Annotated in this window: 53 protein-coding genes (2 of these 53 only partly in view); 23 read left to right on the top strand and 30 right to left on the bottom strand. The window is 74.4% G+C overall.

The features are described 5' to 3' along the window. From TPA0908_RS05615 to TPA0908_RS05600, 4 genes are all read right to left on the bottom strand, one after another. On the bottom strand, positions 1-670 hold the 5' portion of the coding sequence (locus TPA0908_RS05615) for a hypothetical protein (RefSeq protein ID WP_281935295.1). Its footprint begins 101 nt before the window's first position; 670 of the gene's 771 nt are visible here — the first part of the coding sequence; the start codon lies at positions 668-670; the stop codon falls past the left edge of the window. A 184-nt stretch (positions 671-854) separates the two neighbouring features. Further along, positions 855-2,954 (bottom strand): 3-hydroxyacyl-CoA dehydrogenase NAD-binding domain-containing protein, encoded by a 2,100-nt coding sequence (locus tag TPA0908_RS05610; protein WP_281935293.1) that lies wholly within the window; start codon positions 2,952-2,954, stop codon positions 855-857. After that, positions 2,951-4,147: a thiolase family protein gene (locus TPA0908_RS05605; protein WP_281935291.1), complete on the bottom strand. Its 1,197-nt coding sequence runs from the start codon at positions 4,145-4,147 to the stop codon at positions 2,951-2,953. Before TPA0908_RS05605 ends, TPA0908_RS05610 begins: the two co-directional genes overlap by 4 nt. A gap of 106 nt (positions 4,148-4,253) precedes the next feature. Beyond that, complete coding sequence (locus tag TPA0908_RS05600) at positions 4,254-5,576, bottom strand: ribonuclease D (RefSeq protein ID WP_281935289.1); 1,323 nt, start codon at positions 5,574-5,576, stop codon at positions 4,254-4,256. A gap of 662 nt (positions 5,577-6,238) precedes the next feature. On the opposite strand from TPA0908_RS05600, the gene TPA0908_RS31850 reads away from it, so the two are divergent. Further along, positions 6,239-7,468 carry a S1C family serine protease gene (locus tag TPA0908_RS31850; RefSeq protein WP_281936258.1) on the top strand — a complete coding sequence of 410 codons (1,230 nt, stop codon included), beginning with the start codon at positions 6,239-6,241 and terminating at the stop codon, positions 7,466-7,468. Positions 7,469-7,574: 106 nt separating this feature from the next. Further along, positions 7,575-8,450, top strand: coding sequence for a hypothetical protein (locus TPA0908_RS05590; protein WP_281935287.1), 876 nt, complete (start codon positions 7,575-7,577; stop codon positions 8,448-8,450). A gap of 97 nt (positions 8,451-8,547) precedes the next feature. Here the strand turns inward: TPA0908_RS05590 and TPA0908_RS05585 are convergent, their stop codons facing one another. After that, on the bottom strand, positions 8,548-9,120 hold the full coding sequence (locus tag TPA0908_RS05585) for a DUF3000 domain-containing protein (protein ID WP_281935285.1): 573 nt from the start codon (positions 9,118-9,120) through the stop codon (positions 8,548-8,550). A gap of 183 nt (positions 9,121-9,303) precedes the next feature. Between TPA0908_RS05585 and hemE the strand changes: the two genes are divergently transcribed. The 3 genes from hemE to hemQ are packed head-to-tail and all read left to right on the top strand — an operon-like array spanning position 9,304 to position 12,511. Continuing rightward, complete coding sequence (gene hemE, locus TPA0908_RS05580; protein ID WP_281935283.1) at positions 9,304-10,395, top strand: uroporphyrinogen decarboxylase; 1,092 nt, start codon at positions 9,304-9,306, stop codon at positions 10,393-10,395. A gap of 8 nt (positions 10,396-10,403) precedes the next feature. Further along, positions 10,404-11,813: a protoporphyrinogen oxidase gene (gene hemG, locus TPA0908_RS05575; RefSeq protein WP_281935282.1), complete on the top strand. Its 1,410-nt coding sequence runs from the start codon at positions 10,404-10,406 to the stop codon at positions 11,811-11,813. Beyond that, positions 11,810-12,511: a hydrogen peroxide-dependent heme synthase gene (gene hemQ / locus TPA0908_RS05570; protein ID WP_281935281.1), complete on the top strand. Its 702-nt coding sequence runs from the start codon at positions 11,810-11,812 to the stop codon at positions 12,509-12,511. Before hemG ends, hemQ begins: the two co-directional genes overlap by 4 nt. A gap of 96 nt (positions 12,512-12,607) precedes the next feature. On the opposite strand, the gene TPA0908_RS05565 is transcribed toward hemQ, so the two are convergent. The 4 genes from TPA0908_RS05565 to TPA0908_RS05550 form a co-directional block, all read right to left on the bottom strand. Further along, a complete protein-coding gene (locus TPA0908_RS05565; RefSeq protein ID WP_281935279.1) occupies positions 12,608-13,723 on the bottom strand; it encodes a lytic polysaccharide monooxygenase auxiliary activity family 9 protein in 1,116 nt (371 codons plus the stop codon). A gap of 111 nt (positions 13,724-13,834) precedes the next feature. Then, the gene (locus tag TPA0908_RS05560) at positions 13,835-14,275 is read right to left on the bottom strand and encodes a GNAT family N-acetyltransferase (RefSeq protein ID WP_281935277.1); all 441 of its coding nucleotides are present in this window, start codon (positions 14,273-14,275) and stop codon (positions 13,835-13,837) included. Between the two features lie 62 nt (positions 14,276-14,337). Next, positions 14,338-15,015, bottom strand: a complete 678-nt coding sequence (locus TPA0908_RS05555; protein ID WP_281935275.1) for a hypothetical protein — start codon at positions 15,013-15,015, stop codon at positions 14,338-14,340. 70 nt (positions 15,016-15,085) lie between these two features. Continuing rightward, positions 15,086-15,346: a Prokaryotic metallothionein gene (locus TPA0908_RS05550; RefSeq protein ID WP_107159255.1), complete on the bottom strand. Its 261-nt coding sequence runs from the start codon at positions 15,344-15,346 to the stop codon at positions 15,086-15,088. Between the two features lie 152 nt (positions 15,347-15,498). Here TPA0908_RS05550 and TPA0908_RS05545 point away from each other — a divergent pair, with 152 nt between their 5' ends. Beyond that, positions 15,499-15,774 (top strand): isoamylase early set domain-containing protein, encoded by a 276-nt coding sequence (locus tag TPA0908_RS05545; protein ID WP_281935274.1) that lies wholly within the window; start codon positions 15,499-15,501, stop codon positions 15,772-15,774. Between the two features lie 10 nt (positions 15,775-15,784). Here TPA0908_RS05545 and msrB read toward each other — a convergent pair whose 3' ends face one another. After that, entirely contained in the window at positions 15,785-16,195 is a 411-nt protein-coding gene (msrB, locus tag TPA0908_RS05540) for a peptide-methionine (R)-S-oxide reductase MsrB (protein ID WP_107159259.1), read from the bottom strand. A 47-nt stretch (positions 16,196-16,242) separates the two neighbouring features. Between msrB and ligD the strand changes: the two genes are divergently transcribed. Further along, positions 16,243-17,274 (top strand): non-homologous end-joining DNA ligase, encoded by a 1,032-nt coding sequence (gene ligD / locus TPA0908_RS05535; RefSeq protein ID WP_281935272.1) that lies wholly within the window; start codon positions 16,243-16,245, stop codon positions 17,272-17,274. A gap of 22 nt (positions 17,275-17,296) precedes the next feature. Here the strand turns inward: ligD and TPA0908_RS05530 are convergent, their stop codons facing one another. Next, positions 17,297-18,130 carry a hypothetical protein gene (locus tag TPA0908_RS05530; RefSeq protein ID WP_281935271.1) on the bottom strand — a complete coding sequence of 278 codons (834 nt, stop codon included), beginning with the start codon at positions 18,128-18,130 and terminating at the stop codon, positions 17,297-17,299. Positions 18,131-18,414: 284 nt separating this feature from the next. Between TPA0908_RS05530 and TPA0908_RS05525 the strand changes: the two genes are divergently transcribed. The 6 genes from TPA0908_RS05525 (at position 18,415) to TPA0908_RS05500 (ending at position 27,218) form a co-directional block, all read left to right on the top strand. Next, positions 18,415-21,600, top strand: coding sequence for an ABC transporter permease (locus TPA0908_RS05525; RefSeq protein ID WP_281935269.1), 3,186 nt, complete (start codon positions 18,415-18,417; stop codon positions 21,598-21,600). 291 nt (positions 21,601-21,891) lie between these two features. Then, positions 21,892-24,603, top strand: coding sequence for an FtsX-like permease family protein (locus TPA0908_RS05520; protein ID WP_281935267.1), 2,712 nt, complete (start codon positions 21,892-21,894; stop codon positions 24,601-24,603). Between the two features lies 1 nt (position 24,604). Further along, positions 24,605-25,639, top strand: a complete 1,035-nt coding sequence (locus tag TPA0908_RS05515; RefSeq protein WP_281935265.1) for an ABC transporter ATP-binding protein — start codon at positions 24,605-24,607, stop codon at positions 25,637-25,639. Beyond that, a complete protein-coding gene (locus tag TPA0908_RS05510) occupies positions 25,636-26,349 on the top strand; it encodes an ABC transporter ATP-binding protein (RefSeq protein WP_281935263.1) in 714 nt (237 codons plus the stop codon). The genes TPA0908_RS05515 and TPA0908_RS05510 overlap by 4 nt, the downstream gene beginning before the upstream one ends. Positions 26,350-26,400: 51 nt before the next feature. Continuing rightward, entirely contained in the window at positions 26,401-26,868 is a 468-nt protein-coding gene (locus TPA0908_RS05505; RefSeq protein ID WP_281935261.1) for a hypothetical protein, read from the top strand. Then, positions 26,865-27,218, top strand: coding sequence for a type II toxin-antitoxin system RelE family toxin (locus tag TPA0908_RS05500; protein WP_281935259.1), 354 nt, complete (start codon positions 26,865-26,867; stop codon positions 27,216-27,218). Before TPA0908_RS05505 ends, TPA0908_RS05500 begins: the two co-directional genes overlap by 4 nt. A 23-nt stretch (positions 27,219-27,241) precedes the next feature. On the opposite strand, the gene TPA0908_RS05495 is transcribed toward TPA0908_RS05500, so the two are convergent. The 3 genes from TPA0908_RS05495 to TPA0908_RS05485 form a co-directional block, all read right to left on the bottom strand. Next, complete coding sequence (locus TPA0908_RS05495; RefSeq protein ID WP_281935257.1) at positions 27,242-27,502, bottom strand: hypothetical protein; 261 nt, start codon at positions 27,500-27,502, stop codon at positions 27,242-27,244. A gap of 6 nt (positions 27,503-27,508) precedes the next feature. Then, a complete protein-coding gene (locus TPA0908_RS05490) occupies positions 27,509-27,778 on the bottom strand; it encodes a hypothetical protein (RefSeq protein WP_281935255.1) in 270 nt (89 codons plus the stop codon). An 81-nt stretch (positions 27,779-27,859) separates the two neighbouring features. Next, positions 27,860-28,312: a GNAT family N-acetyltransferase gene (locus TPA0908_RS05485; RefSeq protein WP_281935253.1), complete on the bottom strand. Its 453-nt coding sequence runs from the start codon at positions 28,310-28,312 to the stop codon at positions 27,860-27,862. A gap of 51 nt (positions 28,313-28,363) precedes the next feature. Here TPA0908_RS05485 and TPA0908_RS05480 point away from each other — a divergent pair, with 51 nt between their 5' ends. Continuing rightward, positions 28,364-28,846 (top strand): potassium channel family protein, encoded by a 483-nt coding sequence (locus TPA0908_RS05480; RefSeq protein ID WP_281935250.1) that lies wholly within the window; start codon positions 28,364-28,366, stop codon positions 28,844-28,846. Between the two features lie 10 nt (positions 28,847-28,856). Here the strand turns inward: TPA0908_RS05480 and TPA0908_RS05475 are convergent, their stop codons facing one another. Beyond that, positions 28,857-30,005, bottom strand: a complete 1,149-nt coding sequence (locus tag TPA0908_RS05475) for a helix-turn-helix domain-containing protein (RefSeq protein WP_281935249.1) — start codon at positions 30,003-30,005, stop codon at positions 28,857-28,859. A 168-nt stretch (positions 30,006-30,173) separates the two neighbouring features. On the opposite strand from TPA0908_RS05475, the gene TPA0908_RS05470 reads away from it, so the two are divergent. Continuing rightward, positions 30,174-31,445 (top strand): YncE family protein, encoded by a 1,272-nt coding sequence (locus TPA0908_RS05470; protein ID WP_281935247.1) that lies wholly within the window; start codon positions 30,174-30,176, stop codon positions 31,443-31,445. 15 nt (positions 31,446-31,460) lie between these two features. On the opposite strand, the gene TPA0908_RS05465 is transcribed toward TPA0908_RS05470, so the two are convergent. Beyond that, the gene (locus TPA0908_RS05465) at positions 31,461-33,071 is read right to left on the bottom strand and encodes an alpha/beta hydrolase (protein ID WP_281935245.1); all 1,611 of its coding nucleotides are present in this window, start codon (positions 33,069-33,071) and stop codon (positions 31,461-31,463) included. Between the two features lie 19 nt (positions 33,072-33,090). After that, positions 33,091-34,203 (bottom strand): ATP-dependent DNA ligase, encoded by a 1,113-nt coding sequence (locus TPA0908_RS05460; RefSeq protein WP_281935243.1) that lies wholly within the window; start codon positions 34,201-34,203, stop codon positions 33,091-33,093. A 135-nt stretch (positions 34,204-34,338) separates the two neighbouring features. On the opposite strand from TPA0908_RS05460, the gene TPA0908_RS05455 reads away from it, so the two are divergent. Then, on the top strand, positions 34,339-34,551 hold the full coding sequence (locus tag TPA0908_RS05455; RefSeq protein ID WP_281935240.1) for a hypothetical protein: 213 nt from the start codon (positions 34,339-34,341) through the stop codon (positions 34,549-34,551). 109 nt (positions 34,552-34,660) lie between these two features. Further along, entirely contained in the window at positions 34,661-35,083 is a 423-nt protein-coding gene (locus TPA0908_RS05450) for an SRPBCC family protein (protein WP_281935238.1), read from the top strand. Here TPA0908_RS05450 and TPA0908_RS05445 read toward each other — a convergent pair. Beyond that, positions 35,058-35,546: a GNAT family N-acetyltransferase gene (locus TPA0908_RS05445; protein WP_281935236.1), complete on the bottom strand. Its 489-nt coding sequence runs from the start codon at positions 35,544-35,546 to the stop codon at positions 35,058-35,060. The two genes, TPA0908_RS05450 and TPA0908_RS05445, sit on opposite strands and share 26 nt — an antisense overlap. Before the next feature lie 45 nt (positions 35,547-35,591). On the opposite strand from TPA0908_RS05445, the gene TPA0908_RS05440 reads away from it, so the two are divergent. Then, a complete protein-coding gene (locus tag TPA0908_RS05440) occupies positions 35,592-36,119 on the top strand; it encodes a DUF1990 family protein (RefSeq protein WP_281935234.1) in 528 nt (175 codons plus the stop codon). Positions 36,120-36,123: 4 nt separating this feature from the next. Here TPA0908_RS05440 and TPA0908_RS05435 read toward each other — a convergent pair whose 3' ends face one another. The 10 genes from TPA0908_RS05435 to TPA0908_RS05390 form a co-directional block, all read right to left on the bottom strand. Continuing rightward, positions 36,124-37,038, bottom strand: coding sequence for a DNA-3-methyladenine glycosylase family protein (locus TPA0908_RS05435; protein WP_281935231.1), 915 nt, complete (start codon positions 37,036-37,038; stop codon positions 36,124-36,126). Positions 37,039-37,216: 178 nt separating this feature from the next. Continuing rightward, positions 37,217-37,873 carry a COG4315 family predicted lipoprotein gene (locus tag TPA0908_RS05430; RefSeq protein WP_281935229.1) on the bottom strand — a complete coding sequence of 219 codons (657 nt, stop codon included), beginning with the start codon at positions 37,871-37,873 and terminating at the stop codon, positions 37,217-37,219. A 208-nt stretch (positions 37,874-38,081) separates the two neighbouring features. Next, entirely contained in the window at positions 38,082-38,864 is a 783-nt protein-coding gene (locus tag TPA0908_RS05425) for an anti-sigma factor family protein (protein ID WP_281935227.1), read from the bottom strand. Next, positions 38,861-39,562 carry a sigma-70 family RNA polymerase sigma factor gene (locus TPA0908_RS05420; protein WP_107162224.1) on the bottom strand — a complete coding sequence of 234 codons (702 nt, stop codon included), beginning with the start codon at positions 39,560-39,562 and terminating at the stop codon, positions 38,861-38,863. The genes TPA0908_RS05425 and TPA0908_RS05420 overlap by 4 nt, the downstream gene beginning before the upstream one ends. 82 nt (positions 39,563-39,644) lie before the next feature. After that, entirely contained in the window at positions 39,645-40,502 is an 858-nt protein-coding gene (locus tag TPA0908_RS05415; protein WP_281935224.1) for a spermidine synthase, read from the bottom strand. Then, entirely contained in the window at positions 40,502-41,482 is a 981-nt protein-coding gene (locus TPA0908_RS05410; protein WP_281935222.1) for a hypothetical protein, read from the bottom strand. Before TPA0908_RS05410 ends, TPA0908_RS05415 begins: the two co-directional genes overlap by 1 nt. 31 nt (positions 41,483-41,513) lie before the next feature. Continuing rightward, positions 41,514-43,967 (bottom strand): AAA family ATPase, encoded by a 2,454-nt coding sequence (locus TPA0908_RS05405; protein ID WP_374709184.1) that lies wholly within the window; start codon positions 43,965-43,967, stop codon positions 41,514-41,516. Positions 43,968-43,987: 20 nt separating this feature from the next. Then, a complete protein-coding gene (locus TPA0908_RS05400; protein WP_281935218.1) occupies positions 43,988-45,136 on the bottom strand; it encodes an exonuclease SbcCD subunit D in 1,149 nt (382 codons plus the stop codon). Positions 45,137-45,149: 13 nt separating this feature from the next. Continuing rightward, positions 45,150-46,898 (bottom strand): ATP-binding protein, encoded by a 1,749-nt coding sequence (locus tag TPA0908_RS05395; RefSeq protein ID WP_281935217.1) that lies wholly within the window; start codon positions 46,896-46,898, stop codon positions 45,150-45,152. 203 nt (positions 46,899-47,101) lie between these two features. Beyond that, positions 47,102-47,872 carry a pyrimidine reductase family protein gene (locus TPA0908_RS05390; protein ID WP_281936256.1) on the bottom strand — a complete coding sequence of 257 codons (771 nt, stop codon included), beginning with the start codon at positions 47,870-47,872 and terminating at the stop codon, positions 47,102-47,104. Between the two features lie 334 nt (positions 47,873-48,206). On the opposite strand from TPA0908_RS05390, the gene TPA0908_RS05385 reads away from it, so the two are divergent. From TPA0908_RS05385 to TPA0908_RS05365, 5 genes are all read left to right on the top strand, one after another. Beyond that, entirely contained in the window at positions 48,207-49,526 is a 1,320-nt protein-coding gene (locus TPA0908_RS05385; RefSeq protein WP_281935215.1) for an ABC transporter substrate-binding protein, read from the top strand. A 121-nt stretch (positions 49,527-49,647) separates the two neighbouring features. Next, complete coding sequence (locus tag TPA0908_RS05380; protein ID WP_281935213.1) at positions 49,648-50,625, top strand: carbohydrate ABC transporter permease; 978 nt, start codon at positions 49,648-49,650, stop codon at positions 50,623-50,625. Between the two features lie 10 nt (positions 50,626-50,635). Next, positions 50,636-51,532: a carbohydrate ABC transporter permease gene (locus TPA0908_RS05375; protein ID WP_281935211.1), complete on the top strand. Its 897-nt coding sequence runs from the start codon at positions 50,636-50,638 to the stop codon at positions 51,530-51,532. After that, a complete protein-coding gene (locus tag TPA0908_RS05370) occupies positions 51,529-52,962 on the top strand; it encodes a GH1 family beta-glucosidase (protein ID WP_281935209.1) in 1,434 nt (477 codons plus the stop codon). The genes TPA0908_RS05375 and TPA0908_RS05370 overlap by 4 nt, the downstream gene beginning before the upstream one ends. 85 nt (positions 52,963-53,047) lie before the next feature. Beyond that, a complete protein-coding gene (locus TPA0908_RS05365; protein WP_107162237.1) occupies positions 53,048-54,094 on the top strand; it encodes a LacI family DNA-binding transcriptional regulator in 1,047 nt (348 codons plus the stop codon). Positions 54,095-54,161: 67 nt separating this feature from the next. Here TPA0908_RS05365 and TPA0908_RS05360 read toward each other — a convergent pair whose 3' ends face one another. Next, positions 54,162-55,373 carry an acyl-CoA dehydrogenase family protein gene (locus tag TPA0908_RS05360; RefSeq protein ID WP_281935207.1) on the bottom strand — a complete coding sequence of 404 codons (1,212 nt, stop codon included), beginning with the start codon at positions 55,371-55,373 and terminating at the stop codon, positions 54,162-54,164. Next, positions 55,373-55,777 carry the end of a phosphotransferase family protein gene (locus TPA0908_RS05355; RefSeq protein ID WP_281935205.1) on the bottom strand. Its footprint extends 669 nt past the window's final position, so only the last 405 of its 1,074 coding nucleotides appear in the window; the start codon falls outside the window, past its right edge; the stop codon is at positions 55,373-55,375. Before TPA0908_RS05355 ends, TPA0908_RS05360 begins: the two co-directional genes overlap by 1 nt.

Below are 55,777 nucleotides of genomic sequence, written 5' to 3'. Positions count from 1 at the left end.
CGGACCAGATGCAGACACCGACCGGGATGTCCTGGGCCTTGCCGTCGCCGCACTTGGCGTCGCCGCCGAGCGGGCCGGCGTCGACCGTCTTGAACTCCTTGGTGCCCAGGTCCGGGGTGACCGCGGCGATGGCGTCCGCCATCTCCTTCTTCGGGTCGGCGATGACGCCGGAGACGGCGACGATCATGACCAGGTCCTTCTTGGCCGGGTCGCCGTAGAACGCGCCCGCCGTGCTGGTCGCGTTGGGCACGTCCTTGCCGAGCTCGGACTTCATCTGAAGAGCGGTCGACTGGAGCTGCGGCTCGGTCGCCTTCGGCCGGCCGCCCAGCGTCGTCGGCTCGACGACCCGGGTCTTGGTGGCGGTGACGACGTCCTTGACGTCGTCACCGGCGGCGAGCCAGAAGGCGACGCCACCGCCGACGCAGAGCACCAGCACCACGGCCAGGACGATCAGCAGGATCTTGCCGACCCCGAACTTCTTCTTCGGCGGGACCGGGGCGCCGAACTGGTCGCCGCCGTACTGCGGCTGCTGCGGGTAGTCACCGCCGTACTGCTGCTGCGGCGCCGGCGGGTGCTCACCGCCGTACTGCTGCGGCGGCTGGTAGCCACCCGGCTGTGCGGAGGGCGAGGGGTTGTGGCCGGGGTAGGGATTGGACGGCGGCTGGGACATGAAGGCAGCTCCTGTGAAGATTCTGGACGCGTGATGGTAGCCAGAGCCGCCGACACCCCGCCGTCCGGTCAGGGGCGGTGTGATCAAACCGGAACCGTCCCGTGACCGGCCCCGGAACGCCGATCGCGGTGCCCGTACCGTCCGGAACGGACGGCGCGAGCACCGCGATCGATGCGTGGACCGGTCAGCGCAGGCTGGCCACACCGCGCGGCAGGAACCGTCGGCCGGTCACCCGCTCGGAGGTGCCGGTCCGGTCCAGGTACGGCGTGACGCCGCCCAGGTGGAACGGCCAGCCGGCGCCGAGGATCATGCACAGGTCGATGTCCTGCGCCTCGGCGACGACACCCTCGTCGAGCATCAGCCCGATCTCCTGCGCCAGCGCGTCGAGCGCGTTCTGCCGCACCTGCTCGGCGGTGAGCGGCTGGTCGCCGACCACGAGCAGCTTGGCGACCTCCTCGTTGACCTGGTCGTCGACCACGATCGGCCGGCCGGAGTCGGCGATCCGCTTGAGGTTCTCGCTGACCGTGAACCGTTCCGGGAACGCCTCGTGCAGGGTGCCGCCCACGTGGTACGCCACCGCCGGCCCGACGAGCTGGAGCAGCGCGAGCGGGCGCATCGGCAGGCCCAGCGGGTCCAGCGCGCTGTCCGCGACGTCCAGCGGGGTGCCGGCGTCGACGGCGGCGAAGACGGTGCCGAGGAAGCGGGTCAGCAGCCGGTTCACCACGAACGCCGGGGCGTCCTTGACCAGCACCGACGACTTCTTGAGCTGCTTGCCGACCGCGAACGCGGTGGCCAGCGTGGCGTCGTCGGTGCGCTCGCCGCGGACGATCTCCAGCAGCGGCAGCACCGCCACCGGGTTGAAGAAGTGGAAGCCGACGACCCGCTCCGGGTGCTCCAGGTCGGCCGCCATCTCGGTGATCGACAGAGAGCTGGTGTTGGTGGCGAGCACCGCCTCCGGCGCGACGATCTTCTCCAGCTCGGCCCAGACCTGCTTCTTGACGCCCAGGTCCTCGAACACGGCCTCGATGACGAAGTCACAGTCGGCAAACGAAGTGCGCTGACCCTGTGCCGAGGCGGCGAACGCGTCGGCCTTTGCCGAGCCGGACACCAGGCCGTACAGCTTGGCGGCGGTGCCCTTGTCCATCCGGCCCTTGCTCACGGCCTTCTCGATCTGGGTGTGCACGTAGGCGACGCCCTGGTCCACCCGGGACTGATCAAGGTCGGTCAGCACCACCGGCACCTGGAGCCGGCGGGCGAACAGCAGCGCGAGCTGGCTGGCCATCAGGCCGGCGCCGACGATGCCGACCTTGGTCACCGGCCGGGCCAGGCCCTTGTCCGGCGCGCCGGCCGGGCGCTTGGCCCGCCGCTGCACCAGGTCGAACGCGTACAGGCCGCTGCGCAGCTCCTCGGAGAAGACCAGGTCGGCGAGCGCCTCGTCCTCCGCCGCGGTGCCGGCCGCGAAGTCCGCGTCCTTCGCGGTCTCCAGCAGGTCCAACGCCTTGTACGCGGCCGGGACCGCGCCGTGCAGCCGCTGGTCGAGGGTCTGCCGGGCGAAGTAGAGCACGCCCGCCCACATGTCCTTGTCGACCTCGGGGCGGGTGACGGTGACCTCGCCCCGGACCACGCCGGCGGCCCATTCGAGGGACCGCTCCAGGAAGTCGGCGGGCTCCAGCAGCACGTCCGCGATGCCCATCTCGGCCGCCTGCTTCGGCTTGAGCATCCGGTTCTGCATCAGCGGGTTCTGCAGGATCACCTGGGTGGCGGCCGGGATGCCGATCAGGTTCGGCAGCAGCTGGGTGCCGCCCCAGCCGGGTACCAGGCCGAGCGAGACCTCGGGCAGCGCCAGCGCCGCCGCGCCGGCCGACAGCGTCCGGTAGTGGCAGTGCAGCGCCAGCTCCAGGCCGCCGCCCATGGCCGCGCCGTTGACGAACGCGAACGTCGGGACGTCGCTGTCCTTGAGCCGGGCGAAGACCCGGTGGCCGAGCCGGCCGACCTCCAGCGCCTGCTCGCGGTTCTCCAGCTGGGGCAGGCTGGTGATGTCCGCGCCCACGCAGAAGATGTACGGCTTGCCGGTGACCGCGACGAACGCCGGGTTCGCCGCCAGGGCGGCGGTGATCGCCTCGTCCAGGCTGGTCAGGCCGCCCGGACCGAAGCTGTTCGGCTTGGTGTGGTCGAAGCCGTTGTCGAGGGTGATCAGGGCGGCCGGGCGGTCCAGCCCCGGTACGGCCACCTGACGCAGCAGCGCCCTGGTGACGACCTCGTTCGGTGCCGCGAGCGCGCTCACTTGTCCTCACCCTTCCAGTTCGGGTTCTCCCAGATGACCGTGCCGCCCATGCCGATGCCGATGCACATGGCGGTGAGGCCGTAGCGGACCTCGGGGTGCTCGGCGAACTGCCGGGCGAGCTGGGTCATCAGCCGCACGCCGGAGGACGCGAGCGGGTGCCCGATGGCGATCGCGCCGCCCCAGGCGTTGACCCGGGGGTCGTCGTCGGCGATGCCGAAGTGGTCGAGGAACGCGAGCACCTGCACCGCGAACGCCTCGTTCAGCTCGAACAGGCCGATGTCGTCGATGCTCAGGCCGGCGATGCGCAGCGCCTTCTCGGTGGAGGGGATCGGGCCGACGCCCATCACCTCGGGCTCGACGCCCACGAAGCCGTAAGACACCAGCCGCATGCCGACCGGCAGGCCCAGCTCGCGGGCGGTCTCCTCGGCGACCAGCAGCGCGGCGGTGGCGCCGTCGTTCAGGCCGGCCGCGTTGCCCGCGGTGACCTTGCCGTGCGGGCGGAACGGGGTCTTCAGGCCGGCCAGCTTCTCCAGGGAGGTGTCCCGCGGCGCCTCGTCCACGGTCGCCAGGCCCCAGCCGCCGTCGGCGTCGCGGATGGCCACCGGCACCAGGTCGCCCTGGAGCTTGCCGTTGGCGTACGCCTTGGCGGTCTTCTGCTGCGAGGCGAGCGCGAACGCGTCGGTGCGCTCCTTGGTGATGTGCGGGACCCGGTCGTGGAGGTTCTCCGCGGTGGCGCCCATCACCAGGGCGGACGGGTCGACCAGCTTCTCCGCGACGATCCGCGGGTTGGGGTCGACGCCCTCGCCCATCGGGTGGCGGCCCATGTGCTCCACGCCGCCGGCGATGGCCACGTCGTACGCGCCCATGGCGATGCCGCCGGCCACCGTGGTGACGGCGGTCATCGCGCCCGCGCACATCCGGTCGATGGCGAAGCCGGGCACGGTCTTGGGCAGGCCGGACAGCAGGGCGGCGGTGCGGCCGATGGTCAGGCCCTGGTCGCCGATCTGGGTGGTGGCGGCGATCGCCACCTCCTCCACCTTCTCCGGCGGCAGCTGCGGGTTGCGGCGCATCAGCTCGCGGATGCAGCGGATCACCAGGTCGTCGGCGCGGGTGTTGGCGTACATCCCACCCGCCTTGCCGAACGGCGTTCGGACGCCGTCGACGAAGACGACATCTCGGACTTCACGGGGCACTTGGAGCCTCCCTCGGCACTGGCCATTTCTCCGGATGCTACTCGCCAGTAACCAGCGGCGTCACCACCCCCCGTGTGGCCCACCTCACAACCCGCGTCGGGCCGGCTCAGGACGCCGGGATGCGCAACGCCTCGGTGAGCGCCGGCAGGAGCAGGCCGAGCTGCCACTCGCGGGCACCCAGTGTGCGTAGGGTCTCCGCCACCGTGTCGTCGGTGACCTCCTCCGGCGGCTGCCAGGCCAACCGGCGGATCGAGTCCGGCGCGATCAGGTTCTCCGCCGGCAGCCGGTGCGCCGACGCGGTGCCGACCACCACCTCCCGGCAGCGGGCCAGCCGGCCCGCCGCGACCGGGTCCCGCTCCGCCCACCGGTGCGGCGGCGGCGGGCCCTCCACCGTCGGACTCACCGGCAACGCGTCGTCCGGCAGTTGGCGTGCGTCGTCCAACGCCGCCAACCAGGTACGCGCCAGCCGGCGCACCGAGCGACCACCGAACCCGGGCAGGGTCAGCAGCGTCTTCTCGTCCTTCGGGTCCAGCTCGGCCGCCGCCACGATGGCCGAGTCGGGCAGCACCCGCCCCGGCGCGGCGTCCCGACGGGCGGCGATCTGGTCCCGCGCGTACCAGAGGGAACGCACCCGGGCCTGGGCGCGGGCGCCGCGGACCCGGTGGATGCCGGACGTGCGTCGCCACGGCTCGGCGCGGACCCGGGGCGGGCGGGCGCCGTTGCGCACCAGCGCGGCGAACTCCTCCGCCGCCCAGCCGGACTTGCCCTGCCTGTCGAGTTCGGCGTCGAGCGCGTCGCGCAGGTCGACGAGCAGCTCCACGTCCAGGGCCGCGTACGTCAGCCAGGACTCCGGCAGCGGCCGGCTGGACCAGTCGGCGGCGGAGTGGTGCTTCTCCAGGCTGAAGCCGAGCAGCTGTTCGGTCAGCGCGGCCAGGCCGACCCGCTCGAAACCAGCCAGCCGGGCGGCCAGTTCGGTGTCGAACAGTCGGCGCGGGCGCAGCCCCAACTCGGCCAGGCAGGCGAGATCCTGGCTGGCGGCGTGCAGCACCCACTCCGCCTCGGCGATCGCCGCGTCGAGCGCGGACAGGTCGGGCAGCGGCAGCGGGTCGATCAACGTGGTGCCGGCGCCGGCCCGGCGCAGCTGCACCAGGTAGGCGCGCTGGCTGTAGCGGTAGCCGGAGGCGCGTTCGGCGTCCAGGGCCACCGGGCCGGTGCCGGCCGCGAAGCGGGCCACGACCGCGTCCAGCTCACTGGGGGTGGCCACCGGCGCGGGGGTGCCGTCGCGCGGTGCGGTCAGCGGGACGGCTGCGCTCGCGTCGGTCTCGGTCCCCGCGCCCGCCGGCTCCGGCACGGCCGTCGACGGATGCGGAGACACCTCTCCCGTACGGCTTTCGGCGGCCCGACGGCGCAGGGGTGGTTCGTCGGTCACCTGACAACCCTAGTAGGCCGGACGATCCGGTGCGCGCAGCCGGTCCGTTGCGTGTCGACGAGATGTCCGCCAGGTGTCCGGAACGCGCCGGGTTGCGCGGGGGTGAGAGGGTCGGACATCGGGGAAGACAAACCCCGTTCCCGCCGGTACGGTCCATCGAGCCGTGGGCGGCGCGGGGGCGGCCGGGTAACGGTCGGCGCGCCGGCGGAGCCGGCGGGGGAGGACAGGCGATCATGTCAGGCGGGTACGAGACCGGCGACGGCGTGCCGGGGCAGGGCGGCGACGGAACGGCCGGCCGACCGGGGCCACTGCCGCCACGCATCGCTCCGCCCGGCCGGGCGGCCCCGTTCCCCGGTGCGCCCACCGGCCCAGACTTCTCCCGGGGCGTCGCGGCACCGGAACCGGCCCGGGGCACTGCCGCGCCCGGAGCGGCTCGGGGCGCCGCCACGTCCGGTCCGACCTGGGGCACTGCGGTCGCGCCTGGAGCATCCCGGGGCGCCGCCGCGCCCGGCCCGGCCTGGGACGCCGCCGCGTCCGGCTCGGCCTGGGACGCCGCCGCGCCCGACCCGGGTCGGGGCGTTGCCACGCCGGATTCGGCCTGGGGCGGCGGGGCGGGCCACGCCGGTCACCCGCCGTTCGGCGGGGCACCCGCGGCATCGCCCGTGCCGACCCAGCCGAATGCCGGTTCGGCCTGGTCGGGCCAGCCGGCGGCGGGGCCGGCCCACCCGTTCCGACCGGCCCCGGCCGCGCCGTCGACCGGTCAGTCGCCGTCCGGTCCGGCGTATCCGGGCCAGCCGGTCTCCGGTCCGGCGTATCCGGGTCAGCCGGTGTCGAGCCCGGGTCAGTCGCCGTCCGGTCCGGGGTATCCGGGTCAGCCGACGTCGAGCCCGGCGTTCCCGGGTCAGTCGCCGTCTGGTCCGGCGTCTCCCGGTCAGTCGCCGTCCGGTCCGGCGTTCCCCGGTCAGCAGACGTCCGGGCCGGCCTGGCCGGGTCAGTCGGGCTCCGGGTCGGCCTGGCCGGGTCAGCCCACACCGGGGTCGGCGTATCCGGCCGGCGTATCCGGCCAGACCGGATTCGGCGGCTCGCCGCTCGCCGGTGGCCCCGACCCGTCCCGCCGCCGGGGCCGGCTGCCGGTGGTGGCGCTCGTGCTGGCCGGTGTGCTGGCCGTGGTCACCGGCGTGCAGGCGTACCAGATCCACCGGCTCGACGACCGACTCGCCGCCGCCGACCGACGGACGGCCGAGGCCCAGGGCGCGGACGCCCGCCGGCTCGACGGGCTGGAGCAGCGCGCCGGAAGCCTGGAGAAGCAGGCCGGCGCCGCGTTCAATCCCGAAGCGGTGGCGAGCGCGGTGCTGCCCAGCGTGTTCCGGGTCCGGGCCGGCCAGTTCACCGGCACGGCGTTCGCGGTCGGCAAGGCGCCGGCCGGCGGTGGCACCACGCTGCTCACCAACTTCCACGTGGTGGAGTCGGTCTTCGCCGCCGGCGAGCGCAAGGTGTTCCTGGAGCGCACCGACCAGCGGTTCGAGGCGACGATCATCGACACCGACAAGGAAAAGGACCTGGCGCAGTTGCGCACCACCGCGACGTTCGGCGGCCTGATCGCGGCCCGGACGCCGGTGAAGTCCGGCCAGCAGATCGTGGTGGTCGGTGCCCCGCTCGGCCTGCAGGACAGCGTCACCACCGGGGTGGTGAGCGCGTTCCGCAAGGACGAGGGAGGCTCCGGCCCGGTGATCCAGTTCGACGCGCCGATCAATCCCGGCAACTCCGGCGGCCCGGTGATCAACGGCTCGAAGGAGGTCGTCGGCATCGCCACGGCCAAGGCCCGTGACGCCGAGGGCATCGGGCTGGCGGTGCCGATCAAGACCGCCTGCGACCGCTTCAGACTCTGCTGAGTCGCGGCTCAGCGCGGCGCGCCGTGCGGGTGTGGCCCCGACCACGCCCCCTCGACCCCGGCCCACCGGGCCACCCCGCGGGGACCAGCACAACTGGAGGAACGACATGTCCCAGCCACCCACCGGAGCGGAGGGCCACCCGCCCCAGCCGCCGGGCGGCACGGTCTACGGCAACCCGTACGGGAGCCAGCCCTCGCCCCCGCCGTACGGCCCGGCGCACCCCGACCCCACCCGGCCCCAGCCGCCCGTGTCCGGCCCCGGCGACCACGGTTCCGGCCCGGGCGCGTACGGTTCCGGCGCGTACGGCGCGGGTGGTCCCGCCCCAGGTGCCTACGCGCCCGGCGCCGCCTCCGTCCCGGCGCAGCCGATGTCCGCGCCGCCGGTCTCCGGCGCCGGCTACCCCCCGCAGCCGATGTCGGCGCCGCCCGTCTCCGGGCCCGGCTTCGGCCCGCAGCCGATGTCCGGGCCGCCGGTCGCCGGGCCCGGGTTCGGCCCCCAGCCGATGTCCGGTCCGCCCGGCGCCGCGCCCCCGTACGGCCCGGCCGGTTACGGCACGCCGACGGGTACGCCGGCCGGCGGTGGCCGGGGCCGGACCACGCTGGTCCTCGCCCTCGTCGCCGGGCTGCTCCTCGTCCTCGGCGGCGTGATGACCGGTCTCTACGTCACCACCAACGGCAAGCTGACCAGCGCCGAGCGGCAGGTCAGTCAGCGTGACGGCACCATCTCGGCGAACCAGCGGGAGATCGAGAAGCTCAAGGGTGAGGTCAAGGCGGTTCAGGAGCGGCTGGCCGACACCGAGCAGGACCTGACCGGCACCAAGAACGACCGGGACGAGCAGGCCCGGCAGAAGAAGGTCATCGCGAACTGCCTGAACAAGCTGACCACCGCCATCACCGCGGCGTCTCGTGGCGACAAGGCGGGCTTCGAGGCGGCCAACAAGGGGCTCGACAAGATCTGCGACGAGGCCGAGAACTACCTCTGAGCCCCACCCACCTGATCGATCATGAAGTTGGCGGCCGGCTGGATCTCCACAGCGGCCGCCAACTTCATGGTCGACAGGGCTGGCCGAAGGGCCCGGGTCAGGCGGCGCCGGCGGAGCGGCGGGTGGGCAGCGCGGTTACCCCGGGTGGGGGCAGACCGGCCGTCGAGGCCAGCAACGTGCACCAGCCGAGCAGGTGCGGCCCCAGGTCGGCGCGGAGCGGCGTCCAGGAGGCGCGGATCTCGATGTCGCCGGCGGCGGGCGGCCCGGCCAGCTCCCCGAACCGGGTGGAGAGCGTCTGGGTGACCGTGCCGCCGATCGCCCGGTGCCCGGCGCCCTGCGCGTCCAGCGCGTCGGTCAGCCAGGCCCAGCCCACCCCGGGCAGCAGCGGGTCGCTGGCCAGGTCGACCTCCAGCTCGGCGGTGACGTACGTGACCAGGCGCAGCGTGCCCTGCCAGGCCTCGTGCCCGGCCGGGTCGTGCAGCAGGATCAGCCGGCCACTGGCGATCTCGTCGTCGTCGCGCATGACCGCCGCGGAGAGGGCGAACGCGTACGGGGCCAGCCGCTGCGGAGCGCCGACCTCCTCCAGCAGGATCTCCGGCCGGGGTGTGGCCGACCGCAGTCCCGCGACCGCGCGGGCGAACGTTTCCGGGAGCGCGATCGGGGGGGCCATGCCGGCAGCCTATGCCGCCTCCGCCGCGCGGTGGGTGACGCCGCGCCGGGCGCGTCGCGGGCGCCTCGGTGTTGAGCGGGGCGCCCGCCTCTACCGGAGGCGTTAACAGGGGGCCCCTCCTTTCACGTCACATGTGGGGGCGGGGGCGTGAGGGTGGGCGGGGGGCGTGGCACGATTGCGGCGATGACCACCGACACCACGGGCACTGCCGCCCGAGACGGAGAACCCCGCCGCGGCGGGCCGGCCGACTCGCCGTTCGTGCGCGCCTGCCGGCGCGAGCCGGTCCCGCACACCCCGGTCTGGTTCATGCGCCAGGCCGGCCGGTCCCTGCCGGAGTACCGCGAGATCCGGGCCAGCGTGCCGATGCTGGAGTCGTGCCGCCGCCCCGAGCTGGTCACCGAGATCACCCTCCAGCCGGTCCGCCGGCACGGGGTGGACGCGGCGATCCTGTTCAGCGACATCGTGGTGCCGGTGGCGGCGGCCGGGATCGACCTGGACATCGTGCCCGGAACCGGGCCGGTGGTGGCCGAACCGGTGCGCACCGCCGCCGACGTGGAGCGGATCACCCCGATCGGCCGCGACGAGGTGTCCTACGTGGACGAGGCGGTCCGGCTGCTCGTCGCCGAGCTGGGCGACACCCCGCTGATCGGCTTCGCCGGCGCGCCGTTCACGCTGGCCAGCTACCTGGTCGAGGGCGGCCCGTCGCGGACCCACGCGAAGACCAAGGCGCTGATGTACGGCGACCCCGACCTGTGGCACACGCTCTGCGCCCGGCTGGCCGACGTGACGCTGTCGTTCCTGCGGGTGCAGATCGAGGCGGGCGTCTCCGCGGTGCAGCTCTTCGACTCGTGGGCCGGCGCGCTCTCCGAGGCCGACTACCGCCGCTTCGTGCTGCCCCACTCGGCGTACGTGCTGGGCGGTCTGGAAAGCGCCGGCGTGCCGCGCATCCACTTCGGGGTGGGCACCGGCGAGCTGCTCGCCGCGATGGGCGAGGCCGGCGCCGACGTGGTCGGCGTCGACTGGCGTACGCCGCTGGACGTCGCCACCGGCCGGATCGGGCCGGACAAGGCGGTGCAGGGCAACCTCGACCCGACCGTGCTGCTCGCACCCTGGCCGGTGGTCGAGGCCGAGGTGCGGCGCATCGTCGAGCAGGGCCGCGCCGCGCCCGGCCACGTGTTCAACCTCGGCCACGGTGTCCTGCCGGAGACCGACCCCGACGTGCTGACCCGGGTGGTCGCGCTGGTGCACGAGCTGTCCGCGCGACCGGCCCGCTAGGGGGAGCCGTGGCGCGGCCGTGGCGGGTGGCGATCGTCGGTGGCGGGATCACCGGGCTGGCCGCCGCCGTCCGGTTGCGCGACCGCGCCCCCGCCGGCACCGAGATCACCGTGTACGAGCAGTCCGGCCGGCTCGGCGGCAAACTGCGTACCGGTGAGCTGGCCGGCGGGCCGGTCGAGTTCGGGGCCGAGTCGTTCCTGATGCGCGACCCGGCCGGCGGGGAGTCGGCAGCGGTGGCCCTCGCGCGTCGCCTCGACCTGGCCGCGCAGCTCGTGCACCCGACCGTCGGGCAGGCCGCCCTGCTTGTCGACGGCGGGCTGCGCCCGGTGCCGGGCGGCACGCTCGTCGGCGTACCCGGGGATCTGGCGAAGGTGGCGGCGGTGGCCCGGCCGGCGGCGGACGCCGACCGGGACGCGGGCCGCCCGCTGCTGGCCCCCGGCGAGGACCTCGCGGTCGGTCGGCTGGTCCGGGAGCGGCTCGGCGACGCCGTGGTGGACCGGCTGGTCGACCCGATGCTCGGCGGCGTGTACGCCGGCCGCGCCGACGACCTCTCCCTGGTCACCACGATGCCGGCGCTGGCCCGCGCGGCCCGTCGGGAGCACACGCTGGTCGGTGCGGTACGCGCCGCGCAGGCCGCCGCGCCGCGCGCGCCCGGCGCCCCGGTCTTCGGCACCCTGGCCGGCGGGCTGAGCACGCTGGTCGAGGCGGCGGCGCGGGCCAGCGGGGCGACGATCCGCCGGGACGCGGCGGTGCGGGAGCTGCGGCGCACCCCGGACGGCTGGCGACTCACCGTCGGCCCGACCCGCGAAGCCGAACATGTCGAGGTCGACGCGGTGCTGCTGGCGGTGCCGGCCCGGCCGGCGGCCCGGCTGCTGGCCGGCGAGGCGCCCGGGGTGGCGGCGACCGTCGGCGCGCTCGACTACGCCAGCGTCGCGCTGGTCACGCTCGCGCTGCCCGCGCCGGAGCTGCCGGAGCTGTCCGGGTTCCTGGTGCCGGCCGGCGAGGGCCTGCTGATCAAGGCGGCCACGTTCTTCACCACCAAGTGGGGGCACCTGCGCCGGCCCGACGGGTTGGCGCTGGTGCGCGCCTCGGTCGGCCGCTACGGCGACGAGACCTCGCTCCAGCTCACCGACGACGACCTGGCCGCCACCGTACGCCGGGAGCTGTCGGCGGCGCTGGGCACGACGCTGCCCGACCCGGTGGCCCGGCACGTGCAGCGGTGGGGCGGCGCGCTGCCGCAGTACCCGCCCGGGCACACCGGCCGGGTGGCCGGGGCACGGACGGCGTTGCGCGCCGCGCACCCGACGCTGACGCTGGCCGGGGCCGGCTACGACGGGGTCGGCATTCCGGTCTGCGTCCGCTCCGGCGAGACGGCGGCCGAAGAGATCATCACAGCACTGGGAGGATCGGCGACATGACCGAGCAGACCAACGCGGCCCGGCTGCGGGAGCTGAACGAGACCATCCGCTACACCATGTGGTCGGTGTACCGGGCGTCGAGTCCGCTGCCGTCGCTGCGGGAGAACGTCGTCGACGAGGTCGAGTCGCTCTTCACGGAGCTGGCCGGCAAGGACGTCACGGTCCGGGGCACGTACGACGTGGCCGGGCTGCGCGCCGACGCCGACCTGATGATCTGGTGGCACTCGTCGTCGAGCGACGCGCTCCAGGACGCGTACCTGCGGTTCCGCCGTACCACGCTGGGTCGGGCGCTCACCCCGGTCTGGTCGCAGATGGCGCTGCACCGGCCGGCGGAGTTCAACCGCAGCCACATCCCGGCGTTCCTGGCCGACGAGCAGCCGCGCGCCTACCTCTGCGTCTACCCGTTCGTCCGCTCGTACGAGTGGTACCTGCTGCCCGAGGGGGAGCGGCGGGAGCTGCTGGCCGAGCACGGGAAGATGGCCCGCGGCTACCCGGACGTGCGGGCCAACACGGTCGCCTCGTTCGCGCTCGGCGACTACGAGTGGATGCTGGCGTTCGAGGCCGACGAGCTGCACCGCATCGTCGACCTGATGCGCGACCTGCGGGCGTCCCGGGCCCGGCGGCACGTCCGCGAGGAGATCCCGTTCTACACCGGCCGCCGCCGCCCCGTCGCCGACATCGTCACCTGCCTGGTGTGAAAGGAGGGGCCCCCTTTCAACGCCTGCGGTAGAGAAGGGGCCCCCTCTCACACCGGAGTGTCAAAAGGGGGCCCCTCCTTGCCTACCGGCTGGCGGTCAGGCGGTCGTCGTGCAGGAGAGGATGCCGGGCACCGGGTTGGTCCCGCTCGACGAGCCGGTGAAGCCGAACGAGGTGCTGGCCCCCGGGGCGAGCGCGCCGTTGTAGGCCACGTTGCGTGCGGTGACAAGCGTTCCGCTCGTGGTGACCGTGGCGTTCCACGCCGAGGTGACCTGCTGGCCGTTCTGGTAGTTCCAGCTCACCGACCAGCCGCGGATCGCACCGCCACCGTTGGTGACCTTCACCTCGGCCTGGAAGCCGCCGCCCCACTGACCGGTGATCTGGTAGGTCGCGGTGCAGCCCCCGGCCGGGTTCGGCGTCGTCGGTCCACCGGTGGGGGTGGCGGTCGGCGACGTGGTCGGGCTGGTCGTCGGCGACGCGGTCGGCGAGGTGGTGGGGGACGCGGTCGGCGACGGGCCGCTGCCGCCGAAGTCGACGTCGCTGCACAGGTAGTAGGACTGGTCCAGGTGGCTGGCCTGCCAGATCGTGTAGACGATGTGCCGGCCGGTCCGGCCCGGCGCGTTCGCCGGCACCTGGATCGACACGCCCGACGTCTCGGGCGTCCACTGGCTGGCCGGCGTGTTGCCGATCTGGCCGACCTGCTCCAGGTCGCTCCAGCGCAGCGGCGAGTTCAGCGCGTTGAAGCCCTGCTTGGTCACGTACACCCGGATGTAGTCGGCGCCGTGGCTGGCCTGGTCGTACAGCTTGATCCGGAAGTTGTTGGAGATCGGCGTGGTCTTCCAGGCGCCGACCGTGTCGAGCGAGTTGTAGCGGCCGTTGGAGGTGCGCCCGCCGCTGCACAGCTGGCCGTCCGGGATCGCGCCCTGGTGGTTGCCGGCGACGCCCTCGCGGAACAGGCCGTTCCAGTTCCACATGGCGGCCGGGTCGGACTGCCAGGCCTGCCAGCACATCGGGTCCTGGGTGGCCATCGCCGGGTTCTGGAAGTCGCTGCCCCAGCGCTGCCAGCAGCCGTAGTTCCGCGAGGCCGGGTCGACCACCGACCCGTGCGCCGAGGCCGGGCCGGAGAACGCGGTGGTGAGCAGCGCCGCGACGACCGCGCAGACGCCGAGGATCGCCGCGCCGAGCGGTATGCGGCGACGGTACGGAGTGGACATGGGAAGCCTCCGGGGTGGGTGTCGGTGCACGACGCCCGGACTGTCGGGGAGTTGCCCTCTCCCGCGTGGCGGCTCGACCCGCACGCTGCCACAGAAAACGACAGGCGTCAATTAGTTGGGATTCCGACGCATCGGGGTGTGCGGGATGCCGTCCTCGACGTAGCCGGGCCCGCTCACCGTGAAGCCGTGGCCGGCGTAGAGACCCACCAGGTGCGTCTGTGCCTCCAGCACGCACGGCCGGTCACCCACCACGGCCAGCGCCTCGGTCAGCAGCGCGCCGGCCAGGCCCGCGCCCCGGGCCGTCGGCGCCACCACCACCCGGCCGATCCGTGCCACGCCGTCGGGGTCGGCCAGGATCCGCAGGTACGCCACGACGACGCCGTCGCGGGCCAGCCAGAGATGGCGTGTGCCGGGCTCGACGTCCCGACCGTCCAGTTCCGGGTACGCGCAGGACTGCTCCACCACGAACACGTCGATGCGCAGCCGGAGCAGGTCGTGGAACGTGCGGGTGTCCAGCTCGGCGAAGCCGGCCTGGTGGAGCTCGACGGACATGCCGCCAGGTTAGGCCGCGGTCCGCGGGTGATCCACGCCGGTCCGACCCGCCGGGCGGACGGTCAGCGCGCCGCCGCCCGCAGGCCGGCGCCGGTGGCGACGGCGGCCCGGTCGAACCACGTCGCGGTGGCGGCGGCCGAGCGGGTCCACACCCCCACGCACTGGGTCACCCGCCCCCGGTGCAGACAGCCGTAGCGGTGCGGGAAACGGGTGCCGTCGGGCAGCGTCATGGTGGCGGCGACCGCGCGGCCCGACACGCCCACCCCGGCGGGCAGGTCGACGGCGGAGTGCCCGGCGGTCACCTGCCCGGCCTCCTCGTCGCGGTCGCACGCCGCCAGCACCTCGAAGATCCGGCGTACGGCGTCGGCGGCCACCGTCGCGTCCGGGTAGACCACGGTCTCCTGGGCCAGCTCGACGAACTCCTCCGGCGGAGCGCCCTTCGGTGTGCCGAAGACCCGGGTGGAGGCCACCAACCTCCGGTCGAGCAGCGGCAGCGGCCGGCCGCAGGCGATCCCGTCCGAGTCGAGCCGCTCGCTGGCGTGGTCGGGCTTCTCGGCCAGGCCGGCGAGGCTGCCGGTGGCGGCATGCCGGTCCCGCAGTGCGAGGGCGATGCCGCCGTCGGTGGGCGCCGGTGCGGCGAGAGCCGGTGCGGCGCCGGTCGGCCCGCTCGGAGCGGGGGTCGGGGCGCAGCCGGCCAGCGTCACGAGGATCGCCGTCGCGGCGATCATCCGTCGGTTCACCGGAGGATGCTAGCGGTCGATCGACACGGGGCGGCGTGGCGGACGCCCGGCTCCCGGATCGGCCGTCCGGTCAGGCGGGGCGGGCGCCGACCGCGTCGCGGATCTCGGCGCCCTGGTCGCCCTCGACCGCGCGGGCGCAGTGGGCGCAGCAGAAGAAGCGGCCGGAGACCTCGACGCCGTGTCCGACGATCTTGATCTGACAGTGTTCGCAGATCGGTGCCATCTTGTGCACCGCGCACTCGAAGCAGTCGAACGTGTGTCGGGCCCCGTCCACCGTGCGCACCTCGAACGCCATCCAGTAGTCGTTGCCGCAGACCTCGCAGGCAGCCATATGAAACCCCCCGAAAACGGACTTGTGCTCCCAGGGTCGGGCAACGGACGCGCCGGAGCGACCGGAACGGCGAACCCGGGGCGGCCCCGACGGCGTGTCGCAGCCGGCGTGTCGCGCGTTGACCGGGTGGACGGCGAGAATCAGGAGGAACCGTGATCAAACGCAACAAGCTCTTCGGCAACCAGACCCGGGTGACGTTCTCCCTGCCCCGCGACGCGCCGGCCGGCACGGTGAGCGTGGTCGGCTGCTTCAACGGCTGGGAGCCCGGCCGGCACGAGCTGGTGCCGCGCCGGGACGGCACCCGGACCGTGACCGTACGGCTCGGCCCGGGTGAGTACCGCTTCCGCTACCTCGCCACCGGCGGCGTGTGGCTGGACGACGACAGCGCCGACCGGGTCGACGAGGCCGGCAGCCTGCTGCGCCTGTAGGGCCGCGCGGTCAGCCGCCGCTCGGCTCCAGCCGTACCGAGATCGAGTTGACGCAGTGCCGGGTGTCCTTCGGGGTGAAGCCCTCGCCCTCGAAGACGTGCCCCAGGTGGCTGTCGCAGCGCGCGCAGCGGATCTCCACCCGCCGCATGCCGAGCGTGTTGTCCGGGATCTCCTTGACCGCGCCGGGAATGGCGTCGTCGAAGCTGGGCCAGCCGCAGTGCGAATCGAACTTGTCGTCGCTGCGGAACAACTCGGCCCCGCAGGCCCGGCAGTGGTAGACGCCGGGGGTCTTGGTGTCGACGTACTCACCGGTCCAGGGCGCCTCGGTGCCGGCCTCGCGGAGCACCCGGAACTCCGCCGGGCTCAACCGGACCCGCCACTCGTCCTCGGTGCGGGGCAGTTCATTGTCGGAAAGACTCACCGCTCCACGGTACGTCGACTGTCGGTGGCATCGCATATGGTCGCCTGATGGCGGGCAGCAGAAGCGCGGTCGAGGAGATCGAGGTCGCCGGCCGGGCCGTGCGGCTGAGCAGCCCGGATCGGGTGATCTTCCCGCAGCGCGGCTTCACCAAGGCGGACGTCTTCCACTACTACCTGGCGGTGGGCGAGGGCATCACCCGGGCCCTGCGGGACCGGCCCACCACCCTGCAACGCTTCCCCGAGGGCATCGAGGGGGAGATGTTCTTCCAGAAGCGGGTGCCCGCGCGCGGCGTACCCCCGTGGATCCGCACCGCGGAGATCAGCTTCCCCAGCGGCCGGACGGCCCAGGAGCTGTGCCCGGCCGACCTGGCCCACGTGGCCTGGGCGGCGCAGATGGGCACCGTGGTCTTCCATCCCTGGCCGGTGCGCGCCGCCGACACCGACCGTCCCGACGAGCTGCGCATCGACCTCGACCCGCAGCCCGGCACCGACTTCGCCGACGCGGCGACCGCCGCCGGTGAGCTGCGCGGGCTGCTGGACGAGCTGGGCGTGCCGGGCTGGCCGAAGACCTCCGGCGGTCGGGGCGTGCACGTCTACCTGCGCATCCAGCCACGCTGGACGTTCGTCGAGGTGCGCCGGGCCACCATCGCGCTGGCCCGGGAGCTGGAACGGCGTCGGCCCGAGTTGGTCACCACCGCCTGGTGGAAGGAGGAGCGGGGCCGCCGGGTCTTCGTCGACTTCAACCAGATGGCGCGGGACCGCACCATCGCGTGCGCGTACTCACTGCGGGCCAACGGGCGGGCCACCGTCTCCACCCCGGTCGACTGGGACGAGCTGCCCGGGGTCGACCCGGACGACTTCCACCTGGGCACGGTGCCGGCGCGGTTCGCCGAGCGGGGTGACCCGCACGCCGGCATCGACGACGCCCCGTGGGACATCACGCCGCTGCTGGAGTGGGCCGAGCGGGACGCCGCCGACGGTCTCGGTGACCTGCCGTACCCGCCGGAATACCCGAAGATGCCCGGCGAGCCGAAGCGGGTCCAGCCCTCCAAGGACCGCGACCGCCCGAAACCGTCCTGACCACCCCGTCCCCGCCCAGCATTCAGAGGAGCGCCCGGACGGACCTCCGGATGTGGTTCGGGCGGCGGTAGAGATCGGCGGCGGTGTAGATCCGGATACGCCAGCCGTGCTCGGCCAGCCAGTTCAGCCGGGAGCGGTCGTGGTGCAGGCGGTCGGGGTCGAGGTGGGAGCGGCCGTCGTACTCCACGCCGACGCGCTGCCGGCGGTAACCCAGGTCGAGCCGGTACACCGGCACGCCCTCCTCGTCCGGCACCCAGAGCTGCGGCTCCGGCGCGGGTAACCCGGCGTCGATCAGCAGCAGGCGTAGCTGGCTCTCCTGCCGGCACTCCGCACGCGGGTCGGCCAGCTCGGCCAGCCGGCCGGCCTGGCGTACCCCGCGCAGCCCGGCGTGCCGGGTCACCTCCGCCAAGAGGTCCGCCCGGCGGCACGCGCCCACCCGTAGGCACAGGTCCAGCACCGGAAGCGCGTCCGGCCGACGGAGCACCCGGGCCAGGTCGACGGCGCAGCGGGCGGCCGGCGCGCACGGCACCCCGGCGACCTCCACCACGTCCCTGACCGGCAGAACGGTCTGATGAACGGCCACGCCCCGGATGCTCGGCACCGGGCCACCGGCCGGAACGACCACGTGCACCTTGTCGCCGGACACGGCACCGAAGCGGTGCAGCCGGGCACCGGTGTGAAACCCCGCCACGGCGTCGGGCGGCAACCGGCGGAAGAGCGCCCGCAGCCGGCCCGTCTCGTCGTCCGCACGTCCGTAGACACCCCTCGACAGCCGGCCCAGACGCCCCGACTCCACGCGGTGCCGCACCGCCCCGCGGCTCACCCCGCCGGCCCGCAACTCCTCGTACCGCCACACCCCGCCACCCTCCCGCGCCTCCCGTCTCCCCGTCCGCCCCTGTGGACAACCCCGCCCCCGCCTCGTCGATCTAGGAGTTGTGGCACCTCGCAAAAGCCGCATGAAACGCATTCCATGGCACCACAACTCCAAGATCGACGAGGCGGAGGCGGGCGGGCGGGGCGGGCGGGGCGGGCGGGGCGGGGTGGGGTTGGGGTAACGATCATGTAACGGGCGCGAACCTTTTCGTGGGGGTGGCGGGTCTTCCTGGTCATCGGCTCACCCGGGCCAGGGAAGGACGTCGGATGAAGCTGGTGTGGAGGCGGGCGGTCGAGGCCCGCGGGCTGCTGCTCGCCGCCGCGGTCGCGGCGCTCGTCGCGGTCGGGCTGGTCACCGGGCTCTCCGACTACAACCGGCGGGCGGTCGAGGCGGGCGCTCGGGCGGTGCTCGACGCCGCCCCGCCCGAGGAGCGCAGCCTGCTGGTCAGCGGCTCCGGCGGCGCCGACGCGGCGGCGTTCGCGGGGCGGGACCGCGCGGTCCGGGCGCAGTTCGCCGGCCGGTTGGGCGGGGTGCCGGTCACCGTGGCCGCCGCCCGTTACGGCACCGGGCGGGAGTTGACCGGTGACGTGGGCGCCGCCCGCACCGACGACGACCCGATGTTCGCCAACCTCGCCACCCTTGACGGCCTGCCGGCGCGCGCCGAGCTGACCGCCGGGACGTGGCCCACGCCTGGCGCCGATCCGTTGCAGGTGACCGTGCCGGAGAAGGTGGCCGCGCGGCTCGGCCTGGTGGTCGGGGAGCGGGTGCCGCTGTTCGACCGGGCGGCGGAACGGCCCGGCGCGGTGACCGTCGTCGGCACGTGGCGGCCCCGCGACGCGGCCGACGCGTACTGGCGGCTCGCCCCGGGTGTCGGCGACAGTCAGGGCGACGCGGCGAGCACCTCGTACGGGCCGTTCGCGCTGGATCCGGCGGACTTCGCGCGTACCTTCCCGGGCTCGGTCTCGGCGGCCTGGCTGGCCGTCCCGGACCTGACCGGCGTCGAGCCGGGCCGGCTGCCAGCCGTCACCGCCGCGCTGGCCGACGTCACCGAGCGGCTGCCCACGGCCACCGGCCTGGGTTCCTCCGCGCAGCAGGTCAGCCACCTGGACCGGCTGGTGGACCGGCTCGGCCGGGCCGACCTGGTGGGCCGGTCCGCCCTGCTCACCCCGCTGCTGCTGATCGTGGTGCTCGGCGGGTACGCGCTGGTGCTGGTCGCCGCGCTGCTCAACGAGGACCGGCGGGCCCAGACCGCGCTGCTGCGGGCCCGGGGCGCCGCGCGTGGCCAGCTCGCCGGGCTCGCCGTACGCGAGGCGACGCTCGTGGTGGCGCCGGCCGTGCTGCTGGCCCCGGTGCTGACCGGGCAGGCGGTCCGGCACCTCGGCGCGGACCTGGGGCTGGCCGACGGCGGGGCCGCCCGGGTCTGGCTGGTGGCGCTCGCCGCCGCGGTCGGTTGCCTGCTCGCCATGGTGGTGCCGGCCCTGCGCCGGGCCGGCACCTACGTCGCCGACATGGCCGCCCGCTCCCGGCCGAGTCGGGGTGCGGCCGTGCAACGCGCCAGCGTCGACCTGGCCCTGGTGGCGCTGGCCGTGCTCGCCTGGACCCAGCTGCGGCAGTATTCGTCGCCGCTGGCCGGCGCGAACGGCAGCCTCGGCATCGACCCGCTGCTCGCCGCCGCGCCCACCATCGGTGTGCTGGCCGGCGCCGTGATCGCGCTGCGGCTGCTGCCGCCGGCCACCCGGCTCGCCGAACGGCTCGTCGACCGGCGACCGTGGAACGCGACCATGTTCGGCATGTGGCAGGCGGGCCGCCGCCCGCACGCCGGGCCGGTGCTGCTGCTCGCGCTCGCCGTCGGCGGCAGCACGCTGGCCTGGTCGCTGGTGGCCTCCTGGGAGCGGTCGCAGCGGGACCAGGCCTGGCACACGGTCGGCACCGACCTGCGGTTGACCGAACGCGACGGCACCGCCCCCGACGGCCGGGCCGCCGCGCTGGCCGCCGCCCCCGGGCTGGACCGGGTGCTGCCGGCCTGGCGCGACGACATCCGGGTCGGTCGGGAGGCCCGCCCGGCCACCGCGGTCGCGTTGGACGCCGCCGCCGCGCGCGGGATGCTCCGGCTCGACGACGCCGACGGCGGGGCGTCCACCGCCGCGCTGCTGGACCGGCTGGCGGGCGGCCGGGGCACGCCCGCCGGGACCCTCCTGCCGGCGGCGGCGCGCACGCTGTCCGGGACCGTCCGCACCCCGGTCGACACCAGGTACACGCCACCCACGGTGGCCGTGACGGCGCTGTTCACCACCGACGCCGGTGCCGCCTGGCGACTGCGGCTGGCCGAGGCCGACGGCGACGGCCGGCCGGTGCGCTTCTCCGTCGCGTTGCCCGACACCGGTGGCGTGCCGCTGCGGCTGGTCGGCTTCGAAGCCGACGGCGGCGACGTGGTCGGCCGCTCCTACCGGCTGCTGGTGGCGGGGCTGCGGCTCACCGACGCCGGGGGCGTCGCGCTGCCGCTGCCCCTCACCGGCGCCTGGCGGGTGGTCGATCCGGCGGCCGGGCCGCAGGGCGGCGCGCAGGCCACCCCGACCAGCGTGGACGCCACCCGGAGCTTCCGGGTGCCCGACGGGCTCCTCCAGTACGCGGGCACGCCGCCGTCCCGTTTCGCGGTGGTGCCCGGGTCCGACGCCCCGCCGGTGCCGGTGCTGATCACCCCGGGCGTGGCGGCGGCGCTGAGCGTCCGCACCGGTGACTCGCTCAAACTGTCGCTGGCCGAGGTGACGCTTGACGTCACAGTGGTCGGTCAGGTCGCCGCGGTCCCCGGCACCGAGGGCGACGGGGTGCTCCTCGACCTGCCCGCCGCCGCCGGCCAGATGCTCCAGCAGCGCGGCGGCGTACGGTCGGTGGCCGAGTGGTGGCTGCGGACCGGGCCGGGCGGGCACACCGCCGCCGCGCGGGCGCTCACCGGGGCCGACGGCGCCGTCCTGCACGACCGGCGACAGGTGGCCGAGGAGGCCGCCCGGGACCCGTACTGGCGGGGGGCCCGCACCGGGCTGCTCGCCGCCGCGCTCGGGTCGGTGCTGCTGGCCCTGGTCGGCCTGGCCGTGGACGGGTGGGCCACCACCCGACGCCGGCTCACCGAGTTCGCCGTGTTCACCACGCTCGGCGCGACCAGCCGGTTGCTGGCCCGCGCGTACCTGGCCGAGCAGACGTTCCTGGCCGCGATCGGGGTCGGCGTCGGGCTGCTGGTCGGAGCCGTGGTGGCGGCGACCATGGTGCCGCTGGTGATCCTCACCCCGGCGGCCGGCCGGCCGGTGCCCGAGGCGGTCTTCACGGTGCCCTGGCCGCCGGTCGGGCTGACCGCCGCCGGTCTGCTGCTCGCCGCGCTCGCGTTCGCCGCCGTCGTCACCACCGGCATCCGCCAGCGGATCGCCGCCGTGCAGCTCCGGATCGGGGGGGAGCAATGAGCGCGAGGAACGCAGCGCAGCGGAGTCCCGCAGTCGCGAATGAAGGTGAGCACCGATGAGCGCGAGGAACGCAGCGCAGCGGAGTCCCGCAGTCGCGAATGAAGGTGAGCACCGATGAGCGCGAGGAACGCAGCGCAGCGGAGTCCCGCAGTCGCGAATGAAGGTGAGCACCGATGAGCGCGAGGAACGCAGCGCAGCGGAGTCCCGCAGTCGCGAATGAAGGTGAGCACCGATGAGCGCGAGGAACGCAGCGCAGCGGAGTCCCGCAGTCGCGAATGAAGGTGAGCACCGATGAGGCTGCCAGGCGCCGCCGGGCGGGTCCGGGCGTACGGGGGGCAGTTCCTGCTGCTCGCCGTGCTGACCGCGGTGACCGCGCTGCTGATCACCGGCGTGCCGCGGGTCGCCGACCGGCTCACCGGCCAGGGGCTCACCGAGTACGTGGCCGGGCAGCCGGCGGCCCGGCGCGACGTCACGTACGCCACCGCGCCGACCACGTTCACGACCGGCGACCAGGTCGCCGCGCAGGCGCCCCAGCTCGCCGCGATCGAGGACCGGATGCCGGACGCGGTCCGGGACGTCGTCGGGCAACGCTGGTACGTCACGCAGGCCGTGCCGGGTCGGCTGCGCGGCCCGACGCTCTCCACCGACAAGGGGCTGATCGACCTCGTCCTGCGCGGCGGCACCGGGCTGCGCGAGGCGGCCACGCTGGCCGGCGGGCGGTGGCCGGAACGCGGCGTCACCGAGGCCGGCGCGATCGAGGTGGCACTCGCGGAAGCGGTGGCCACCGGACTGGGCGTCAGGCCCGGCGACCGGTTCCGCCTGTCGCTGCTCGACCCGAGCGGCGCCCCGCTCGAGTCCCGCCCGATCGAGCTGGTCGGCGTGTGGCGGCCGAACGACCCCGGCAACGGCGTCTGGGACGCGCTGCCGTCGATGCTGCGGCTCACCCCGCCCGAGGGCGACGGCGACCCGTTCGTGGCGGTCGCCTACACGGCCGACGCCGGGGTGGATGCCGCCGCCGCGGTCGGATGGCCGGTGAGCTTCGGTTGGCGGTACCGGATCGCCCCGGACCGGCTCGCCGCCGGCCGGCTCGACGCGCTGATCGCCGGCATCGACGGGCTGGAGCGGACCCGGCCCGCCTCGGTCACGCTGACCCAGGGCGTGGACGTTCCGCTGCGCCGCTTCGCCGCCTCGCTCGCCGCCGCCCGTACGCTGCTGGCGGTCATCGCCGCCGGCCTGCTCGCCACGCTGGCCGGGCTCGCCCTGCTGGCCGCCCGGCTCGCCGCGCGTCGCCGCCGGGCCGAGTTCCACCTGATCCGGGCACGCGGCGGCTCGACCGGCGACGTGCTGCGTCGCGGCCTGGCCGAGTCCGCCCTGGTGCTGCCGGCGGCGGCCGGAATCGGCTGGCTGCTCGCCGGCCTGCTGCCCGGCGCCGGCGCGTCGGCGCGGTGGGTACTGGTCGCCGCGGTGCTGGCCACCCTGCTTCCGCCGCTGGCGGCGCTCGCGGTGGGCCGTCGGGTCGCCGGCCGCGCCGACCTCGGTGGCCGGTCGCCGGCGCTGCGGCTGACCGTCGAGGTGGCGGTGCTCGGGGTCGCCGTGCTCGGGGCGTTCCTGCTGCGTCGGCGAGGGCTCACGCCGGGATCGGTGGATCCGCTGCTGGTCTCCGTGCCGGTGCTGCTGGCGGTGGCCGCGGCGGTGCTGGCGCTGCGCGCGTACCCATGGCCGTTGCGGCTGCTCAGCCGCGTGACGGCGCGGGCGCGCGGCAGCGTCGCGTTCCTCGGCACCGCCCGCGCCGGCCGGGCCGCCAGCACCGGACCGCTGGTCGTGGTGGTGCTGGCGGTCGCCACCGCCGCGTTCTGCGGGGTGGTGGCCACCGGCATCGAGGCCGGCCGGGACACCGCCGCCGCCCGCGCCGTCCCCGGCGACCTGCTGGTCGACGGCGAGCGGTTCGCGCCGGACACCGCCGGTGAGTTGGCCGCGCTGCCCGGCGTCCGCGCGGTGGCCCCGCTGCTGACCGTGCGGGCCCAGCGCCCGTACCTCGACCGGGCCGGCCGGCCGGCCCCGATCCGGGAGCTGCGGGTGCTGATGGTCGACGGCGACCGGTTCGCCGAGGTGGCCCGACGCGCCGGCGTACCCGTGCGCGTGCCCGGCCCGCTGCTCGGCGGCGGCAGCACCCCACTGCCGGCGTTGGTGTCCCCGACGGTCGCCGCGGAGCTGGCCGGGGCGGGGCTGGCGGACGCCGAGGGACGCCGTCCCGCCTGGCTGGACGTGCAGGGCAACCGGCTGCCGCTGCGCGTCGCCGCCACCGTCGACGGGTTCGCGCTCGTCGACCGCGAGGCGACCCGGTTCGTGGTGCTGCCCTGGCCGAGCCTGCCGGCGGACGCCCCGCACCCGCTCGCCCCCACCGGCTTCGTGCTGGCCGGGCCCGGCGTGGACCGGGCCGAGGTGAACCGGGTGGCGACCGAGGGGCAGCGCCGCTACCTGCGGATCGGAACGGTGGAGAACGGGGACCGGGCCCGCCCGCCGCAGGTGACCACCCGCGCCGACGTCCGCGCCGAGCTGGGCGGCAGCGGCGTGAACGGGTTGCTGGTGTTCGGGTTCGTGCTCGGCGCCGGCGGCGGCGCGGTGCTGGGCCTGCTCGGGCTCGCGTTCGCGGTGCTCGCCGGCGCGCGGTCCCGGGGGCAGGTGCTGTCCCGGCTGCGCACCATGGGCCTGTCCCGACGGCAGTGGCGCGGCCTGTTGCTGGTCGAGCTGACGCCGCTGGTGCTGGTGTCGGTGCTCACCGGGGCGGTGGTCGGCGCGCTGCTGCCGCTGCTGCTCACCCCGGTGCTCGGACTGCCCGCGTTCACCGGCGGGGTGACCGTGCGTCCGGCGTTCGAACCCGGCCTGGTGGCCGGGGTGTCCGCCCTGGCCCTGCTGGCCCTCGGCTTCGCGATCACCGTGGAGGCCGTGAACAACCGCCGGATGCGCCTCGGTGAGGTGCTGCGGCTCGGAGAGGAGAGCTGAGATGACCGCGACCGCCTCCGGCTCGGCGCGTCCGGCGCCGCGCCACGATCCCGGACCGCCGATGGCCGTGCCGGACCTGGCCGCCCTGCAACAGCGTGCCGCGGAGCGCGCCGCCGAACGGGCCGGCGGACGGGACCGGCTGCGCGGGCACATCGTCTGCGACGGGCTGGTGCGCATCTTCAAGACCGAGGGCGTCGAGGTGGTCGCACTCCAGGGCCTCGACCTGGTCATCGACCGCGGCGAGCTGGTCGCGATCGTGGGCGCCTCCGGCTCCGGCAAGTCCACCCTGCTCAACATCCTGTCCGGGTTGGACACCCCGACCGCCGGTATCGCCCGGGTCGCCGAGTACGACCTGCTCGCCCTCTCCAACCGGAAGCGGCTGGCGTACCGGCGGGAGATGGTCGGCTTCATCTGGCAGCAGACCGGCCGCAACCTGCTGCCGTACCTGACCGCGGTGGAGAACGTGGAGTTGCCGATGCGGCTGGCCCGGCGGCCCGGCGGCCGGCGGGGCCGGCGGGAGCGGGCCCGCCGGCTGCTCGACCTGGTCGGGGTCGGCTACTGCGCGGACCGTCGGCCGGGTCAGATGAGCGGCGGCGAGCAGCAGCGGTGCGCGGTGGCCGTGGCGGTGGCCAACGACCCGGAGATCCTCTTCGCCGACGAGCCGACCGGCGAGCTGGACGAGGCGACCGGCGCGGAGGTCTTCGCCGCGCTGCGCACCATCAACGCCGAGCTGGGGGTGACCATCGTCGTGGTCACCCACGACCACGCCGTGTCCGGCCAGGTCCGCCGGACCGTCGCCATCCGCGACGGCCGGACCGCCTCCGAGGTACGCCGGACCGCGCGGGTCACCGCCGACGGCGGCACCGAGCTGGTCAGCGAGGAGTACGCGGTGCTCGACCGGACCGGCCGGATGCAGTTGCCGGCGCCGTTCGTGGAGGCGCTGGCCCTGCGCGACCGGGTCCGGCTGGACCTGGAACCCGACCACGTCGAGGTCCGCCCCGGCGACCGGACGTACGCCGAGGAGAACGAGCGATGACCGACCAGGCTGTGGTGCTGCCGGCGACGCCGGTCGAGGACGTGGTCCGGGTCGAGGGGGTGAGCCGTACCTTCGGCCGGGGGGAGCACGCCGTGCACGCCGTACGGGACGTCTCGCTCACCGCCGGCCGGGGGGAGCTGGTCGCCGTGCGCGGCCGGTCCGGGGCCGGCAAGACCACGCTGCTGAACCTGATCGGTGGTCTGGACCGGCCGGACGCCGGCCGGATCGAGGTGGCCGGGCACGACGTGACGTCGGCGGGGGAGCGGGAACTGCTGGCGCTGCGCCGGGGCACCGTCGGTTTCGTCTTCCAGACGTTCGGTCTGGTGCCGATCCTGTCCGCGGCGGAGAACGTCGGGGTGCCGCTGCGGCTGGCCAAGGTGCCGGCGGCGGAGCGGGAGCAGCGGGTGGCGGTGCTGCTGGAACTGGTCGGGCTGGGCGCGCACGCGGCGCAGCGCCCGTACGAGTTGTCCGGCGGCCAGCAGCAGCGGGTGGCGGTGGCCCGGGCGTTGGCGAACGAGCCGGACCTGCTCATCGCCGACGAGCCGACCGGTCAGCTCGACTCCGAGACCGGGCGTTCGATCATGGACCTGATCCGTGCCGTGGTGCACGCCCGGGGCATGACCGCGCTGGTCGCCACGCACGATCCGGCGTTGATCGAGCTGGCCGACCGAACCCTGGTCCTGCGCGACGGCCACCTGCTCACCGACTGACCCGCGCCGTTCGCTAGCAGTCTCTCCTACTTCTGAAGTAGTGTTGATGTCATGTCCATGCCGTTGGAGTCCGTGCCGTTCTCCGAACTGCTGCGTCAGCCGGCGGAAACGGCCGAGCGGTTGTCCCGCGCCCGCGCGCTGCGGTTGCGTCGCCGAGACGCCGCCGACCTGGTGCTGATGTCCGCCGACCGTGCGGCTGCCGAGGGTGAGGTGGTAGACCTGACCGCCCGGCTGCTGGCCAGCCTGGTCCGCCGTGACCCTGGTCTGGTACGTGAGGCGCTGCCCACCGTGCTGCCTTGGGTGCGATTCCTGCCCACGGAGGATGCCCATCAGATGGCCGACGAGTTCATCGCCACGGCGGAGGCCGCCGCCGCGGTGGGCAACACCGCCGCGCTGTCTCAGCTGCTCACCGAGTGGCGGCACACCGCCGAGGTTCATGGCGACCCCGACCTGCACCGGGTCCTGACCACGCCGAGCGACGACGACTTCGGGCCGGTCACGCGCCCCACCGGCGAGTGAGCGCGAAGCGAGGCGATCGGGCCGCGCCACCGCCCCGCCCTGGCGGCTACGCCCTGCGATTCGCCACCAACGACGCGGCCAAGGGCTGGGAGGAACTGTGCCGCCAAGCGGCGGCCAACACACGCGCCGCATTCGACGCCATCGAAGCTGACCCCTGCCCTGCGCCACCGACCAGCCGCCAGCACCCTCTCAAAGGCGCCCTCGCCGTCGGCGTGCACCGCCACGAGACGCTGCCGCAATGGCAGTACGAGGTCACCGCCGGTGGTCGCATCTGGTATCTGGTCGATCACGACACCCGCACCTGCTGGATCAGACATGCCGGCACCGGGCACCCTAGGGCCACCGACTAGCAGCCGTCCGGTGCGAGCCTGACCTACCCGCCCGATCGGCGGCGGTGGTAGGCCCAGGTGACGGCCAGCAGCAGCGGGCCCCAGAGCACCAGCGGGGCGTAGCAGCCGGCCAGGAGCGCGAAACCACCGGTCGGCAACCCCAGGTCGTTGCCGTGCACCAGCGCGCCCCACATCGCGTACCCCCAGATCACGGTGAGCACGACGGCGCCGGCGGTGGCGGCGGCGACCGCGAACGGCGGCGGCACCCGCCGGCCACCGATCCACGGGAGCCGGTGGGGGAACACCTCGCCCTACGGGCGGACCAGGCCCAGCGCGAGGAGCGCCAACCCCTCCGAGACGAGGCTGAGCGCGACGATGTAGACGCTCTCGCCGAACCCGGGCCGGATCGGGACGCCGGCCACCACGGCGCCGATCGGCAGGCCGGCCACCAGCGCGATCCGCCACAACCCGGACGGGAGCACGACGAGCGGGATCAGGTGGGCGGCGCGGACCGCCCACCGTGGCGGCGGGCGGCCGTCGTGGGGGTGGACGGCAGGCGGGGACAGCGTGTCGGCGGGCATCGGACCTCCTCAGCGGTGGATGCCCCCAGCCTGGTCACCGGCCGGCCGCGCGGCCTCCCCCGCAGGCGGGAGCCGGACCCCCTACAGCGCCAGCTTCATCCCCTCGTGGCTGGCCACGAAGCCCAGGTCGCGGTAGAAGCGGTGGGCGTCGGCGCGCCGCTTGTCGGTGGTGAGCTGCACCAGCGCGCAGCCCCGCTCGCGGGCCCGGTCGATCGCCCAGCGCATCATCGTCCGGCCCAACCCCCGGCCGCGCCGGTCGGAGCGGACCCGCACGGATTCGATCAGCGCACGCTCCGCGCCGTGCCGGCCCAACCCCGGGATGTACGTGAGCTGGAAGCAGCCGACCAGCTCACCACCGTCGTCGGCGACGATCAGGTGGTTGCGCGAGTCGGCGGCCAGGTCGGCGAACGCCCGCTCGTACGCCGCGTCGACGTCGGGCCGGTCGCGGGTGCGGCCCAGCACGTCGTCGGCGAGCAGGGCCAGCACGTCGGGCAGGTCGGCGCGGACCGCCTCCCGGAAGATCACCTCGGTCATCCGACCAGCCTGGCACAACGGCGGGTGGCGATGGCCGGGCAGCATGACGCCATGGACCTTCTGCTGCTGCCGTTCCGCTGGATCTACCGGGGGCTGGTCTGGTTCGCCAACTCGCCCCGGACGCTGATCACCTCGTACCTGCTGATGATCGTGGTGGCCGGCGTGCTCTACAGCCAGGCCGAGCAGAAGGGCGCCGCCGACTCGGTCTGGTGGGCGGTGGTGACCGCGTCCACGGTCGGGTACGGCGACATCTCCCCGACCACGTTCGCCGGCCGGTTCCTCGCCGCGCTGCTCATCTCCACCATGGTGCTGCTGGTCATCCCGCTGATCACCGCGCACTTCGCCAGCCGGCTGATCGTCGACGACGACGCGTTCGAGCACGCCGAGCAGGAGGAGCTGAAGGCCGACGTCCGGCGGCTGCGGGCGCTGGTGGAGGAGATGGCCGCCCGGCAGGGCGTCGTGCTGCCCGAACCGCCCCGCCCGACGCCCGAGACCGGGTCCGGCGGGCCCCGGGTCCGGCGCCGCCGCCGGTGAGGCCGGTGGGTCAGCACCCGTCCAGCCAGCTCCGCAGCGCCCACCACCAGTGCACGGTCTGCGGCACCGTGCACCGCGCGCCCTCCTCGACCGGCGGCCCGCCGGTCACCTCCCGGAGCCGGCGCAGCCGGTACCGCACCGTGTTCGGGTGCACGTGCAGCGCCGCCGCGGTCTGGTCCAGCCGCTGGCCGTGATCCAGCCAGGCGAGCGCCGTGGTGGCCAGCTCGCGGTGGAACTCGTCGGCCGGGTCGAGCGCGCCGAGCAACGCGTCCCGCAGCAGCTCGGCCAGCGCCGGCTGGGCGGCCAGCGCGGTCTCCCCGGCCAGGTCCGTCACCCGACGCAGGCCGCGTAGCCGGCGACGGGTCGCGGTGCGCAGCGCCGCCAGGCAGAGCGCGTACATGGTCGGGGCCCGCTCCAGCGGTTGCGCGGGCGCCGCCAGCGCCAGCAGGCCGGCCGGGGCGGCGTCGGGCAGCCGGGGGAGCAGCCCGGCCAGCCGGTCCTCGACGGTGCCGACCAGGCCGCCGTGCCGGGTGAGCTGCCGGTGCAGGGTGAGCGACCGCACCGGGTCGGGATGCGCGGTGACCAGGCAGTGGTAGCGCCCGTCCGGCCGTAACCCGAAGCGGGCCAGCTCGGCCGGGGCCGCGCCGGCCGGACCGTCGAGCAGCAGCCGGCGCAGCAGTCGCGCCCGGACCGTCGCGCCGGTGCCGGCCAGTTCCCGCTCGGCGGCGCGGTGCCCGTCCACCACCGCCCGCTCCACCGCGGCGGCGTACCGGCCGATGACGAGCAGCCCCTCCAGCAGCACCTGGTCCGGGATGCCGGCGGCCCGGCCGTGCCGGACCACCAGCTCCACCGCCCGGTCCCGGCCGGCCTGGACGCCGCGCAGCAGGCCCGCGACGGAGATGCCCTGCGCCGCCCGGTCCGCGCCCAGCCGGCGGGCCTCGGTGAAGTCCCGCCCGGCCGGATCCTCGTGCCGTTCCAGCGCGCCGAGCCCGCTGGTCAGCAGCAGGACCACCTGCCGGCGGACCTCGCCGGCCGGCAGGCGGGCCACCTCCGGGGAGTCCGCGCGGGCGGCCCGGGCCACCTCCTCCACGGCGGCCGCGTCGCCGGCCAGGTCGCGCAGCAACGCGCCGAACGTGGGGGCGTCTCCGGTCCGGGTCATCGGTGCCCGCTTCCCGTTGTCGTCGCGGCACAACCGGGCCGGTCGGGCGTTGGCGTCCGGTTCCTAGCCGCCGTGGCCGGCCGGTTGCTCTCCTGGTTGTTACCGCAAGGTAACACCGATCGAGCCACCGAGAAACGTCGATGTCCCACCGGCCGTCAGGAGGCGTCCATGACCCCCGTGCCACCCCGCCCGTCCCGATCCCGCCGCCGCGCCGGCCTCGCCGCGCTGGCCGCGCTCGCGCTCGCCCTGCCGACTCCGCTGGCCGCCACGCCCACGCCCGCCGCCGCGGCCGTCGCGCTCCAGGAGGTGATGTTCGTCGGCAACAACTGGGACGGCACCGCCGACGTCATCCGCTCCCGCGGCGACTACGCGAAGCTCGGCCGGATCAACGTGATCCCGGACCGGGAGGCACGGCTGCGCGAGATCTACCTCAACCCGATCAAGCTGGCCTACTTCCTCGGCATCCGGCAGGGGCCGGGGGAGGGGCACGACCAGTTCGTCGACGACATGTACACCACACCGGACGGCACCGCGCTCGTCGCGTCCCGGCCCAGCTTCGCCGACGTGGTCTCGATCGACCTCGCCACCGGCGCGGTCCGCTGGCGGTTCCCGGTCTCCGGCTACCGCGCCGACCACATGGCCGTGTCGCCGGACGGCACCCGGGTCGCGGTCTCCGCCTCCACCTCGAACACGGTGCACGTGCTGGACATCCGCACCGGCCAGCAACTCGGCTCGTTCGGCACCGGCGACAAGCCACACGAGAACATCTTCACCCGCGACAATCGACTGTGGAACATGTCCATCGGCGAGGTCAACACCGACCTGGACGCGCCCTGGCTCGACTGGACCAAGGGCGACCGCCGGATCACCGTCGCCGACGCCACCACCTACCAGGTGGTCAAGGTGATCGACATGCGGGAGCGGCTGGACGCCGCCGGCCGCCGCGACCTCTCCGACGCGGTCCGCCCGGCGGTGTTCACCCCGGACGGCAGCCGGCTCTACTTCCAGGTGTCCTTCTTCAACGGCCTGGTCGAGTACGACGTGGCCGCCGACCGGATCACCCGGGTCGCCACGCTGCCGAAGAACCCGGCCACCAGCGAGGACCGCACCACCTGGGTGAACGACTCCCGGCACCACGGGCTGTCGGTCAGCCCGGACGGCTCGCGGCTTTGCGTCGCCGGCACCATGGACGACTACGCGACGGTGGTGGACCGGGCCACGCTGCTGCCGGGGACGCTGGTGCCGGCCAGCAAGCCGTACTGGGCCACGGTCAGCGGGGACGGCCGGGACTGCGTGATCTCCGAATCCGGCGCCGACCAGGTCACCGCCATCAACTTCGCCACCGGGCAGAAGGTGGCAAGCGTCGGAGTCGGCGACCACCCGCAGCGGGTCCGCATCGGGCACCTGCCGGCCGACTGGACGCCCCCGGCTGCCGGCTGACCGGCCGCCGCACCGTCACCGGGCGGGGCAGCGCAGCCCCTCCCGGGGGACGGTGAGCGAGATCAGGTACGCGTCGACGGCCGCGTTCACGCACGCGGTCTGCGGGTACGCGGTGTGCCCCTCGCCCTCCCAGGTGAGCACCCGGCCGACGCCCAGCATCGAGGCCAGCGCCCCGGTCTGCTCGTACGGCGTGGCCGGGTCGCCGGTGGTGCCGACCACCAGGATCGGCGGCGCGCCGACCGCCCGCCCGGTCGGGTACGGGTCCCGCCCGCCCGGCCACTCCACGCAGCCGAGCATCCCCACCGCCAACGCCGGGCCGAACAGCGGATATTTCTGCCGCCACTGCGACTGCAACGACCGGACCTGCTCCCGGGTCGGCTTCTCGGTCTCGTCGGCGCAGTTCACCGCCAGGTTGGCGTCGAACAGGTTGGAGTAGCGCCCGTCGTCCTCGCGACCGGCGTACGCGTCGGCGAGCTTGAACACGCCCGCCGGGTCGCCGCCCTGGAGGTCGTCGATCGCGCGCGCCAGCTCCTGCCAGCCCTGCTCGGTGTAGAGCGACGAGATCACCGCGTAGAAGACCCAGCCGGCGGTGGCCTCCCGGCCGCCCGCGCCGCGGACCGGGGAGGTGTTGGCCTTGTCGATCGCGGCGGTGACCGCGCCGCGGGCGTCCGGCGCGATCGGGCAGCGGCCGGCGTTCGCCGCGCACCACGCGGAGAAGTTGTCGAACGCCCGCTCGAAGCCCTTGGCCTGGCTCTCCGAGCCGGCGACGAGCTGCTGCCGCGGGTCGACCGCGCCGTCGAGCACCAGCGCGCGCACCCGCTGCGGGTAGAGCTGGGCGTAGGTCGCGCCGAGCAGCGTGCCGTAGGAGTAGCCGAGGTAGCTCAACTTCTCGTCGCCGACCGCCGCGCGCACCGCGTCCATGTCCCGCGCGGCCTGCTCGGTGCCGTAGAGCGGGAGCTGGTCGCCGTACTTCGCGCCGCACCGCTGACCGATGCGCCGGTTGAGGTCGACGAAGCCGTCGAACGACGCCTGGCTCTCCGGGTCGGGGTCGTAGCCGAAGCTGGCGTCCAGGTCGGCGTCCGGAATGCACCTCACCGGGCTGGACCGGGCCACCCCGCGCGGGTCGAAGCCGACGATGTCGAACCGTTCGGTGACCGCCGTCGGCAGCCCGCCGAACGCCGGGCCGAAGGAGAGGTAGACGGCGGTGTCCACGCCGGACGCCCCGGGGCCGCCCGGATTGACCACCAGTGACCCGATCCGGTCGCGCTGCTTGGTGGACCGGGCCCGGATCAGCGCGATCTCGAACGTCTCGCCGGTGCCCGGCCCGGCGGTCGCGCCGGTGGCCGCCCCGGCGCCCCAGTTGCGGGGCACCGCGATCCGGGTGCACTCGTAGCGCATGTCGGGCGCGCCCCGGCCGACCAGCTCACCCGGCACCTCGGGGCAGGCCCGCCAGGTGGGCGCGCTGCCCGGCGGGGCCGCCTCGACCGCGCCCCCGTTCTCGGTGCGCGGCGCGAACGCCGGCAGCGTGCAACCGGCGGTGAGCACCAGCGCCGCGACGAACGCGGCCAGCGCGGGCCGGACCCGGCGGGGCCGGTCGGGGAGACGGGTCACGTGGACGCCTTCCATGATCGGGTCGACCGCCAGGCTACGCCCGGCCGCGGGTGTCGCTCACCGTCGCCGCCGGATCGCCGCGCAGCACCTCGTCGACGTCGTAGCGGATCGGGCGGTCGAGCTGGCCGTACCCGCACGAGCGGGGATCCCGGTCGGGACGCCAGCGGAGGAACCGGGCGGTGTGCCGCAGCCGGTCGCCCTCCATCGCGTCGTAGGCGACCTCGACCACCAGCTCGGGGCGCAACGGCTCCCACTCCAGGTTCTTGCCGCCGGTCCACCGGCTCACCCCACCGGGGATGCGCTGGCCCCGCTCGTGGTCGCCGTGCGCCCACGGGTGCTCGTCGCCGACCTCGCGGTAGGGCTCCAGCTCGTCGAGCAGTTCCTTGCGCCGGGCCATGGTGAACGAGGAGCTGACGCCGATGTGGTGCAGCACCCCGTCGTCGTCGTAGAGCCCCAGCAGCAGCGAGCCGACCACCGGGCCGGACTTGTGCCAGCGGAAACCGGCCACCACCGCGTCCGCGGTGCGGGCGTGCTTGACCTTGAACATCAACCGCTTGCCCGGCTCGTACGGCAGGTCGGCCGGTTTGACGATGAGCCCGTCCAGGCCGGCGCCCTCGAACACCTCGAACCAGCGCCGGGCCGTTGCCGGGTCGGTGGTCACCTGCGTCACGTGCACCGGCGGCCGGACCCCGGCCAGGGCCTGCTCCAGCCGCTCCCGGCGCTGCGGGTAGGGCCGGTCGGTGAGCAGCTCGTCGTCGAGCGCCAGCAGGTCGAACGCGACGAAGTCGGCGGGCGTGGTCTCGGCCAGCATGGTCACCCGGGACTTGGCCGGATGGATCCGCTGGGCCAGCAGCTCGAAGTCGAGCCGCGGCTGCCCGTCGGGACCGTCCCGGCGGATCACGATCAGCTCGCCGTCGATCGCGCACCGGCGCGGGAGCTGGCGGCGTGCCTGCTCGACCACCTCGGGGAAGTAGCGGGTCATCGACTTGCCGCCGCGACTGGCCAGCTCGACCTCGTCGCCGTCGCGGAAGACGATGCAGCGGAAGCCGTCCCACTTCGGCTCGTAGGTCAGGCCGGGATCGGTGGGCAGTTCGGCCAGGCTCTTGGCGAGCATCGGCTCGACCGGCGGGTTGATCGGCAGGTCCACGGCGACCAGTCAACCAGACCCCGCCGACACCCGTGAGCCATCTCACCGCCGCCCCGGGTGCGGCGTGTCCCGCCGCGAGCCCTTCGTCACCCGCGACCGGATGGCGAAACCGCAGGTCAGAGCTACCGTCGCGGCGTGCCGGAGTGGAGCTGCGGATGCTGCGGTCGCTGGCGGGTCAGCGTGGAACTGGTCCGGGGGCGGTACCGCTACCGCCTCGTGCACCGCTACCCGGCGGCGCACGGCGGCGGCGCGAACGTCGTCGGCGAGGTGGGCTCCGTGGCCGAGTTGGAGCGCCTGCTCCGGCGGTACGCGCCGGTCGGCCTGGCCGACCTCCGCGAGGCCGCCTGACCCCAGCCCCGGCCGGACGGGAACCGGTCGAGATCGACGGGCGGGACGGACAACGGACCGGCGGGCGGCGGCGTAGCGTGGGCGGAATGGCTCACGGGGGAGGAATGCCATGCGATTCGTCGCGTCCGTCGAGATCGCCGCCGACATCGAGCGGGTGTGGACGGTGCAGACCGACGTGGAGCGTTGGCCGGAGTGGACGCCGTCCGTCACCGCCGCCCGCCGGCTGGAGTCCGGGCCGCTGGTCCTCGGCTCGACGGCCCGGCTCGAGCAGCCCCGGCTGCGTCCGGCCCTCTGGCGGGTCACCGAGATCGACCCGCAGTCCGGGTTCGTCTGGGAGTCCACCAGCCCCGGCGTACGCAGCCGGGGCGAGCACCGGCTGGTGCCGCTGGCCGACGGGCGGACCCGGGCCGAGCTGGCCCTGACGCAGAGCGGGCCGCTGGCCGGGCTGGTCGGGCTGATCTTCGGGTCGACCGTCCGCGGCTACCTGCGGCAGGAGGCGGACGGGCTCAGGCGTCGCTGCGAGGAGCGTTGACCTTCTCCAGGATCGCCAACCGGTTGCCGTTCTCGTCCGGCCGGTGCGCCACCACCCGGTAGCCGCGCCGCGCGTACAGGCCCAGGTTGTCCGCGCTCTGCGCGCCGGTGAACAACGCGAACCGCGCCACCCGGCCGGCGCAGGCGTGCTCCACCGCGGCCAGCAGCCGCCCGCCGATGCCGCGTCCCTGCTGGTCCGGGGCGACCGCGAGGCGGCCGACGTGGGCGGTGTCGCCGTCGAGGCGGGCCCGTACCGAGCCGACCAGGCGGGTCCCGCGCCGGGCGGCGAGCACCACGACCGGGCCGTCCAGCGCCGCCCGGACCTCGTCCAGCGTCTCGGTCAGCGGGGGCAGGAACGCGTCCCGGTACCGCTGCGCCTCCACCAGGTATGCGGCACGCTGCACGGTGAGGATCTCACCGGCGTCCGCGACGACGGCGGGGGCGATGGTCACGTCGTCGGTCACCGGGTCAGCTCACCACATCCGCCCCGGGCGGTCGTACCCTGGCGGGTGTCCCCGCGCGAGGAGGTGGCCGACGTGCCCGAGTTGACGTACCCCGAGGTGGGCGCGACCCGCGACGGTGGCCGACCGGCCGGCTACCACCACCTGCGCCACCGGGTCCGGCTGCCGGACGGCGCGTTTCCGGTCGCGGCGGACGCGGTGCTCGGCTGGCGGCTGCACCGCGCCGCCGGCGTGGTGATGCGCGCCGACGCGCCGCGCGCCGCGCCCGGGGTGCGGGTCACGCCGGGGCTGGGCGTCGGGCCGGCGCGGATCTGGGGGCCGACCGAGGTGGTCTGGGCCGTGGACGAGCCGGACCGGGCCGGCTTCGGCTACGGCACGCTGCCCGGGCACCCGGAGATCGGCGAGGAGGCGTTCCTGGTCACCCGCGGCGCGGACGGGACCTGGTTCGAGGTGACCGCGTTCAGCCGGCCGGCCCACTGGTACGTGCGCGCCGCCGGGCCGGTCACCCGGGGCTTCCAGCTCGGGTACGCGTGGTGGCTGGGGCGGACGCTGCGTCGGCTCTGCGCCGGCCGGTGACCGCTCAGTAACGGGCGAACGAGCGGATCGGGGCGCGCGGGCCGTACTTCGGCGCCTGCACGCCGGCGGCCTCCAGCAGCACGCACACCCGCCCCCGGTGGCCCCGGAACGGCTCCAGCAGCGCCAGCATCCGGGCGTCGTCGCCGCGCGGTTCGCCGGCCAGCGCCCAGGCCACCGTGTTCGGCACGTGGTAGTCGCCGACGCTGACCGCGTCCGGGTCCCCGTACGCGATCCGGACCACCTCAGCGGCGGTCCACGGCCCGATGCCGGGGATCGCGGTGAGCCGGCGGGTCGCCTCGGCGGCGTCCGCGCAGCGTTCCAGCCGGTCCGCGACGGCGGCGGCGCGGCGCAGCGTGTCGGCCCGCCGCTGCTCCACCCCGAACGGGTGGAACACCCAGTACGGCGTGGCCGCCACCGCGTCCGGCGTCGGCGGCAGCAGCAGCGGTTGCCGCGGCCCCGGCGCCGGCTCACGGAAGTGCCGCACGGTCGCCGCGTACGCCCGGTAGGCCTCCTTGCCGGTGACCTTCTGCTCGAAGACGGCCCGCAACAGCCGGGGGAACACCTGGCCGGTGGCCGGCATCCGCAACCCGTGGTGCTGGTGGGCCAGCCGGGCCACCAGCGGGTGCGTGGCGGCCAACGCGGCGAAGCCGGTCAGGTCGTCGGCCAGCCCGGCCACCCGGTCGGCGCGGTCGACCACCCACGCCGCGCCCGGGCCGTACCCCTCGGCGACCAGCTCGCCGGCCTCGGGGCGCAGCGCCAGCGTGGCCGGACCGTCCGGGGTGCGGGTGGCCCACCAGAAGCTGCCGGCGGCGATCCGCGCGCACGGGTCGTACGGGCTGAAGGTCAACGCCCGCACCGAGGCGGCCAGCCGGTAGCCGGCCGGGGGGCGCAGCGTACGGCGGGCGGCGGGCGAGGTCACCCCGCCACTCTGCCACGCGGCTCCGCCGTGACGACGGACACCGCCGTGCACCCTCGGGCGCGCGGCGGTGTGTCGGTGCCGGGAGGCGGGGCGATGCCGGTACGCCCCGCCTCCCGGGTCCACCACGGTGACCGGCCGCGCCCTCCCCGGCGGCGGCCGGTCACCGTGTCCGGTGCGGTCAGTACGAGTAGTCCGAGCCGCCGCCCGAGTCGCCGGAGCCACCCGACGCCGGCGGGGCGACCGGCTTGGGGGTGCCGGTCGGCAGGCAGGTCAGGTTCTTCTTGCCGTTCGGGTCCACGACGAACCAGGTGCCGCCGACGCCCTGGCCCTTCCACTGGCCCGGCTTCTTGTCCCCGATGTAGCGGTAGACCGGCCAGTCCCCGATGGTGATCTGCCGGGTGCCGTCCTGGCGGGTGACGGTGCCGACCTTGTCGTCGGAGACGCCCTGGAGCTGCGGGTTGCCGTCGGTCAGCGCCGGCGGCCAGACCTCGGCGCACTTGTCCACGCAGTTGGACTGCGCCGGGTTCGACGAGTCCTTGTCGAACCGGTACAGCACCCAGCCGTCCTGGTCGGTGACGACCTTGCCCATCCGGGGCAGCTTCTTGCCGACCAGCTCGTCGGTGAGTTTCACGTCCGACGGGGGCGCCTGGTCGGCGGCGGGGGTCTCCGGGGAGGCCGACGCCTCCGGCTCGGCCGCCGCGGTGGGTTCGGCCGCGGCGACGGCGACCGGCTCCGCCGCGCTCGAGTTCGCCCCGTCGTAGCCTGCGGGGGCGCAGGCCGTAAGTGCGACCATCGCGCTCGCGACGATGACGGTCGTCCGCATGTGGTGTGCCACGTGCCCTCCTCGTTCTTGGCAGTTCGCCGGGTAGTACGGGCGACGGTGCTGTCAAGGTTGAAGTCAAAAGGGTGGGCCATTTCACAGTGGACGGATTGAACCGATCCGGTCCGTGGCCCGTGCGCCACCACGACGGAACGGAACGGTCCGGGAACGACACGACGGCGCCGGACGGCCGTGGCCGCCCGGCGCCGTCGGCGCGGTGGGTTCAGAGGTCGGAGACGGTCACCAACGGGCTCGCCACGCCGTTGACGTCCACGGACTGCACCTGGACCTTCTCGATGTCGGCCAGCGGGGCCGAGGTCGACGCGCTCAGCTCCAGCGCGAGCGGGTTCTGGTTGGTGCCGTAGCCGCCGCCCGGCACCGACCAGGTGCCCACCACCTCGCTCGTGGCGTTCTTGCGCACCACCACCAGCCGGCAGGTGCGCGGCCCGGGCAGCCGGCTGAGCTGCACGGCGATCTGCGTGCCGTACTCCTTCTTCGCCAGCCACATCGTGGTCGTCACGCCGGTGCCCGGATCGGTGGCGTTGTGCTCGTCGCCCTCGATGTCCTTCTCGCCGCCGACGCCCGGCCGGTTCGGGTCGGTCGGGTCGCTGCTCGGCGCCACCGTCGGCACGCTCTGCGTCGGCCCGGCCTGCGGCGTCGACGGCGGGTCGTCGCCGAGGAAACCGGCCGCGACGCCGCTCAGGCCGCCGAACACCACCACGGCCGCCGCGGTGGCCAGCAACTGCCGGACCCGGGTACGCCGCCGGTCCCGTCGTACCGCCACCAGCGTCCGGTCCAGCAGCGCCGGATCGGTGTGGGTCTGCTCCAACGCGGCCATCGCCTCGCCGTCGATGCCGGAGAGCAGCCCCACCACCGGGACCATCGTCTCCAGCTCCGCCGCGCACGCCCAGCAGGTGGCCAGGTGCTCCTCGAACCGTTCCATGTCCTGCGGATCCAGCACGCCGAGCGCGTACGCGGCGACGTCCATGTGGTCGGCCCGGCTCATTCCGTCACCCCCCTCTCCTGCAGAGCCGTGCGCAGCGCGCGCAGCGCGTAGTAGACCCGGGACTTCGCGGTGCCCAGCGGCAGGCCCAGCTCCTCCGCCGCCTCCGGCACGGTCCGACCCCGGAAGTACGTCGCCACCAGGATCTCCCGGTGCGACTGGCTGAGCGTACGCAGCGCGTCCGCCACGGTCATCGTGCGCAGCACCCGGTCGGTGCTGTCCGACTCGGCGAAGGCGGTCAGGTCCCGGTCGTACGTCTCCGCCGGGCGGGCCTGTTCGCTGCGGTGCTCGTCGATGGCGATCCGCCGGGCCACCGTGACCAGCCAGGGCCGCAGCGAGCCCTGACCGCCCTGCACGCCGAGGCGGTGCGCGTTGCGCCAGGCCCGCAGCAGCGTCTCCTGCACGATGTCCTCGGCGCGCTGCCGGTCCCCGCCGGTCAGGCGCATCACGAACATCAGCAGCGGGCCGGCGTGCTCCGCGTAGAGCAGACGGATCAACTGGTCGGAGTGGCTGGCCTCGGCGGAGGTCGCCTGGTGGCGTCCGGGGGCGGGTCGAGGCGGCACCGGGTCATTCTGGCGATCGGCGGGACGCGCGTCGACCCCCCGGCCCGAACGCGACGCGCGGGAGTGTGGCTGCGCCCGGGCGAACATCCACTCGGGCCGCGCCACCTCGCCGTGCCAGCCGGCCGCCACCGCATGCATGCAGACCTCCGGTGTCCAATGACATCAGCCGGCCCCCCACGGGCATGGCCGCCCGGTGATACGCAGCGCGCCGCCGAACGGATCAACGTCTGACGGAAAAAATTCCCGGTGGCGGCGGGGTGGAGTCCACCGCGTCCGCGTCGGAGACCACCGGGACGCCGCCGGCGAACCGGTCCAGCTCGTCGCCGGCCACCACCCGGCCCGGGAACCAGTCGCCGGCCGCGCGCCGGGACAGCTCCGGCACCGGCGGCTCCACCCGGGACGCCACCAGCACCAGGTTGCCGTACCGCCGGCCGCGCAGCACCGCCGCGTCGCCCACCAGGCAGGCCCGGGGCAGCACGGTCCGCACGGTGGCGACCTGCCCGCGGGCGTGCCGCAGCGGCGGGCCGTCGGCGACGTTCGCCAGGTAGCAGCCGTCCGGCGCCAGCACCCGGGCCACCTCGGCGGCGAACTCCACCGAGGTCAGGTGCGCCGGGGTGCGGGCGCCGGCGAAGACGTCCGCGACGATCACGTCGTACCCCCCGTCCCGGCTGGACGACAGCGTGGCGCGGGCATCGCCCACCCGCACCCGCAACCGGGGATCGGCCGGCCAGGGCAGCTCCCGCCGGACCAGGTCCACCAGCGCGCCGTCCACCTCGGACACCCGCTGCGTGGAACCGGGCCGGGTGGCCCGCACGTACCGGGGCAGCGTCAGCGCGCCACCGCCCAGGTGCAGCACCCGCAACGGCGCGCCGGCGGGCGCGACCAGGTCGATCGCGGCGGCCAGCCGCCGGACGTACTCGAACTCCACGTGCGTCGGATCGGTCAGGTCCACATGCGACTGCGGTGCGCCGTCCAGCAGCAGCGTCCACGAGCCGGGACGGTCCCGGTCCGGCACCAGCTCGGCCTGCCCGGTGTCGACGTCCGCCACCACCCGGTCGGCGTCCCGTCGCCGGCCCATCAGCGCCGCATTCCACGCGCCGCCGAGGTGAGCACCCGGTGCAGCAGCCGGGCGTCGCCGAGCATCCCGCGCAGCTTGCGCTCCAACCCGGCGATCGGCACCAGGTTCTGCGGGGCCCGCGGGTCCTTGTACGGGGTGGACGCGAACCGGGGCAGCGTGACCAGGGACAGGTCGGCAAGCGCGACCGCCTCCGGCACGGTCAGCTCGGCCGAGCACTCCATCCGGACGATGCCCGCCCAGGGCGCCCCGGCGGCCACCGGCAGACGCAGATACCACGACCAGCCGCCCCACGCCGTGCCCAGCCGGAACACCGGGCAGCGCTGGCCCGGCGCCAGCCCGGTCACCACCGCGGTCAGTCGGGCGTCGAGATACTGGCTGTGCTGGGTCTTGATGTAACCCAGGGTGCGGGGGAGGTTCCGGCGGCTGCGCAGCGGACCGTCCACCACCAGCAGGTCGCCGTCGGCGCGGACCGCGTCCGAGACGGCCACCTCCAGCGCGGTCAGCGGGCCCTGCACCGCGGCCGGCAGCTTGCTCAGCTCGCCGGTGCCGCCGACCCGGTGCACCGGATAGCGGACCGAGCCGGCCACCACCTCCTGCGCCGACGGGCTGGCGGTGAACAACCCCCGGCCCACCCGGGCGCCGGCCAGTTCGGCGGCGCCCCGGTCCAGGTCGCAGCGGACCACCCCGGCCGCGTACGAGGCGGCGATGCCGGGGAACGAGCCGCCGTCCTCCTCGGCCGTCCAGACGCTGGCGTCGATCCGGCGGACGCCGTCGACGAGCAGCACCACGTCCGGCGACCGCACCCCGGGACGGGGATCGATCGCCCGCCAGTCGGTGACCGGCAGTTCGACGTCGGCCTCCACCTGGGCGCTGCTCGGCGTCGCCGGCCCGGTCCCGCCGGCCGCCTCGAACGACGCCCCGTACGCCGGGTCCCACGAGTCGACGAAGAACCGGGCGCCGGCCCGGGACGGCCCGGTCACGCGGCGCCCCGCCGCGCGCCGCCGCACGCGCTCACAGGCCGGTCCGCTCGATGCGGGCGGTGCGGGCGTCCTTGCGGACCTCGAAGCGGACCGGGATCCGCTCGGCCAGCGCCGGCACGTGGGTGACCACCCCGACCATCCGGTCCCCCCGGGCGGCCAGGTTCTCCAACGTGGCGGCGACCGTGTCCAGCGTGGCCGCGTCCAGCGTGCCGAAACCCTCGTCCAGCACGATCGACTCCAGGCTCGCCGCGCTCGTCGACATGCCCGCCAACTGCTCCGACAACGCCAACGCCAGCGCCAGCGACGCCTGGAACGTCTCCCCGCCGGACAGCGTCCGCACCCCGCGCCGCAGCCCGGCGTCGTGGTGGTCGACCACGAAGAACTCGCCCTTGTCGTGCACCAGGTCGTACTGCCCGCCGGACAGCTCCCGCAGGATCCGCGACGCGCCGTCGACCAGCAGGTCCAGCGCCTCGGTGAGCAGCCAGCGCTCGAAGTTGTTGGCCCGCAGGTGGCTCGCGAGCGCGCGGGCCACCCGCGCCTGCCGCTCGTGGCCGGCCCGCTGCTCGCGCAGCTCGGTCGCCTGCTCGCGACGCTCGGTGAGCCGGCGCAACTCCGCCTCGGCCCGCTCCACCGCCACCGCGGCGTCGCGCAGCGGATCGTCCGGCGCGTCCAGCCCGGCGGCGGTGAACAACGCGCCGATCCGGTCGGACACCTCGCCCGCCGCCCGCCGGGCCGCGTCCACCGACCCGGCCAACCCGCTCCGGTCGGCCCGCCGCCGGTCGGCCTGCTCGCCCGCCCACCCGGCCAGCGCCGCCCAGGCCGACGCCACGTCGTCCCGGTCGGCGGCCGGCGGGCCGAACCGGGCCAGCCCGTCCCGCACCGCGTCGAAGTCGCGCCACGCCCGGCGCAACCGGTCCTGCGCGCCGTCGAGCGTGCCCCGCGCCCGCCGGGCGGCCTCCCGACCGGCCCGCACCGCGCCACCAGCCTCGTCCAACGCCGTCCGGAGCCGGGCGTGCTCGGCCAGCGACCGCCGCAGCGCCTCCGGCGCGGCGGCGTCCGCGAGCTGCCCGTCCAGCTCGGCCAGCCGCGCGGCGAGCCCGTCCTGCTCGGCCCGGACCCGCAGCAGCACCCGGTCCAGGTCACGGGCGGCGGCGTCGCGCTCGGCCACCACCCGCTTGGCGGCCTCGCTGGCCGCCCGCGCCGCCTTGCCAGCCGCGAGCGCCCGACTCACCGCCGAACCCTTCGGCACCGCCGGCACGGCGACCACCACCTGCTCGCACACCGGGCACGGCGCGCCGTCGACCAGGTGCGCCCGCAGCGCCACCGCCTGGTCGGCGGCCTTCGCCTCGTCGTGCGCCCGGAACGCCGCCTCCAGCTCGACCTCGGCCCGCTCGGCGGTGGCCCGCGCCGCGTCCAGCGCCGCGACCGCGGTGTCGTGCTCGGCCCGCGCCGCGTCGACCGCCGCGCGGACCGTCGCCGCCTCGCCGGTCAACCGCTCCCGGTCGGCGTACGCCCGCAGCAGCAGGCGCGCCGCGCTCTCGTCGCCGGCCGCGGCCAGCTCGCCGCGCAGCTTCTCCTCGCGCTCCTCGGCCAACCCGACCGCCGCGGTCGCCTCGTCGACGGCCACCCGGGCCGCGGCCACCGCGCGGGCCAGCTCGGCGGTGCCGTCCGGCGGCCGGACCCCGGCCAGCACGCCCAGCTCGGCGTCGAGCGCGGCCAGCGACGCGGCCCGCTCACCGGCCGTGGCCCGGGCCCGTTCCAGTTCCGGTACGGCCGCCGCGACCGCCCCGGCCAGCTCCCGCACCGCCTCGACCCGGCCCCGGGCGTCGGCCAGCCGCGCGTCGTCCACGTCGGCGAGACCGCCGAGCACCTTGTCGACCGTCTCCAGCTTCGCCTCGGCCTGCCCGGCGCGCTCGACCGCCTTCTTCTGCACGTCCTCGTAGACGCCCAGCCCGAGCAGGTTCACCAGGATCTGCTGCCGGGTGGCCGGCTTCGCGTGCAGGAAGTCGGCGAACTGCCCCTGCGGCAGCACCACGCACGAGGTGAACTGCTCGTACGGCAGCCCGACCGCGTCCAGCACGGCCTGCTCCATCTCGGCCGGCGTGCCGGCCACCACGTCACCCAGATCCTCCGGGCTGAGCCCGGTGTCCAACTTGGTCACGTCGAAGCCGGGCGGCATGAGCTGGAGCCCGGCGTTGGCCGTCTTCACCGTGCCCCGGCCGTCGCGGCGGACCACCCGGGTGGCGACGTACCGGTCGCCGGCGGACTCGAAGACCAGCCGGACCCGGGCCTCGGTGGCCGACGGGGCCAGCGCGTTGGCCAGCCCGCGCGTGCCGCCCCAGCGCGGCACGGTGCCGTAGAGCGCGAAGCAGATCGCGTCGAGCACCGTCGACTTGCCCGAACCGGTCGGCCCGACCAGCGCGAAGAAGTCGGCGTCGGTGAAGTCGACGGTGGTCTCCTCGCGGAACACGGTGAAGCCGGCCATGTCCAGCCGCATCGGCCGCATCAGTGCTCCACCTCCTCGAGCAGCTCGTCGAAGAGTTCCCGGACGCCGTCGTCGGCGTGCCCACGACTGCCCAGGTAGTCGGCGAACAGCTCGCGCGGCGAGCGGCCGGCCCGCTGGGCGGTGCGGGTGCCGCTGCCCGGCGCCGGCATCAGCTCCGGGTCGATCCGGATCTCCAGCGCGCGGGGGAGCAGCTCCTGGACCTCCTCGCGCAGCCCGGCCCGGGGTTGTTCCCGGACGAAGACCCGCAGCCAGCCGTCCGGCGGCTCGATCTCGGCGAGCTGCGCGAGGGTGCCCCGCACCGTGCGCAGCGGCACCGCGCCGGGCACCGGCACCTCCCGGATCCGGGCGGCGGTGGTGGCGGTGACCTCCACGATCGTCACCGAGCCGACGTTCTCCTGCTCGCCGAAGTCGACCGCGAGCGGGCTGCCGCTGTAGCGGATCGGGCAGGGGCCGATCACCCGCTGGGAGCGGTGCAGGTGGCCCAGCGCCACGTAGTGCGCGTTGCCCGGGAAGACGGTCGCCGGCACCGCGTAGCCGAGCACGGTGTGCGCGTCCCGCTCGCCGCCGCCGGTGCTCGCCCCGACCACGGTGAGGTGCGCGGTGACCAGGTGCACCCGGTCCGGCTCGGTGAAGCCCTCGGCCAGCTTGTCGAGCACCCGGCCGAGATGGTCGGCGTAGGTCTGGTTGGCCTCGGCCGGGGTGAGCGCGTACATCTCCACCGCGCGGACCGCGTAGCGCTGGGACAGGAACGGCAGCGCGGCGACCCGCCACCGCTCGCCGTCGCGGGTCACCCCGTCGATGACGTGCTCGGCCGGATTCTCCCGCACGCTGCCGCGCAGCGTGATGCCGGCGGCGTCGGCCCACGGGCGCAGCGCGTCGAGCGCCGCGCCGTTGTCGTGGTTGCCGCCGATCGCCAGCACGTCGGCGCCGGTGCGGCGCAACGCGGTCAGCGCGCGGGTGACCAGCCGGGTCGCCTCCGGCGTCGGCGCGGCGGTGTCGTAGAGGTCACCGGCGACGATCACCAGGTCGGGCCGCTCCTCGCGGGCGATGTCGATCACCTGGGCGAGGACCTGCGTGTGCTCCTCGGCCCGGGACTGCCCCTTGAGGACCTTGCCGACGTGCCAGTCGGAGGTGTGCAGGATCTTCATGGTGGGTCGCCGCCTAGAACGGGATGTCGTCGTCGGAGGTGCCGGAGCCGACCACCGCGAACGGGTCGGCGGCCTGCGTGATCGACCGTAGCGTCTCCGACGGGGCGCGGCCCGCCTCGGAGACCCGGGTGGCCCACGCCGGGAACGGGAACTCCAGGCAGAGCGGCACCGGGATGTCCGGCTGGTTGACGAACATGGTGCCGGGCTTGGCCAGCAGCGCCCGCTGGCGTTGGGCGGGCGGCAGGAAGCCGTACTCCGGGCGGGACGCCTCGGCCGGGTCGAGCCGGCCGACCACCCGGATCGCCGAGTTGGTGACGATCCGCCGCTCCACCTCGCTCGCGGTCTGCTGCGCGCCGACCAGGATCACCCCCAGCGAGCGGCCCCGCTCGGCGATGTCGAGCAGCACCTCCTTGATCGGGGAGGAGCCCTCGCGGGGCGCGTACTTGTTCAACTCGTCGAGCACGACGAAGAGCAACGGCTTGGCGGTGCCGGCCTTCTCCTTGCGCTCGAACTCGCTCTTGAGCGTCACACCGACCACGAAGCGCTGCGCGCGGTCCGGCAGGTTGTGCAGGTCGACCACGGTGACCTGGGCGCTCTCCGCGGTGTTGATCGAGTGCGGGCGGCGGGTGGCCAGGTCACCTCGGATGAGCCGGCCCAGGTCCTTCTTGCTGCCGATGAGCCGGCGGGCGAACGCGTTGACCGTGCCCAGGCCGACCGCGCTGCCGGCCCAGTCGCCCCGGGTCTCGTCGTCGTTGAGCTGCTCGACCACGTGGTCGACCAGGTCGGCGTAGGAGCCGAGGCGAACCCCGTCGATGCTGACCCCGCCGTCGGCGGGCTGGGCGTATCTGGCCAGGTGGGCGGCGACCGAGTGGACCACCATGGTGTATTGCTGGCGTTCGTCGTCGGCGTCGGCGAACACGTAGGGCAGCAGCCGGTCGGCGCAGAACTCGCTCAGCGTCCAGTAGAAGCTGTCCACGCCGGTGAGCCGGCTGCTCACATCCGGCGTGCCGGAGGAGTCACCGACCCGGGGCGGGGCGTACACCCGCACGTCGGGGAACGCGCCGGCGTCGAGACCGAGCTTCGCGTACGCCGCGCGGGTCGGGTCGTCGAGCCGGGTGTTCGGGTGGTCGAGGAAGAGCAGGTCCTCGCCCTTGACGTTGAAGATCAGCGCCTTGGCGTTGACCGCGTCGCCGCCGAGCACGCCGGAGCGGAACACCGAGTAGAGCAGGAAGGTGGCGAAGCTGGTCTTGGTGGCCACCCCGGAGATGCCGGAGATGGAGACGTGCGCGCCCCGGGTGCCGTCGAGGAAGTCGGCGTTGAGGTAGACCGGCACGCCGTCGCGGCCCATCCCCATCGGGATCCGCCGCTCCATCCGGTCGAAGTGCAGCGCCCGGGCCCGGGCGTCACCCTCGGCCCGGTGCACCACCGCGCCCGGCGTGGGCGGGACGTAGAACTCCGGATCGACCCGGGTGGTGGTGATCTCGGCGGCCTCCTGCACCTGCGCCGGCAGCGTGCCGTCGGCGATGGCGAAGACGTCGGAGTCGAACTGCGCCCCCTCGTGCCGGGCGCGCACCTGGGTCACCACGCCGGCGATGGTCACCGGCTCCCGGTCGGGCAGCTCGCGTCGGGTCACCACCACGTCGTCGAGTTGCAGGTAGCTCCCCGGGGCGACGGCCGTCCAGAAGGTGAGCGGGGTGGCGTCGGCGGTGCCGAGCACCCGGCCGACCCCCTCGCCGGGGCCGTCGAGCTGGTCGTCGGTCATCGGCGGTCTCCGGTCGGCTGGTCGTCGGATTGGCGGCGCACGTCCTGCATCCTGCCCGAGGGATGCGACAGGTTGCCACGCGACGCGTCGGACGCCACGCCGGCCGCTCGCCGGGCGGATCCGGGCGAACACGGTACGTGTGATTCCGCTCCCGACGGGCGCTCGCGCCGCAGGTCACCGCCGCCCGAAGGGTGGGTGGGTGGTCAGGGGGCGGGCGGCGGGTCGCCCGGGTCGCGGGCGTAGCGCAGCATCAGCACGCCGTCGTCGGCGGCCAGTACGTGCCGCAGTGGCAGGTGGCGCGCGGCGCTGCCGGGCCCGGCGGTGATCCGGCCGGGGCCGGCGCCGGCGAGCAGCGGCGCCACGGTCAGGCACAGCTCGTCGACCAGGTCGGCGGCGGTGAGCGCGCCGAACAGGTGCGGGCCGCCCTCGCAGAGCACCTGGCCCAGCCCGCGTCGGCGCACCTCGGCCAGCCCGGCGGCCAGGTCGACGTGGTCGGTGCCGCAGCGGATCAGGTCGGCGACCTCGGCGAGCCCGGCTGGTGGCACGGCGCCGGAGCGGGTGAGCACCAGCGGCCGGACCGGGGCGTCGGCGAAGCAGCCCTGCGCCGGGTCGAGGTCGAGCGAGCCGGAGACCACCACCAGCGTCGGGAACTCGGCCAGACCCCGCTCGCGGCGCCAGGCGCGGCGGTCGGCGCTCAGCCGGACCGCGCCGTAGCCCTCGTGCCGCAGCGTGCCGGCGGCCACCAGCAGGCCGTCGCAGAGCATCCGCAGCAGCCCGAAGACGCGCTTGTCCGGCTCGCCGGAGAGCCCGGCGGAATAGTCGTCCAGGGTGACCGCGCCGTCCGCGCTGGCGACGAAGTTGACCCGCAGGTGCGGCTGCGTCGCCCGGTCGTAGAGCGCGGTGAGTTGCGGGTCGGTGAGCGGACCGGTCCCGGGTGCGGGCCAGACCCGTGCGATCGGGGTGCCGCCGCTCATTCGCCGGCCGGCCCGGTGACCGGCGGCGTGGGCCCGGGTGCGCGGTGTTGGCAGTCGCACCACGTCCGGCCACGGCAGTCGCGGTGCCGCCGCTCCCGGCAGGCTCGGCAGATCATGCTGGCAGCCTATGCGGCGCCGGGGTGGCGGGGCGCACGCGGTAACGAAATGGGAACGCTCCCAGCGGCCTATTGACACCCCTGTTACCTGCCGGCAATCTCATGGGAGCGCTCCCGGCAGTGGTGTGAATCTCTTTCCTGCCCGCTCCGGCCCGGCGCCAAACGCACCCCCCACCACACAGATATCTCGCCTCACCACCGAAAAGAGGGGTCTGAAGATGAGCGTCCCGATCCACCGTCGGCGCTTCGCGGCCATCGCACTCGCGTCCGCCATGGTGCTTGCCGGCGCCACGGCCTGCGGCAACGACGACGACTCGTCAGGCGGCGGGGACAGCGGCGGCCCGGTCACCCTGGTCGTCGACGTCTTCGGCGACCAGGGCTTCGGCTACGAAGACCTGTACAAGCAGTACGAAGCCGAGCACTCGAACGTCAAGATCCAGGAGCGCGGCAAGGGCCTCGGTCTCGGCGACTACAACACCCGCCTGACCCAGCAGATCACCGCCGGCTCGGGCGCCGGTGACGTGGTGGCCCTCGAAGAGGGCACGATCGTCCAGTTCTACGCGCAGGCCGACAAGTTCGTGAACCTGGCCGACCACGGCGCGAACGACCTCAAGGGCAACTTCCTGCCGTGGAAGTGGGAGCAGGGCACCACCCCCGACGGCAAGGTGCTGGGCCTCGGCACCGACGTCGGCTCGATGGCGCTGTGCTACCGCAGCGACCTGTTCAAGGCCGCCGGCCTGCCCACCGACCGCGAGCAGGTCGGCGCGCTCTGGCCCACCTGGGACAAGTTCATCGAGGCCGGCCAGAAGTTCGCCGCCGCCGACAAGAAGCACAAGTTCGTCGACTCGGCGACCAACTTCTACAACGTGGTGCTGATGCAGATCGCGGGCCAGGGCACCGGCTACACGTACTACGACAAGAGCAACAAGCTGGTCATCGACCAGAACCCGGACGTGCAGGCCGCGTACCAGCTCACCACCAAGATGATCGCCGCCGGGCTGTCGAACAACCTGCAGTCCTTCTCCAACGAGTGGAACGCCGGTTTCAAGAACGGCACCTTCGCCACCATCGCCTGCCCGGCGTGGATGACCGGTGTGATCAAGGGCCAGGCCGGTGACGCGGCGGCCGGCAAGTGGGACGTGGCCAAGGCCCCCGGCGCGGGTGGCAACTGGGGCGGCTCGTTCCTCGGCGTGCCGAAGTCGAGCAAGCACCAGAAGGAGGCCGCGGAGCTGGCCAAGTTCCTGACCAGCGCCAAGGGTCAGGTCGGCGCGTTCAAGGCGGTCGGCAACCTGCCGTCGAACCCGCAGGCGCTCACCGACCCGGCCGTGGCCGACTCGACCAACGACTACTTCAGCAAGGCCCCGGTCGGCAAGATCTTCGCCGCTGGCGCCACCGACCTGAAGCCGGTCTACCTCGGCCCGAAGAACAACGCGGTCCGCACCGCCGTGGAGAACACGCTGCGCGCCGTGGAGCAGGGCAAGTCCGCCGACGAGCAGTGGCAGGCGGCTTTGAAGAACGGTGCGGCCGCCGGTAAGTGATCCGGCCGAGCCGCTCGCGGGTGGCGTCGGCAGCCCCGTGCTGCCGGCGCCACCCGCGGTGCCCGCAGAGCCCGGCGCCGCCCGTGAGGCGGGCGACGCCGGCCGAGGAGAAGGACTCCTGATGAGCCTCGACCTGCACGCCACGGCGCCGCCCGAGCCCCGCCCGCCGCGCGCCCGCACCTCGCACCGCCGCGCCAGCTCGGCCACCAAGCTGGACCTGAAGTACTCGCCCTACCTGTACGTCCTGCCGTTCTTCCTGCTCTTCGCCGTGTTCAGCGCGTACCCGATCGTGTACACGGTCTGGATCGCGTTGACCGACCGGTCCCCGCTCAACGCGACGATCTCCTTCGTCGGGCTGGACAACTTCGTCGAACTGCTCACCGACGACCCGCAGTTCTGGAACGCGGTGGTGAACACGTTCGGCATGTTCGTGCTCTCCACCGTGCCCCAGCTGATGCTGGCGCTGATGCTGGCCAACGCGCTGAACCGGAAGCTGCGCGCGCAGACCTTCTTCCGGATGGCCATCGCGATGCCGATCATCACCTCGACCGCGGTGGTCGCGCTGATCTTCTCGATGATCTACGCCAAGGACTTCGGCCTGATCAACTGGCTGCTCGACGCAGTCGGCCTGGACCCGATCGACTGGCGGGCGAACCGCTTCGCCTCCTGGTTCGCCATCTCCACCATGGTCGACTGGCGGTGGGTCGGCTACAACGCGCTGATCTACCTGGCCGCCATGCAGTCGATCAGCAAGGACATGTACGAGGCCGCCGCGCTCGACGGGGCGTCCCGGCGCCGCCAGTTCTGGTCGATCACGGTCCCGCAGCTGCGCCCCACGATCATCTTCACGCTGATCATCTCGACCATCGGCGGGCTCCAGCTCTTCACCGAGCCGCTGCTGTTCACCAGCGGGTCGGGCGGCCTCTCCGGCGGCTCCGAGGGCCAGTTCCAGACCATCACGATGTACCTGCTCGACGTGATGAACCAGCGCTTCCGGTGGGGTTACGCCGGGGCGGTCGCGCTCGTGCTCTTCGTGCTCATCGCACTGATGTCGACGGTCAACTACCTGCTGGCCCGCCGCATCAGCTCCGACAAGTGAAGGTGACGAGATGACGACCACCGCACTCCGTCCGCCCACCCGGCCGCCCGCGCCCGCCAAGGCCACCCACCAGGCCGAGCGGCTCTTCAAGGCCAGCCCGCTCACCTGGTTCGGGCTGGTCCTCGGCGTGTTCCTGTCGCTGTTCCCGTTCTACTGGATGATCGTCATCGCCTCGCGGACCAACGACGCCGCCAACTCCTGGCCGCCGCCGTTCCTGCCCGGCGGCAAGCTCGGCGAGAACATCGAGCGGGTGCTGGCCAACGGCGACGCCAACGTCGTCAAGGGCCTGATGAACTCGTTCCTGGTCTCCGGGACGATCACCATCGCCACGGTGTTCTTCGGCTCGCTGGCCGGCTTCGCGTTCGCCAAGCTCCGCTTCCGGGGCAAGAACGCGCTGCTGCTGATCATCCTCGCCTCGATGATGGTGCCGATCCAGCTCGGTGTGCTCCCGCTCTACATCCTGATGGCGAAGCTCGACTGGCTGAACACCATGCCGTCGGTCACCGTGCCGTTCCTCATCGGCGGCTTCGGGATCTTCATGATGCGCCAGTACGCCGAACAGGCCGTCCCGAACGAGCTGATCGAGGCCGCCCGGGTGGACGGCTGTTCGACCTGGCGGGTGTACTGGCACGTGGTGATGCCCGCGCTGCGGCCCGCCGCCGCGGTGCTCGGCCTGCTCACCTTCATGGAGCAGTGGAACCAGTTCTTCTGGCCGTTCGTGGTGCTGGCCGACCCGTCCAACCCCACCGTCCAGATCTCGCTCCGTAGCCTCAACACCGCCTACTTCGCCGACAACTCGCAGATCTTCGCCGGTACGTTGATCGCGACCCTGCCCCTGTTCATCGTGTTCGTTCTGTTCGGCCGCCAGATCATCGGCGGCATCATGGAAGGCGCCGTCAAGTCGTGAGCAACCCAGCCAGCCCGCCCGCCGTCGGCGTTCTCGACGAGGGCCCGGCCGTCACGTTCCCGCCCGGCTTCCTCTGGGGCGCGGCGACCGCCGCGTACCAGATCGAGGGCGCCGCGGCGGAGGGTGGCCGTACGCCGTCGATCTGGGACACCTTCAGCCACACCGAGGGTCGGACGGTAGCCGGGCACACCGGCGACGTGGCCTGTGACCACTACCACCGGATGTCGGACGACGTGCGGCTGATGGCCGACCTGGGGCTGCGGTCCTACCGCTTCTCCGTCTCCTGGCCCCGGGTGCAGCCGGGCGGCGCCGGTGGGGTCAACCAGGAGGGGATGGACTTCTACCACCGCCTGGTCGACGAGCTGCTCGGGCACGGCATCGAGCCCTGGGTGACGCTCTACCACTGGGACCTGCCCCAGCCGCTGGAGGACGCCGGCGGCTGGCCGGCCCGGGACACCGCCGGCCGGTTCGCGGAATACTCGGCGCTGGTCGCCGACGCGCTCGGCGACCGGGTGAAGTACTTCACCACGCTGAACGAGCCGTGGTGCTCGGCGTTCCTCGGCTACGGCTCCGGCGTGCACGCGCCGGGCCGGTCGAACGGCGCGGACGCGGTCCGGGCCGGGCACCACCTGATGCTCGGCCACGGCCTGGCCGTGCAGGCGGTGCGGGCGTCCCGCCCGCAGGCGGAACTCGGCATCACGGTGAACCTCTACCCGGTCACCCCGGCCACCGGGTCGGCGGCGGACGCCGACGCGGCCCGCCGCATCGACGCGCTGGCCAACCGCTTCTTCCTGGACCCGGTGCTGCGCGGCGCGTACCCGGCCGATCTGATCGCCGACCTGCGGAGCGTCACCGACCTCGGGCACGTCCGCGACGGCGACCTGGCCACCATCTCCACGCCGCTGGACATGGTCGGGGTCAACTACTACAGCCGGCACGTGGTCGCCGCGCCGGTCGAGGGCGGGGAGCCGGAGCCCTACTGGCGGGCGCCGTCCTGCTGGCCGGGCAGCGAGGACGTCCGGTTCGTCACCCGGGGCGTGCCGGTGACCGACATGGACTGGGAGATCGACGCCCCGGGCCTGACCGAGACGCTGGAGCGGGTCCATCGGGAGTACACCGACCTGCCGCTCTACGTCACCGAGAACGGCTCGGCGTTCGTCGACACACTGGCCGACGGGCGGGTGGACGACCCGGACCGGCTGGCCTACTTCGCCGCGCACCTGCGCGCGTCGCACGCCGCGATCGAGGCCGGGGTGCCGCTCAAGGGCTACTTCGCCTGGTCACTGATGGACAACTTCGAGTGGGCCTGGGGCTACACGAAGCGGTTCGGCATGGTCTATGTCGACTACGACAGCCAGGCCCGGATCGCGAAGTCCAGCGCCAGGTGGTACGCCGACGTGATCCGACGCAACGGCCTGGCCGCACAATAAGCTGGGCCAGCCAGTAACGGGTGGTGCCCGGCGCCGGAGCCTCAACCGGTGCCGGGCCCGCCCGACCGTCGGAGGAGCACAGACGATGACAACGCAGCGCACCCGCTCGCTCGGGCGCCCGACCCTCGACGCGGTCGCGGCCCGCGCCGGCGTCGGGCGCGGCACGGTCTCCCGCGTGGTCAACGGCTCGCCGCAGGTCAGTCCGGAGGCCCGGGCGGCCGTCCAGCAGGCCATCGCCGAGCTGGGCTACGTGCCGAACCGGGCCGCCCGGGCGCTGGTCACCCAGCGGACCGACTCGGTGGCCCTGGTGGTCTCCGAGTCGGGGGAGCGGGTCTTCACCGAGCCGTTCTTCGCGGCGATCGTCCGCGGCGTCAGCTCTGGGCTGGTCGAGACGCCGATGCAGCTCTGGCTGGCGATGGTGCAGTCGCCGATCGAGCGGGAGCGGGTCGAGCACCACCTGACCAACCAGCACGTGGACGGCGTACTGCTGCTGTCCCTGCACGACTCGGACCCGCTGCCCACGCTGCTGGAGGAGCGCGGCCTGCCGGCGGTGCTCGGCGGCCGGCCGGCCCGGATGCTGCACCCGAACGCCCAACCGGCGTGGTTCGTCGACGTGGACAACGTCGGCGGCGCCCGGCAGGCGGTGGAGCACCTGTTCGCCCGGGGGCGGCGGCGCGTCGCCACCATCGCCGGCCCGCAGGACATGGGCGCCGGCCTGGCCCGGCTCTCCGGCTACCGGGAGGCGGTGCGCGCCGCCGGGGGCATGGTCGAGAACGGCCTGATCGCGTACGGGGACTTCAGCGAGGGCAGCGGCACGGCCGCCATGCGTCGGCTGCTGGACTCCTGCCCGGATCTGGACGCCGTCTTCGTCGCCTCCGACCTGATGGCCTTCGGCGCGTTGCGCGCGCTGCGGGAGGCGGGTCGCCGGGTGCCCGAGGACGTGGCGGTGATCGGCTTCGACGACGCCCCGATCGCCCGCCAGGCCGAGCCGCCGCTGACCACGGTGTTCCAGCCGGTGGAGGAGATGGGCCGGCAGATGGCCCGCCTCCTGGTCTCCCGCATCCGCGGCGACGACGTCCCTTCCCCGCACGTCCTCCTGAACACCGAGCTGATCCACCGCGCCTCCGCCTGACGCACCCCACCACCACCACCTCCCCCCGCACGATCCGTGCATCAGCGGGCGTGGGGGTGGGGGTGGGTCAGGACCAGCGGCGGAGTTCTCGGCGGGCGAGGGACGCGCGGTGGACCTCGTCGGGGCCGTCGGCCAGGCGCAGCGTGCGGGCCTGGGCCCAGAGCGCGGCGAGCGGGGTGTCCTGGCTGACGCCGGCCCCGCCGTACGCCTGGATCGCCTTGTCGATCACCCACTCGGCCATCGCCGGGGTAGCGATCTTGATGGCCTGGATCTCGGTGTGCGCGCCCTTGTTGCCCACGGTGTCCATCAGCCAGGCGGTCTTGAGCACCAGCAGCCGGGCCTGCTCGATCCGGACCCGGGACTCGGCGATCCACTCCCGTACCACGCCCTGCTCGGCGAGCGGGCGGCCGAACGCCACCCGGTCCAGCGCGCGGCGGCAGAGCAGCTCCAGCGCCCGTTCGGCCATGCCGACGAGCCGCATGCAGTGGTGGATCCGCCCCGGACCGAGTCGCGCCTGGGCGATGGCGAAGCCGGTGCCCTCGGCGCCGACCAGGTTCTCCACCGGCACCCGGACACCCGTGAAGTCGATCTCGGCGTGCCCGCCGTGCGGGGCGTCGGAGTAGCCGAAGACGGTCATCCCGCGTCGTACCGTCACGCCAGGGGTGTCCCGGGGGACCAGGATCATGCTCTGCTGGCGGTGCCGGTCGGCGTCCGGGTCGGTCTTGCCCATCACGATGAAGACCTCGCAGCGCGGGTCCATCGCCCCGGACGACCACCACTTGCGGCCGTCGACCACGTAGTGGTCGCCGTCGCGGGTGATCCGGGTGGCGATGTTCGTCGCGTCGGAGGAGGCGACCTCCGGCTCGGTCATGCAGAAGGCGGAGCGGATCGTGCCGTCCAGCAGCGGCGCGAGCCAGCGCTCCCGCTGCGCGTCGGAGCCGAACTCGGCCAGCAGCTCCATGTTGCCGGTGTCCGGCGCGGCGCAGTTCAGCGCCTCCGGGGCCAGGTGCGGGCTGCGCCCGGTCAGCTCGGCCAGCGGCGCGTACTGGAGGTTGGTCAGGCCGGCGCCGTAGCGCGCGTCCGGTAGGAACAGGTTCCACAGGCCCCGGGCCCGGGCCTCGGCCTTCAGCTCGTCCATCACCGGCGGCCGGGCCCACGGGTCGCCGGCGGCGAGCACCTGCTCGTGGTGCACCGGCTCGGCCGGCAGGACGCACTCGGTGAGGAACGCCTCCAGCCGCTGCCGCAGCTCGACCGTGCGGTCGTCGTACGCGAACTCCATCACTTCTCCCTCACCGCGTGCAGACCGTGCGCGACCAGCGGCGCCACCATCTCGCCGATCCGGTCGAACCCCTCGCCCAGCGTCTGCCCGAGGGTGTGCCGGTAGTGGATGCCCTCGCAGATCACCGCCAGCTTGAAACAGCCGAGCGCCACGTGCCAGTGCAACGGGCCGACGTCGACGTCGCTGCGGCCGGCGTAGCGGTCGATCAGCTCGGCGCCGGTGGGGAAGCCGGCCCGGGGGCCGATCCCGTCGGCCACCGGGTTGCCCTCGGCGAGGTCGCTGTCGCCCAGCACGTCCCAGTAGGTCAGCAGCAGGCCGAGGTCGGCCAGCGGGTCGCCCAGCGTGGCCATCTCCCAGTCGAGCACCGCCCGCACCGTCACCGGCTCGACGGCGGTGAGCAGATT

Origin of the sequence: Micromonospora sp. AKA38 (assembly GCF_027925725.1) — a bacterium.
GTDB lineage: Bacteria > Actinomycetota > Actinomycetes > Mycobacteriales > Micromonosporaceae > Micromonospora.
The sequence above is the reverse complement of the archived record's forward strand: the minus strand, read 5'-3'. Positions and strand labels throughout refer to the sequence as shown.

What these genes read in the sequence shown, in the direction of transcription:
- TPA0908_RS05510 (WP_281935263.1), top strand. Translation starts at nt 25,636, where the DNA reads ATGACCGACCAGGCTGTGGTGCTGCCGGCGACGCCGGTCGAGGACGTG.
- TPA0908_RS05385 (WP_281935215.1), top strand. Translation starts at nt 48,207, where the DNA reads ATGAGCGTCCCGATCCACCGTCGGCGCTTCGCGGCCATCGCACTCGCG.
- TPA0908_RS05475 (WP_281935249.1), bottom strand. Translation starts at nt 30,005, where the DNA reads ATGACCCGGACCGGAGACGCCCCCACGTTCGGCGCGTTGCTGCGCGAC.
- TPA0908_RS05550 (WP_107159255.1), bottom strand. Translation starts at nt 15,346, where the DNA reads ATGGCTGCCTGCGAGGTCTGCGGCAACGACTACTGGATGGCGTTCGAG.
- TPA0908_RS05380 (WP_281935213.1), top strand. Translation starts at nt 49,648, where the DNA reads ATGAGCCTCGACCTGCACGCCACGGCGCCGCCCGAGCCCCGCCCGCCG.
- TPA0908_RS05375 (WP_281935211.1), top strand. Translation starts at nt 50,636, where the DNA reads ATGACGACCACCGCACTCCGTCCGCCCACCCGGCCGCCCGCGCCCGCC.
- TPA0908_RS05485 (WP_281935253.1), bottom strand. Translation starts at nt 28,312, where the DNA reads ATGACCGAGGTGATCTTCCGGGAGGCGGTCCGCGCCGACCTGCCCGAC.
- TPA0908_RS05470 (WP_281935247.1), top strand. Translation starts at nt 30,174, where the DNA reads ATGACCCCCGTGCCACCCCGCCCGTCCCGATCCCGCCGCCGCGCCGGC.
- TPA0908_RS05480 (WP_281935250.1), top strand. Translation starts at nt 28,364, where the DNA reads ATGGACCTTCTGCTGCTGCCGTTCCGCTGGATCTACCGGGGGCTGGTC.
- TPA0908_RS05420 (WP_107162224.1), bottom strand. Translation starts at nt 39,562, where the DNA reads ATGCATGCGGTGGCGGCCGGCTGGCACGGCGAGGTGGCGCGGCCCGAG.
- TPA0908_RS05395 (WP_281935217.1), bottom strand. Translation starts at nt 46,898, where the DNA reads ATGACCGACGACCAGCTCGACGGCCCCGGCGAGGGGGTCGGCCGGGTG.
- TPA0908_RS05520 (WP_281935267.1), top strand. Translation starts at nt 21,892, where the DNA reads ATGAGGCTGCCAGGCGCCGCCGGGCGGGTCCGGGCGTACGGGGGGCAG.
- TPA0908_RS05560 (WP_281935277.1), bottom strand. Translation starts at nt 14,275, where the DNA reads ATGTCCGTCGAGCTCCACCAGGCCGGCTTCGCCGAGCTGGACACCCGC.
- TPA0908_RS05585 (WP_281935285.1), bottom strand. Translation starts at nt 9,120, where the DNA reads ATGGCCCCCCCGATCGCGCTCCCGGAAACGTTCGCCCGCGCGGTCGCG.
- TPA0908_RS05425 (WP_281935227.1), bottom strand. Translation starts at nt 38,864, where the DNA reads ATGAGCCGGGCCGACCACATGGACGTCGCCGCGTACGCGCTCGGCGTG.
- TPA0908_RS05365 (WP_107162237.1), top strand. Translation starts at nt 53,048, where the DNA reads ATGACAACGCAGCGCACCCGCTCGCTCGGGCGCCCGACCCTCGACGCG.
- TPA0908_RS05490 (WP_281935255.1), bottom strand. Translation starts at nt 27,778, where the DNA reads ATGCCCGCCGACACGCTGTCCCCGCCTGCCGTCCACCCCCACGACGGC.
- hemE (WP_281935283.1), top strand. Translation starts at nt 9,304, where the DNA reads ATGACCACCGACACCACGGGCACTGCCGCCCGAGACGGAGAACCCCGC.
- TPA0908_RS05525 (WP_281935269.1), top strand. Translation starts at nt 18,415, where the DNA reads ATGAAGCTGGTGTGGAGGCGGGCGGTCGAGGCCCGCGGGCTGCTGCTC.
- TPA0908_RS05390 (WP_281936256.1), bottom strand. Translation starts at nt 47,872, where the DNA reads ATGAGCGGCGGCACCCCGATCGCACGGGTCTGGCCCGCACCCGGGACC.
- TPA0908_RS05505 (WP_281935261.1), top strand. Translation starts at nt 26,401, where the DNA reads ATGTCCATGCCGTTGGAGTCCGTGCCGTTCTCCGAACTGCTGCGTCAG.
- TPA0908_RS05465 (WP_281935245.1), bottom strand. Translation starts at nt 33,071, where the DNA reads ATGGAAGGCGTCCACGTGACCCGTCTCCCCGACCGGCCCCGCCGGGTC.
- TPA0908_RS05450 (WP_281935238.1), top strand. Translation starts at nt 34,661, where the DNA reads ATGCGATTCGTCGCGTCCGTCGAGATCGCCGCCGACATCGAGCGGGTG.
- TPA0908_RS05360 (WP_281935207.1), bottom strand. Translation starts at nt 55,373, where the DNA reads ATGGAGTTCGCGTACGACGACCGCACGGTCGAGCTGCGGCAGCGGCTG.
- ligD (WP_281935272.1), top strand. Translation starts at nt 16,243, where the DNA reads ATGGCGGGCAGCAGAAGCGCGGTCGAGGAGATCGAGGTCGCCGGCCGG.
- TPA0908_RS05590 (WP_281935287.1), top strand. Translation starts at nt 7,575, where the DNA reads ATGTCCCAGCCACCCACCGGAGCGGAGGGCCACCCGCCCCAGCCGCCG.
- hemQ (WP_281935281.1), top strand. Translation starts at nt 11,810, where the DNA reads ATGACCGAGCAGACCAACGCGGCCCGGCTGCGGGAGCTGAACGAGACC.
- TPA0908_RS05415 (WP_281935224.1), bottom strand. Translation starts at nt 40,502, where the DNA reads ATGGGCCGGCGACGGGACGCCGACCGGGTGGTGGCGGACGTCGACACC.
- TPA0908_RS05565 (WP_281935279.1), bottom strand. Translation starts at nt 13,723, where the DNA reads ATGTCCACTCCGTACCGTCGCCGCATACCGCTCGGCGCGGCGATCCTC.
- TPA0908_RS05405 (WP_374709184.1), bottom strand. Translation starts at nt 43,967, where the DNA reads ATGGCCGGCTTCACCGTGTTCCGCGAGGAGACCACCGTCGACTTCACC.
- TPA0908_RS05515 (WP_281935265.1), top strand. Translation starts at nt 24,605, where the DNA reads ATGACCGCGACCGCCTCCGGCTCGGCGCGTCCGGCGCCGCGCCACGAT.
- TPA0908_RS05400 (WP_281935218.1), bottom strand. Translation starts at nt 45,136, where the DNA reads ATGAAGATCCTGCACACCTCCGACTGGCACGTCGGCAAGGTCCTCAAG.